This is a genomic window from Agrobacterium sp. 10T429 (assembly GCF_056393925.1).
In genome coordinates this window covers 287,954-345,624 of sequence record NZ_JBFTGV010000005.1, presented here as the reverse complement: position 1 = coordinate 345,624, position 57,671 = coordinate 287,954, and the positions used below count along the sequence as shown (strand labels likewise).

The 57,671-nt window shown below is 54.9% G+C and carries 50 protein-coding genes and 2 pseudogenes (2 of these 52 running past the window's edge); 21 read left to right on the top strand and 31 right to left on the bottom strand.

Features of this window, described 5'->3' with window-relative positions:
* Together AC1DCP_RS14585 and AC1DCP_RS14580 are read left to right on the top strand one after the other, a co-directional pair.
* Positions 1-897 carry the 3' portion of a CDP-glycerol glycerophosphotransferase family protein gene (locus AC1DCP_RS14585; RefSeq protein WP_174037936.1) on the top strand. Its footprint begins 321 nt before the window's first position, so only the last 897 of its 1,218 coding nucleotides appear in the window; the start codon falls outside the window, past its left edge; it ends in the stop codon at positions 895-897.
* Between the two features lie 56 nt (positions 898-953).
* The gene (locus tag AC1DCP_RS14580; protein ID WP_473246800.1) at positions 954-1,226 is read left to right on the top strand and encodes a sunset domain-containing protein; all 273 of its coding nucleotides are present in this window, start codon (positions 954-956) and stop codon (positions 1,224-1,226) included.
* A gap of 44 nt (positions 1,227-1,270) precedes the next feature.
* On the opposite strand, the gene AC1DCP_RS14575 is transcribed toward AC1DCP_RS14580, so the two are convergent.
* The 3 genes from AC1DCP_RS14575 to AC1DCP_RS14565 all read right to left on the bottom strand — a co-directional run bounded on the left by AC1DCP_RS14575 (position 1,271) and on the right by AC1DCP_RS14565 (position 4,943).
* Positions 1,271-1,411 carry a hypothetical protein gene (locus AC1DCP_RS14575; protein ID WP_154963160.1) on the bottom strand — a complete coding sequence of 47 codons (141 nt, stop codon included), beginning with the start codon at positions 1,409-1,411 and terminating at the stop codon, positions 1,271-1,273.
* Positions 1,412-1,578: 167 nt separating this feature from the next.
* Positions 1,579-2,622, bottom strand: a complete 1,044-nt coding sequence (locus AC1DCP_RS14570; protein WP_154963162.1) for an XcbB/CpsF family capsular polysaccharide biosynthesis protein — start codon at positions 2,620-2,622, stop codon at positions 1,579-1,581.
* A gap of 47 nt (positions 2,623-2,669) precedes the next feature.
* On the bottom strand, positions 2,670-4,943 hold the full coding sequence (locus AC1DCP_RS14565) for a bifunctional glycosyltransferase/CDP-glycerol:glycerophosphate glycerophosphotransferase (protein ID WP_112357776.1): 2,274 nt from the start codon (positions 4,941-4,943) through the stop codon (positions 2,670-2,672).
* Positions 4,944-5,053: 110 nt separating this feature from the next.
* Here AC1DCP_RS14565 and AC1DCP_RS14560 point away from each other — a divergent pair.
* The 3 genes and pseudogenes from AC1DCP_RS14560 to AC1DCP_RS14550 all read left to right on the top strand — a co-directional run bounded on the left by AC1DCP_RS14560 (position 5,054) and on the right by AC1DCP_RS14550 (position 6,080).
* Positions 5,054-5,587, top strand: a pseudogene (locus AC1DCP_RS14560) (IS66 family transposase).
* Positions 5,588-5,643: 56 nt separating this feature from the next.
* Complete coding sequence (locus tag AC1DCP_RS14555; protein ID WP_419463699.1) at positions 5,644-5,877, top strand: IS66 family transposase; 234 nt, start codon at positions 5,644-5,646, stop codon at positions 5,875-5,877.
* Positions 5,781-6,080, top strand: coding sequence for a transposase domain-containing protein (locus tag AC1DCP_RS14550; RefSeq protein ID WP_419463697.1), 300 nt, complete (start codon positions 5,781-5,783; stop codon positions 6,078-6,080). Before AC1DCP_RS14555 ends, AC1DCP_RS14550 begins: the two co-directional genes overlap by 97 nt.
* Positions 6,081-7,191: 1,111 nt before the next feature.
* Here the strand turns inward: AC1DCP_RS14550 and AC1DCP_RS14545 are convergent.
* From AC1DCP_RS14545 to AC1DCP_RS14495, 11 genes are all read right to left on the bottom strand, one after another.
* Positions 7,192-8,511: a capsular polysaccharide export protein, LipB/KpsS family gene (locus AC1DCP_RS14545; protein WP_476774377.1), complete on the bottom strand. Its 1,320-nt coding sequence runs from the start codon at positions 8,509-8,511 to the stop codon at positions 7,192-7,194.
* A 3-nt stretch (positions 8,512-8,514) separates the two neighbouring features.
* Positions 8,515-9,798, bottom strand: a complete 1,284-nt coding sequence (locus AC1DCP_RS14540) for a KpsE/RkpR family capsule polysaccharide export protein (RefSeq protein WP_174037934.1) — start codon at positions 9,796-9,798, stop codon at positions 8,515-8,517.
* Positions 9,795-10,460, bottom strand: a complete 666-nt coding sequence (locus tag AC1DCP_RS14535; RefSeq protein ID WP_112357556.1) for an ABC transporter ATP-binding protein — start codon at positions 10,458-10,460, stop codon at positions 9,795-9,797. Before AC1DCP_RS14535 ends, AC1DCP_RS14540 begins: the two co-directional genes overlap by 4 nt.
* Complete coding sequence (locus tag AC1DCP_RS14530; protein WP_112357555.1) at positions 10,457-11,227, bottom strand: ABC transporter permease; 771 nt, start codon at positions 11,225-11,227, stop codon at positions 10,457-10,459. Before AC1DCP_RS14530 ends, AC1DCP_RS14535 begins: the two co-directional genes overlap by 4 nt.
* Before the next feature lie 125 nt (positions 11,228-11,352).
* Positions 11,353-12,681 carry a polysaccharide biosynthesis/export family protein gene (locus AC1DCP_RS14525; RefSeq protein WP_419456808.1) on the bottom strand — a complete coding sequence of 443 codons (1,329 nt, stop codon included), beginning with the start codon at positions 12,679-12,681 and terminating at the stop codon, positions 11,353-11,355.
* Positions 12,682-12,742: 61 nt separating this feature from the next.
* On the bottom strand, positions 12,743-14,029 hold the full coding sequence (locus AC1DCP_RS14520; RefSeq protein ID WP_174037932.1) for a capsule biosynthesis protein: 1,287 nt from the start codon (positions 14,027-14,029) through the stop codon (positions 12,743-12,745).
* Positions 14,026-15,615 carry an LTA synthase family protein gene (locus AC1DCP_RS14515; protein ID WP_419463706.1) on the bottom strand — a complete coding sequence of 530 codons (1,590 nt, stop codon included), beginning with the start codon at positions 15,613-15,615 and terminating at the stop codon, positions 14,026-14,028. The genes AC1DCP_RS14520 and AC1DCP_RS14515 overlap by 4 nt, the downstream gene beginning before the upstream one ends.
* 68 nt (positions 15,616-15,683) lie before the next feature.
* Complete coding sequence (locus AC1DCP_RS14510) at positions 15,684-16,475, bottom strand: SDR family NAD(P)-dependent oxidoreductase (RefSeq protein ID WP_476774376.1); 792 nt, start codon at positions 16,473-16,475, stop codon at positions 15,684-15,686.
* A 13-nt stretch (positions 16,476-16,488) separates the two neighbouring features.
* Positions 16,489-17,859: an aminotransferase class I/II-fold pyridoxal phosphate-dependent enzyme gene (locus tag AC1DCP_RS14505; RefSeq protein ID WP_174037980.1), complete on the bottom strand. Its 1,371-nt coding sequence runs from the start codon at positions 17,857-17,859 to the stop codon at positions 16,489-16,491.
* Between the two features lie 38 nt (positions 17,860-17,897).
* On the bottom strand, positions 17,898-25,343 hold the full coding sequence (locus AC1DCP_RS14500) for a type I polyketide synthase (RefSeq protein WP_476774375.1): 7,446 nt from the start codon (positions 25,341-25,343) through the stop codon (positions 17,898-17,900).
* Between the two features lie 888 nt (positions 25,344-26,231).
* On the bottom strand, positions 26,232-27,338 hold the full coding sequence (locus tag AC1DCP_RS14495; RefSeq protein WP_174037924.1) for a citrate synthase/methylcitrate synthase: 1,107 nt from the start codon (positions 27,336-27,338) through the stop codon (positions 26,232-26,234).
* Positions 27,339-27,369: 31 nt separating this feature from the next.
* Between AC1DCP_RS14495 and AC1DCP_RS14490 the strand changes: the two genes are divergently transcribed.
* Positions 27,370-28,608, top strand: a complete 1,239-nt coding sequence (locus AC1DCP_RS14490; RefSeq protein WP_476774390.1) for a citrate/2-methylcitrate synthase — start codon at positions 27,370-27,372, stop codon at positions 28,606-28,608.
* Between the two features lie 313 nt (positions 28,609-28,921).
* On the opposite strand, the gene AC1DCP_RS14485 is transcribed toward AC1DCP_RS14490, so the two are convergent.
* From AC1DCP_RS14485 to AC1DCP_RS14475, 3 genes are read right to left on the bottom strand one after another with little or no spacing between them, the layout of a single operon-like run.
* Positions 28,922-29,623, bottom strand: a complete 702-nt coding sequence (locus AC1DCP_RS14485) for an SDR family oxidoreductase (protein WP_174037922.1) — start codon at positions 29,621-29,623, stop codon at positions 28,922-28,924.
* A 19-nt stretch (positions 29,624-29,642) separates the two neighbouring features.
* Positions 29,643-30,173, bottom strand: a complete 531-nt coding sequence (locus tag AC1DCP_RS14480) for a lipocalin family protein (RefSeq protein ID WP_065660347.1) — start codon at positions 30,171-30,173, stop codon at positions 29,643-29,645.
* Between the two features lie 31 nt (positions 30,174-30,204).
* Positions 30,205-30,885: a hypothetical protein gene (locus tag AC1DCP_RS14475; protein WP_236776459.1), complete on the bottom strand. Its 681-nt coding sequence runs from the start codon at positions 30,883-30,885 to the stop codon at positions 30,205-30,207.
* Positions 30,886-31,012: 127 nt separating this feature from the next.
* On the opposite strand from AC1DCP_RS14475, the gene AC1DCP_RS14470 reads away from it, so the two are divergent.
* From AC1DCP_RS14470 to AC1DCP_RS14460, 3 genes are all read left to right on the top strand, one after another.
* The gene (locus AC1DCP_RS14470; RefSeq protein ID WP_013761025.1) at positions 31,013-31,450 is read left to right on the top strand and encodes a curlin; all 438 of its coding nucleotides are present in this window, start codon (positions 31,013-31,015) and stop codon (positions 31,448-31,450) included.
* Between the two features lie 65 nt (positions 31,451-31,515).
* Entirely contained in the window at positions 31,516-31,914 is a 399-nt protein-coding gene (csgH, locus tag AC1DCP_RS14465) for a curli-like amyloid fiber formation chaperone CsgH (protein WP_476774374.1), read from the top strand.
* 168 nt (positions 31,915-32,082) lie between these two features.
* On the top strand, positions 32,083-32,496 hold the full coding sequence (locus tag AC1DCP_RS14460; protein WP_065660345.1) for a curlin: 414 nt from the start codon (positions 32,083-32,085) through the stop codon (positions 32,494-32,496).
* 219 nt (positions 32,497-32,715) lie between these two features.
* On the opposite strand, the gene phrB is transcribed toward AC1DCP_RS14460, so the two are convergent.
* The 6 genes from phrB to AC1DCP_RS14430 all read right to left on the bottom strand — a co-directional run bounded on the left by phrB (position 32,716) and on the right by AC1DCP_RS14430 (position 39,517).
* Positions 32,716-34,239, bottom strand: a complete 1,524-nt coding sequence (phrB, locus tag AC1DCP_RS14455) for a (6-4)DNA photolyase (RefSeq protein ID WP_111809866.1) — start codon at positions 34,237-34,239, stop codon at positions 32,716-32,718.
* A 44-nt stretch (positions 34,240-34,283) separates the two neighbouring features.
* Positions 34,284-34,844, bottom strand: a complete 561-nt coding sequence (locus AC1DCP_RS14450; protein ID WP_476774373.1) for a GNAT family N-acetyltransferase — start codon at positions 34,842-34,844, stop codon at positions 34,284-34,286.
* 102 nt (positions 34,845-34,946) lie between these two features.
* Positions 34,947-35,942 carry a hypothetical protein gene (locus AC1DCP_RS14445; RefSeq protein ID WP_476774372.1) on the bottom strand — a complete coding sequence of 332 codons (996 nt, stop codon included), beginning with the start codon at positions 35,940-35,942 and terminating at the stop codon, positions 34,947-34,949.
* A 150-nt stretch (positions 35,943-36,092) separates the two neighbouring features.
* Complete coding sequence (locus AC1DCP_RS14440) at positions 36,093-37,418, bottom strand: putative bifunctional diguanylate cyclase/phosphodiesterase (RefSeq protein WP_149916255.1); 1,326 nt, start codon at positions 37,416-37,418, stop codon at positions 36,093-36,095.
* Between the two features lie 288 nt (positions 37,419-37,706).
* A complete protein-coding gene (locus tag AC1DCP_RS14435; RefSeq protein WP_149916254.1) occupies positions 37,707-38,732 on the bottom strand; it encodes an SAM-dependent methyltransferase in 1,026 nt (341 codons plus the stop codon).
* A complete protein-coding gene (locus tag AC1DCP_RS14430) occupies positions 38,729-39,517 on the bottom strand; it encodes a DUF1295 domain-containing protein (RefSeq protein ID WP_174027927.1) in 789 nt (262 codons plus the stop codon). Before AC1DCP_RS14430 ends, AC1DCP_RS14435 begins: the two co-directional genes overlap by 4 nt.
* Before the next feature lie 192 nt (positions 39,518-39,709).
* Here AC1DCP_RS14430 and AC1DCP_RS14425 point away from each other — a divergent pair, with 192 nt between their 5' ends.
* From AC1DCP_RS14425 to AC1DCP_RS14395, 7 genes are all read left to right on the top strand, one after another.
* Complete coding sequence (locus tag AC1DCP_RS14425) at positions 39,710-41,083, top strand: NAD(P)/FAD-dependent oxidoreductase (RefSeq protein ID WP_476774371.1); 1,374 nt, start codon at positions 39,710-39,712, stop codon at positions 41,081-41,083.
* A complete protein-coding gene (locus AC1DCP_RS14420; RefSeq protein ID WP_112496257.1) occupies positions 41,080-41,898 on the top strand; it encodes a DUF1365 domain-containing protein in 819 nt (272 codons plus the stop codon). The genes AC1DCP_RS14425 and AC1DCP_RS14420 overlap by 4 nt, the downstream gene beginning before the upstream one ends.
* Positions 41,885-43,117, top strand: coding sequence for an SAM-dependent methyltransferase (locus tag AC1DCP_RS14415; RefSeq protein ID WP_065661930.1), 1,233 nt, complete (start codon positions 41,885-41,887; stop codon positions 43,115-43,117). The genes AC1DCP_RS14420 and AC1DCP_RS14415 overlap by 14 nt, the downstream gene beginning before the upstream one ends.
* 30 nt (positions 43,118-43,147) lie before the next feature.
* Positions 43,148-43,525, top strand: coding sequence for a DUF2147 domain-containing protein (locus tag AC1DCP_RS14410; protein ID WP_112496258.1), 378 nt, complete (start codon positions 43,148-43,150; stop codon positions 43,523-43,525).
* A gap of 20 nt (positions 43,526-43,545) precedes the next feature.
* Positions 43,546-43,977: a DUF2177 family protein gene (locus AC1DCP_RS14405; RefSeq protein ID WP_025594888.1), complete on the top strand. Its 432-nt coding sequence runs from the start codon at positions 43,546-43,548 to the stop codon at positions 43,975-43,977.
* 131 nt (positions 43,978-44,108) lie between these two features.
* Positions 44,109-44,651, top strand: coding sequence for a sigma-70 family RNA polymerase sigma factor (locus AC1DCP_RS14400; protein ID WP_004431393.1), 543 nt, complete (start codon positions 44,109-44,111; stop codon positions 44,649-44,651).
* Positions 44,648-45,361, top strand: a complete 714-nt coding sequence (locus tag AC1DCP_RS14395) for an anti-sigma factor (RefSeq protein ID WP_476774370.1) — start codon at positions 44,648-44,650, stop codon at positions 45,359-45,361. The genes AC1DCP_RS14400 and AC1DCP_RS14395 overlap by 4 nt, the downstream gene beginning before the upstream one ends.
* Before the next feature lie 45 nt (positions 45,362-45,406).
* On the opposite strand, the gene AC1DCP_RS14390 is transcribed toward AC1DCP_RS14395, so the two are convergent.
* From AC1DCP_RS14390 to AC1DCP_RS14380, 3 genes are all read right to left on the bottom strand, one after another.
* Positions 45,407-46,123: a DUF72 domain-containing protein gene (locus AC1DCP_RS14390; protein ID WP_173995278.1), complete on the bottom strand. Its 717-nt coding sequence runs from the start codon at positions 46,121-46,123 to the stop codon at positions 45,407-45,409.
* Positions 46,124-46,188: 65 nt separating this feature from the next.
* Positions 46,189-46,782: a general stress protein gene (locus tag AC1DCP_RS14385; protein WP_013761044.1), complete on the bottom strand. Its 594-nt coding sequence runs from the start codon at positions 46,780-46,782 to the stop codon at positions 46,189-46,191.
* A 21-nt stretch (positions 46,783-46,803) separates the two neighbouring features.
* A complete protein-coding gene (locus AC1DCP_RS14380; protein WP_013761045.1) occupies positions 46,804-47,121 on the bottom strand; it encodes a PepSY domain-containing protein in 318 nt (105 codons plus the stop codon).
* A 289-nt stretch (positions 47,122-47,410) separates the two neighbouring features.
* Here AC1DCP_RS14380 and AC1DCP_RS14375 point away from each other — a divergent pair.
* The 3 genes and pseudogenes from AC1DCP_RS14375 to AC1DCP_RS14365 form a co-directional block, all read left to right on the top strand.
* Positions 47,411-47,512 (top strand): annotated as a pseudogene (locus tag AC1DCP_RS14375) (DUF892 family protein); the annotation flags it as partial.
* Between the two features lie 86 nt (positions 47,513-47,598).
* Positions 47,599-49,743 (top strand): catalase, encoded by a 2,145-nt coding sequence (gene katE / locus AC1DCP_RS14370; protein WP_173995276.1) that lies wholly within the window; start codon positions 47,599-47,601, stop codon positions 49,741-49,743.
* A 117-nt stretch (positions 49,744-49,860) separates the two neighbouring features.
* Positions 49,861-50,670, top strand: a complete 810-nt coding sequence (locus AC1DCP_RS14365; protein ID WP_004431379.1) for a transglutaminase-like domain-containing protein — start codon at positions 49,861-49,863, stop codon at positions 50,668-50,670.
* 37 nt (positions 50,671-50,707) lie between these two features.
* Here the strand turns inward: AC1DCP_RS14365 and AC1DCP_RS14360 are convergent, their stop codons facing one another.
* The 4 genes from AC1DCP_RS14360 to AC1DCP_RS14345 form a co-directional block, all read right to left on the bottom strand.
* A complete protein-coding gene (locus tag AC1DCP_RS14360; protein WP_476774369.1) occupies positions 50,708-52,303 on the bottom strand; it encodes an EAL domain-containing protein in 1,596 nt (531 codons plus the stop codon).
* 208 nt (positions 52,304-52,511) lie between these two features.
* On the bottom strand, positions 52,512-53,435 hold the full coding sequence (locus AC1DCP_RS14355; RefSeq protein ID WP_476774368.1) for an SRPBCC family protein: 924 nt from the start codon (positions 53,433-53,435) through the stop codon (positions 52,512-52,514).
* Positions 53,432-53,773, bottom strand: coding sequence for an ArsR/SmtB family transcription factor (locus AC1DCP_RS14350; RefSeq protein ID WP_476774367.1), 342 nt, complete (start codon positions 53,771-53,773; stop codon positions 53,432-53,434). The genes AC1DCP_RS14355 and AC1DCP_RS14350 overlap by 4 nt, the downstream gene beginning before the upstream one ends.
* 129 nt (positions 53,774-53,902) lie before the next feature.
* Positions 53,903-55,693 carry an ABC transporter ATP-binding protein gene (locus AC1DCP_RS14345; protein WP_065705585.1) on the bottom strand — a complete coding sequence of 597 codons (1,791 nt, stop codon included), beginning with the start codon at positions 55,691-55,693 and terminating at the stop codon, positions 53,903-53,905.
* Between AC1DCP_RS14345 and AC1DCP_RS14340 the strand changes: the two genes are divergently transcribed.
* The gene (locus tag AC1DCP_RS14340; protein ID WP_162163082.1) at positions 55,625-55,858 is read left to right on the top strand and encodes a hypothetical protein; all 234 of its coding nucleotides are present in this window, start codon (positions 55,625-55,627) and stop codon (positions 55,856-55,858) included. The two genes, AC1DCP_RS14345 and AC1DCP_RS14340, sit on opposite strands and share 69 nt — an antisense overlap.
* 281 nt (positions 55,859-56,139) lie before the next feature.
* Here AC1DCP_RS14340 and AC1DCP_RS14335 read toward each other — a convergent pair whose 3' ends face one another.
* Positions 56,140-57,129, bottom strand: coding sequence for a Bug family tripartite tricarboxylate transporter substrate binding protein (locus AC1DCP_RS14335; protein WP_025594897.1), 990 nt, complete (start codon positions 57,127-57,129; stop codon positions 56,140-56,142).
* A 176-nt stretch (positions 57,130-57,305) separates the two neighbouring features.
* On the opposite strand from AC1DCP_RS14335, the gene AC1DCP_RS14330 reads away from it, so the two are divergent.
* Positions 57,306-57,671, top strand: partial view of a PAS domain S-box protein gene (locus AC1DCP_RS14330; protein ID WP_004431372.1) — the start only. Its footprint extends 1,113 nt past the window's final position; the window shows 366 of its 1,479 coding nt (coding positions 1-366); the start codon lies at positions 57,306-57,308; the stop codon falls past the right edge of the window.

Genomic DNA, 57,671 nt, shown 5'->3' with positions numbered 1-57,671 from the left:
TTGGCTGATTTGAACCTTATGTACGGGCCATACTCTGCCTCGGCAGTCTCGCACTACGGCCCGAGTGTAGCTATTGGCAATCTCAAATTTTGCGGCTGGGATTATCGTTTGACGCCGTTACAAAAGGAGGAGGCGAAGCAAAGGCTTGGACTTGATCATCAAATCCCCGTTGTTCTGTATATGCCCACATACGGTGAACTAGGCTCGTTCGATGAGTTGGTGGAGCCGCTGGCAAAACTGAGTGATCGCTACCAAATCCTGATCAAGGGTCATCACAATGATGAAATTTCCGGTTTTCAGTGGATGTCCAAGGCTAGAGCCTTGGGTCATACTCACCTGTTTCCCGGTGGTTTTGATCAAGTCAGACTTCTGGAAGTCTCTGATGCAGTCATCAGTGATTTCTCTGGCGCGGCATTTGATGCTGTCTATGCACAGATACCAGTAATTCTTTTCCAGGGTGGAGCTGAGAAAAAAATAGGAATTCAAAAATTCGACTTATCGTCCCTCGAATACCGTGAACGTGAACGAATAGGTCGGGTCTGCTATGATATTAACAGCCTAGAATATGCTTTAGAGGAAGTACTCTCGGCACCAGAAAAATTCCTGAATGCAGTGGCTAGTCTTCGAGATAGCCTGTTCGAGGATGTGTCGTCCCCATCGTCCGCCTTGCTGGCTAGGAATGTGGTTGAGAGACTTCTGGCTGGAGACTTTCCACCACGTTCGAAACCTCAAGTGTATATTCGAGAGACCATTCAGCGACTTCTCCAGGTCGAGCGTGAGCTCAAATTACAGAGCAATAAACCTATATGGCAATTATTGATGATGATCACTACATCAATTTCGAAATTTGGCAGCAGGTTACCGTCATGGATCAGATCCATGTCGTTGTTTCCATAAGTATTTTTTTGTGGCATTGATCCTTTGTCAGGCTCTTTAAATCACGGCGTCGAGAATTGAAACCGTTCCTCTTTTTAGTCCTCGTCGCATTCACAATCGCATTTTTTGCTTTTGGATGGGGCCCCCAATCGAAAAAAAACGACTTCAATATCGATTCGCGAAAATGCGCGATCAAAGGTAATGTTGATCTTAGAACCGGTAAGCGAATTTATTATCTTCCGGGGCAAAAAAACTATGGACGTATTGCTATAACCCGAAGCTATGGTGAGCGCTGGTTTTGCAGCGAGGCAGAGGCGCTCGCTGCTGGTTGGGTTCGACCAAACCGATAGTATGGCTCCGCAGAAGGCCGTCTGCCTTGATTTTCTGATTGGCGTTAAGTCCATGGGAAAGCGGCAAGGTGAACCGCACCGGATTTGCCGGAGACCGTTTGCCGGATCGAAAGCACAAAGCCCGCATGGGCAGTCGGGCTTGCCCGCCAACCGACGATGCGGCGAGCGAAGCCATCGGAGGACATCGTCCGCTCGCACTCCCGTCATTCCCGTATCAAAACAACCGGAACTGTTGCCGTGGAACTGGTCTCCCGCAGATCATATCCACCGGAAAGAGCCTAATGGCGCGTCCGACACATGTCTACACGATCCACTATGTTCTTTTCGCTGAGCGATAAGCAACCCGTCACGCCTATGAACCACTCGCTCCAAAGGGCATGTCCATGCGTGTTGGTGGTGAAAGCAGACGGTGAAGCTTCATGTTAACCAGCATAATGGTCGTGCTAATTGACTTTGGCCCGACGTCCGGGTGGTCCTTGATTTCTGGGTTGCTGACGTTAACGTACGAGATCGCCTCTTTTGTCCATGGGACTAGAGCATGGTTAATGTATCGGTACTGAGGCGATCTGTCGCTGTATACGATCGATATTCGACCTGGCCTCAGCGGTAGCTGAGATGATGAAAATGAGGCGAAGATTTCGTCTTTCGTATACGGGAAGTTGCCGACTGTAAAATGAAGGTCGTCATGCACGTCGGCGTAGAGGTGATCCGACACAATAGGATCTACAGACACCACGTGCGAATTCAGAAGCATCCCGTGTAGGAGCGCAGCTGTGGCCCCCTTCGAAACGCCGAGGAGAACAGCGTTCTCTGATGCAATGTCGAGGGCAGAACAAGTACGCTTGATGAGAGACTGGATATTGACGAAGTTTCGCTCGAGGAAATTTGTATCCGTATACCATCCACCATTGACGCCGCCGAGATCAGCAATGCGGAGGATGTGTGTATTTGAAGGGACGTACTTCTGTATGTTTGAGTAGTTATGTTCAAAGTGGCGCTTGAGGCTGGATTGATGAGCGTGCGTTGCTATGGATGAAAATACGACGAGAAGGTTGGCTTTTTGACGGACCTGAGCATTCAAAAAAGTGTGAGCAATTTCGTTTTCATCAAATAGAATTTTTCCGCTGTCGACCTCCGTCCACAAGCCCTTAATTCTCGGAAAAGAAACGAAAGATGAGGTGGCTCCATCCCTCTTGTAAAGGTGATACCCTTGATCAGTGAGGTGACGCAGCGTTTCCCTGTATTCTGGCTTCGAGCGTGAGATTGATATCAAGTTCAAATTCGGACAGTCATCAAAGTGATGACGAATGTGGACAAAATCCGCACCAGATAAATCGGAAACCGATTTGTTCAGTTCCTCAATTCCGACAGATGTGGAAAAACGTTCGATTCTCAAGATGCCTGTTCCTGGGTTTGTTTTGCAGCGGGTTTTCTAATCGTGGATTAAGCTAATTTTTGTCCACGAATATGAGGGAGAATTAGCTCCTCAACTACCTTACGGCAACTGTCTGGCCCTTCCGACTCGAGGAACCCTTCGCGAATAATATTGCTCGCTGATGCTACAGCTTGAGGATCGCGAGCGAGTTTCGATACATGCTGCGCTAGCGATGCAACGTCGCGGTGGGTGAGGCCATTTAGTTTAGCCGGCATGTCGAAATACATGCCGCGCGCCTTCCGATACGTTTCGTAGTCCGGAATATAGAATAGTGCGGGGTTGCCAGTGGTGGCGAAATCGAAGGCAATACTCGAATAGTCGGTAATCAATATGTCCGCTGCGGCACAAAGGTCTTGGCTATCTGGGTATGGTGTAGCGTCTTTTACAATTTCGTCGCCTTTGATCTTGTTGTTAGATAGATGGTGCTGACGCGCCAAAACAAAGGTGTTTTCTCCTGCTGCACGCGCCAATGTTGTAAGTTCCTCCTGAGAAAGGAACGCTTTTGCAGACGAAAGCCGCCACGTTGGTGCGTACAACAATATCTTGGAGTTGGCGGGTAAGTCGAAGTGTTCTCTTACCTGCTTCCGTTTTTCATCTCGAAATGCTTTGTCTTGAAGGCAATCTGTACGCGGCGCACCAATCTCGAAGAATTTTGAGCGCAGATGGAAGGCACCCCTCATCGATTCAGTGTGGTGAGCTCCGGCAGTTACTACGTAATCCCACATCGAGCACCGTTGGATGAGGGCCTTCCAGTTTGTGTTAGCGCCATCGTCGTACCCAATCATGTCTGTTCCTATGTGCTTTATAGGAATTCCATGGAAGGTCTGGATAAAAAGACCGTCCTTTGGTTTGCGAAAAGAAGGCATGAAGTTGTTGTTGTTTACGAACACTTTGGATGTCGCAAGCTTAATGTGATACCGATTTGATCCCCACTTGAGGCGGTCAGACGCAGGAATGTCAGCGGCGACATTCCCTTTTAGGGCAAAATAGCATCGCACATTTGGATGATGCCTTTTGATGTACTCATAAAGATACTTTGGGCTGTCAGCATATTGCTGTCCCCAGTAACTTTCAAAGACGACCGCGTTTTTGCGCGGAAGCTGCCTTACAACCTCGTGTGCTTGGCGCTCTAACCACTTGAACGTTGAAGTCGAAGATTGCTTAGCGAACTTTTGGGCCGCAACCGCAAGCTTATACGCCTTAGAGTTTTTGAACCTTTGCCATGCTTTATTTTTCTGAAGGTATGCGTTCCTCTGGCGCCTTTTCCTGATCCGAAGAGTTTGGGCGTAGGTTTTCTTCAACAACGCTTGTTCAAACCAATCGCGATTGTATAGCGCGACGTTAAATGTCTGGTCCCCTTTGGCGGCTTTGAACACGCGTTTGGCTTCATTGAAGAATCGCTCTCGCTCGCTCTTCGGAATGCGCTCGTTCTCTATGAGAACGGCGTAGATCGCATTGATTGCATAGCTGTATATCGTGAAGAAATAAGCGTGCTTATCGTTGTCACGCAAGTGATTAAATACGCGTTCGTATTGAGCTATTACATCAAAATGCTGGCTCCCAGGCGTTGTGAGGATCGACCCTGGGCGCGCAGCTCGGTAGTAATAGAGCGGAACGTCAACAACCGCCACGCGGTTCGCCGTGGTCAAAATCTTGAAGGTCCAATCTACGTCTTCATAAATGACGCCAGAGGTGAATTTGAAGCCATGCTTTTGCAGGAAGTCCCGCCGATACAGCTTGATCTGCGCCAGATTTAATATCTTCAAGGCGCTTTGGCGCTCTTTCGGGTCGAAAAATGTAAGATTCGAGTCCTGATAGGGTGTCCGGTCTTTTGCGCGCGTGAGTTTACCATTGATGTTAGCGCGATAGTAGTCAAGAATAACTACTTCGGCATCTCCTTGCTCAGCCTTGGAGACAGCCTTCTCGATTGCCCCTCGGTCCAGCCAGTCGTCAGAGTCTAAGAAGAAGATGTACTTTCCTGATGCCGCATTCATTCCTTCATTACGGGCACCACTAAGGCCAACATTCTTTTCAAGGTGAATCGTTTTTACATTGGAGAGCGAGCTAGCGATGCGAGCAGCTGCCATCATGCTGTCGTCTGGTGAGGCGTCATCGACCAGTATCGTTTCGATGTTCCCGTAGCTTTGCTCAATGATGGATGTGAGGCATTTCCTAACGTAAGGTGCGACTCGGTAGATGGGAACGATGATGCTCACGAGCGGTGTCGCGGCGTTGACTGCGACTGCAGGGCCGTCGCCATGGGTGTTAACTTTTTCGATCATTCTGCACCGATACCATAAAATAGGGTGAGTCACGGCCAACTGCGCGTCACACAATAATTGTGAAGTTTTTTTGTCAATAACCTCCCAACTAGCGTTGACGCAACCCAAAAGTGTTTTGGAGCGCAACGGAAGCGACCGTCGCCCATGTGCTGGTTGCCAAATATGCCGATCATCTTCCCCTTTATCGTCAAGCACGGATCATGAGCCGCCAAGGCATTGATCTCGACCGCTCCACCCTTGCCGATTGGGTCGGTCGGACTGCTTTCGAATTACGTCCCATCTTCCATGCGCTGACTGCGAACCTGAAGCTCTCGACAAAGCTGTCAATGGACGAGACCCGCGCTCTGGTGCTCGATCTTGGCTCACGCAAAACCGGGACTGGATACTTCTGGCCGCTGGCGCGGGATGATCGTCCATGGGGCGGCGGTGATCCGCCAGGTGTTGGCTTCAGCTAAGCGCCGGGTCGCGCGGGGGCATTCATGCAGAACGGATAAGTGCAGTGCTTCTCCGGTATCCTGCAGATGGATGGCTATGCCGGATATAACCGGCTGATCGCGCCAGAGCGAATTGGCCTGGACATTCGGCTTGCCTATTGTTGGGCGCACGTTAGGCGCAAGCTGGTAACCCGCAACGGCTCAGCCTGATTGCCGAGGACGACGGCGTCACACAGATCGGGAAACTGTACCGGATTGAAGCCAGGTTGCGCGGCCTTGATCCGGAGGCTCGACTGGCCGGGCGGCGGGAAAGATCAGCGCCGCTCATCGCCGATTTGCAGAGCTGGCTAATCCATCACCGCGCTCGGGTCGCGGCAAAGTCTCCGCTCGCCGAAGCGCTCGATTGTATCGCCAAATACTGGGATGGTCTCCAACTCTTCCTGGCAAATGGTCGCATCGAAATAGACAACAACAGCGACGAGAGAACCATCCGCCGATAGCACTTAATCTTAAGAACGCGCTATTTGCCGGACATGACGCGGGAGCGGAAAACTGGGCAACCATCGCCTCGCTCATCGAAACGTGCAAACTCAATGCCGTCGATCCACTGGTCTATCTGACCACGACACTCGCCGCCATCGTTAGTGGTCACAAGAAGAGCCGGATTGATGAGTTGCTGCCGTGGAACTATCCAGAGAAGTAGGCTGCCTCGCCGAGATCGGCTATAGTGGCCTCTCCGCCATCAACTGATTTCTTGTTGCAACATAGTGAGAAACAGGAAATGCAGCGCGATCGCGAAGGATATTGCGCCCCGCGCACTGTAGAAAGCATTCTTCCATCCAAGAATTGTGTACAAACCGTTGACGACCAGTTCCCCTCGGCTTCCACTTAGAGAAACACTGCTCGCGCTCTCCGTCAAAAAAAGACACGCAAAGCTCAATACTAAAGCACATGAGAAAATGGCATCAGCCAGCAATACAGTCTGGAAGGTCAAGGGAAAGTTGTTATTTTAAGTTATCACGTCCGCAATATATTGCACCAAAAAAACTAGAAAATAGACGAATAATCTCAAGATACTGTAAAACAATACATTAAATATAAATCCACCCGTATTCGTTTTGACATCGAGCGAGCCGTCAGCCCAAAAACCCGCCAGTGAAATTAATAAAGCAAATATCAAGAACCTAATGAAAAAAACTGCATGGGAGGCCGTTTCCATCTGAATGTAACCAGCACTTGTTTTTAGCAGTACCTTCATGGGATGACCATACAGACCAGAGAAGCCGTCAGTCCTGATGTGAAATGTCGGCATTTCATAGCATCAAAATAAAACCCCGCGGCCTCGGAACACCGGTTACGGTGATCTAGAGTTTGACACCGACATACCGCGCCTGTGGCATCGCCCACCTTTCTTGGCTGCGCCACGTCCTTACGAATTGCCAAAGGGGGACTAACCGGCCGAAATCGACGACCTGCTGCCGTTCGGCTTTTCCAAGACCGCTGCAACCTGACAGAACTCGCAAGCGCTGCCAACCAGAGAGAGATTTACCCGTCAAGCGGCCGTAAAGACGCATAGAAAATCGTGCTTACACTTCATCCATGGATGCATCTTGCGTTGGAGGTGAGCATCACCATCACGACATAGTGAAATTCCGGCGGGAGGAGCATCCAACCCATCAGTGGCAATCAACAAGTCTTCGAATAAAGCCATTGGCCTTTTGCTCGGCGATCGTCGTGGCGACGGACATACGTCCATCCGACCATCGCAGATGATCAGGTGAGGCGAAACGCGCAGGGGGAGTCGTGCATAAGGTTCACACACGCGAACGAAACCCATCCCATGGATACAAGATGCGACCGATCACGCGATACCTATTATCTGATAATTCCCTGAAAAACCCAGCCGGATTGCTACGATATTGGATGGCATCGCGCTCATTTCCAATGCTGGCCACCACGCGGGCGACAACGGGCGTCAACAAATGACGCCATCCGAGAACACCATAGGTGCCATAGGGCTGCCACTTAATCCTTCCGGCCAATGATACCCGGGCCCTCGTATGCGGATCTGCAAGACGATCTATTGTTTTCTCAAAATTGGAAGCGCCGCCTGTGTCAGGATCAAAATACATGGGGTACAAGATATAGGCTGCGGCAAATAGAGCCTCCACCGAGAGCACTCTGCCGCGACGGGTCAAGGACTGCCTATCATCCGTCAAGCCCCAGCCAGCATAGAACGGGCCGCCAACAGTCGTGACTTTTTTTTCCCTCATCAATGCCTCAAAGCCTGCGAGGGACGTAATGGTGTAGATGTGGTCTGCACTATCCAGCGCATCAGGCAAAGAGATCTGGCCCTTCATGACAGTGCACAAATGCGCCACATCCTCTGGGTTCGAAACCTGTCGGCGCATCCTGCTCAGCACGTCGGGATGCGGCTTATAAACAATCTCCGCGTCGGGATTTTCCTGTGCGGCCAAGCGCACGAGCTCATTATTCGTGAATGGACGATCGCATCCATAGAGAATGGAGGCATCCTCCTCTACTTGGCCGACGACCAGCACCCTTGGGCGGAGGCTCTGCTGGCTGTCCCGCTGCAGGGTGGGTGAAGTGAGGCGGCCGTTATATTTCGTCAACCTTTGTTGCAATATGCGGCGGATGCCTTCTCTCGCCCGCTGGATTAGCTCTGGATCGTTGTCGAAATCATAATGTAAAAGAAGCTGTTCCAAATCACTGCGGCCGCGACTATCAAAATACGGCCTGCGGCTATCCAGAGATAGGGAAAACGGCACCGAGTACCCCGCATGTGCTTCGAGCGAGCGTATAAAGCCGTCCTCCATGAAATAAACCTGAAGTCCGAGACGCTGGATTTCCTGCTCGGCGAAGGACGGAAGGTTGTTGCTCCACACAAAAACAACTGGCTTCTCCCTCGCCTCGAGAAAAGGCAATATTTTGCGCCGAAAATCGACTTCAGCGATCTGGAATGGCACAAAATGAAAACGCTTCTGCGGGAAAAATTGTTGCAGGAATGGGTGTTTCCACGCCTTCATGTGAAACGCGATGACAGAACCTTGCCGCGCAAGCAAGTCTGCACGCACCGGGAGCGGATTACGCCAATCTTTCGGGGAGTCATCCATAAGTCAGTTGCGATCACGAATATTATAATAGGCCATGGTCATGACGCCCCACAGAAACAGTCCGCCCAGGAACACCAGCGCAACACTCATGAGGCGTGACGGGTACTGCGCCAATTGTGACAGCGTTGGCTCAATGAAAGTCGCGAGATATCGCTGCTGGTTGTTGGCATCCATTCGGGCTTTTTCCAGCCCGCCAAGCGCTGCGGTGTAGGCCTTCTCCGCGAACTCCCGTTCGGTTTCCAAAGATTCGTATTGCAATATCCGTGAGGCAACATCGCCTGACTGATTTTTCCCCGTACTGCCGCTGCCGAAACGTTGTTTCTCCTGCGCCAGCTGTTTTTCCAGACTTTCAATCTGCGTGGTGATTACACGTATACGTGGTGAATTCGGCGCCATGCGCGTCAATGCGGCCGTCAATTCCGCTTTCAGTTGCGTCAATTGCTGCTCAAGCGACCCTACAAGCTGCGCAGCGAGCTTTGCGGCCTCCACTGGATCCGCCACCTGCGACACATCCCGGAAGTTACGCAATGCAACTCGTGCGGTCGAGAGCCGGCCTTCCGCAAGCGAGACCTCATCCTGTGACGCTTTCAGAACACCATTTCGAGCGTTAAGTGACAAATCATTGATCAGTCGCTCGCTCTCAGCAATCACGGCTGACGCAATGGCTTTCGCAGTCTCGGGGTTGAAAGCCTTGACGGTGACATTGAGGATCGACGAGGTGTGATCGTAATCGACTTTCACCATATCTTTCCAATAGGCGAGCTTTTCCTCAATTGGAAGACCCGGCTCAAGCGCATAAAAAATATCCATCCCGCGGCGCGCAAAAGCCTTCTCGATATCGATCGTCTGGGAAACGGCTTCAACCATGCGCTCGCTGCGAATGTAATCGAGTAGCATATATGAATCAGCAACAGTGGTGCTGCCGCCCGCGCTCTGAGTGAACATGCCGAGGATATCGCTACTCGCTTTGCCGTCGATGCTGCGCACGGCAAAAGCTGCTGAACTATGATATTGATCGGCAGCGACGAATGCCATGTATAATCCGGCAACCGTTGTGGGAAGCGCCACAGCGAGCAGAAAGCCGGCCGCTATCAGGGTATGACGGAGCTTCACGCTTTTAAGCGTCTTACGTTTACTCGCAGGCGCTTTAGCCTGACGTGACGTGTTGTCCCGCTCTACTTTCAGATCAACTTTCAGCAGGTTGTCGATCACGGTGGTATTGGCCCGTTTTGCGGGAAGTTGAGCGCTCACCACCTTGTTGCCGGAACGCTGTTTATCGTCGCTCATTTTCCACTTCCTTTCATATTGCGGTCATGAACGCGGATCGCATCGTCGACATCATCGAAATATGTAAGTTTTCCATTCTCTAGAACGACACCGCTTTGACAATAATCACGGATGGTTCCTGTACTGTGAGAAACCATTATCACATCGGAGTCCTGCAAGCGATGCTTGAAAACTTCATGACATTTACGCTTGAAGTTGGCGTCTCCAACTGCCGTTATTTCATCGACCAGATAGTAGTCGAATTTGACGCCCATGCTGACACCAAAAGCAAGTCTGGCCTTCATCCCAGAAGAATATGTGCCGACCGGCGCTCTGAAAAAGGGGCCCAGTTCGGCAAACTCTTCGACATATTCGACCAACTCGTCCGTATCGACACCATAAATACGCGCCACGAAACGAACGTTCTGCTCACCCGACATGGTCGGCTGAAAGCTGCCCTGAAATCCAAGTGGCCAAGAAATGCGGCCACTACGGACAATTCTTCCCCGATCCAGTTGCAGGGATCCGGCGATGAGCTGCAGCAAAGTCGACTTGCCGGCACCATTGCGGCCAAGCAGACCAATGCTGCGACCGCGATTTATAACAAGCGACGCATTTTCTATGATCGGTTTCTTGAAACCCTTGACGCTCGCATATTTTGTTGCCTGTTCCAGTCTGATCATCTGCTCCTCAACACGGAAGCCGAGCGGGTGAACAAAAGAAGTCCCATAAACAGGATCGTTAGCGCGACGGAATAGAGGTAGGTCATATTCATCATTTCCGCCCGATATTCCGGATAAAACCCTTTTCGGAACAACATGACGACATGAACCAGCGGATTAAGCAAAACGATATCCCGGATCGGTGCGGGGAGCGCGTCAGGCAGAAAAAAAACGCCGGAGATCAGAAACATCGGTCTATTGATGATATTAAAAACCTGCTCGTAGAGCGGAAACCGCAACGCCGCAACATTGTTGAATATGCCAATTCCCAACCCAAGCACGGTCGCCGCGAACGCCGCCTCGATAATTGCGGGCCAATTGAGATAAACTGGTTGATCTTCCGTCAGAAGGATCACACCGAGGACGCCGAAGGACACAACTGAAGTCGTACCTGCCTGCAGAATGTAACGGGCGACGATGGTATCGATAGGCGCGACATTGGGATAGCTGAGCAAAGTCCGGTTTGCCTTGATCGCACCGTTCAAGAAACTTGCCATTGCAGCGTAGAATTGAAAAGCGAGGTAACCGGTCGCAAAGAAAAGCGGAAAACTTTTACCGAGAGCAGGTGTATGCGTTATCGCCATAAAAATCAGCGACATGAACGCTATGTGGCCCGCTGGATCGATGATCGCCCAGATATATCCGCCGGGTTTGCTGCCAAACCGCGTTGACATCTCGCGGATAAGAAGAGCGCCAACAACTCGGATATGAGCCTTCAGATAATACACTCCCGGCACCTCCGGATCTCACTCGAACCATAGAAAAGGCGCCCATACCGACAGGAGCTGTCCGCCTTTCGCATTCTCTGCACGATCTGCAATATTTATGACACTCAAACAAAACAGAAGAAAGGTTAATCAATAAGATTTCTAACCTGGTATGCCGTTCCCACCGGACGCCCGACGAGTTGTAAGAAGCGATCCAGATCGACAACAGGGTGTCGGGAAACGTAAATAACGTCGCGGCTCTTTATCGGGAACGTCTGCCCGACGATAAGACTGTCGGCACGCGTCATATCCAGGCGATAAACCAACGGATAGCGTCCGTCGCTGTTCGGGTTCATGCCCTTTTCGCGGAGCTGCCGGAAACGCTCGGCACCAAGCAGATCGGCAACAATTTCTGGTTCCTCATATCGGAACACAAAGTAGCCGGCAGCATTGGAGCGATCAGACGCCCCGCCTCCCGCCATTGCCACGGCCTCCAGTATATTGAGATCATTGGCACCGAATTCAATCCGGCTGTTCTTGCTGACTTCACCAAGAACGGTAAACGTCCGCGGATCCTTGGTCACAAATATCTGGTCGCCAGGCTGGACGTAAATATTTTCAGTCGGATTTTCGATGACCGTCTTGAGAAGCGCACTGCCTGTCGCGCGGCCGCGAACCAGGGTCACATAAGATTCATAAGGTTGAGCACTCGGACCGCCGGCCTTTGCTATCACCTCGGTAATAGTCTCACCCGTAAGGCTCATCGGAACCATAGAAGGGCGCCCCACGGCTCCAGAGACGGTGACATTTCTGGAACTGGTACCAACACTCGTAACAAGGACGTCTGGCTCGATCGCCTTATTGGTCAGGCCCGAGAGAATTTTCTGACGCGCCTCTTCGAGAGTTACGCCTGCGAACTTGACAGTACCAACATAGGGAATTGCTGCAGTTCCGTCTGGCTGCACAACCACATCCAAAACCGTCTGCTTGTTTTCAGAACTCGAAAACAGGCCGTTCGCACCGGCTTCAAAAATAGAGATCTTGAGCTGATCACCTACGCCGATCACAACGCGCTTGGCGGCACCACCAATACCAAAGCGCCTGTGGAGAGTTGTCGTGGAGAAATTCGCAACCATCTGCGCAGATCGGTGACTTACATCCACGACATCAAAGACCGTGGAGACGGAATCGCCCTTCACCATTGCCGGTTTGCCGGCCTGCGCCTTTATCTCTTCAGCGGTCGGCCCGGCGCTTGGCAACGTATCGCACCCACCAATACCGATTGTCGAAACGACCAGAAAGCAGTTGCGAAAAAGTTTCGAATTCACCAGAAAACGCAAACGAAATATCCCCAGAAATGCTTGTATTCCAAGACGAATGTCGCCCAATTTAGACACTCGAGCCGGTTGCATAAACCCATGACGTTTTAACCTCAACACGAGATTAATGAAGACCACAAAATATGGCAGGGCCATTCAACAACAACTCTTTGTTGCCATATGTGCTATTGTTACAACGCTGCGAATGGTTCAGCTTTCATCGCTTTTCGGGACGGCGACGTGGAACAAACCCGCAGTCTCCGCCAGGAACATTGATCTCGTCCCTTAGTAACCTTCCGGCAATAGCATCCGCTGCAGCAATGGCGCCTCTCCTTGAGTAGAAGTTTCCACGGACGTGGATAGCGGCAGCCAGAAGTTTAAAAAAATCCTCGATCAACGCCGCGTCCGGCTTTTCAGGCACCTGCCAGAAATCATCCAGCGCCCCCTGGTGTGTTGCGCCTGCAACATCATACACGGCACAGCCCAGCACCTTAACCGGAACGCCATGCCGCAAACCATGCAGCACAGCAGTCGAATTCACTGTCACCAAGCCACGGCTAGCCTCCGTCAATCTGAGAAGATCGCCGCCCTCGACGTAATGAACCCTGGCTTCGACATCGTTCTTTTTTGCTGTTTCGCTGATCACTTGTCGCCATTTCATCAAGCCATTATCCAGCGGATGAAGTTTGACAATCAGCTCCACATCATCCGGTGCATATCGCGAGAAGGACTTGATGATCTCCTCGATCGCTTCGATCTGTGCCGAATACGGCGAATGAGATCTCAATTGATAATCTGTCTCAAGCTGAAGCGGATAAACGAAAAAACCCCGTCCGGATCGAACAACCGCGTCCACGAGTTTCTCAGCTTTCCGGCGCTCCCGTGATGACGTTAAAATTCGCCTGACCCAACCCGCGTATTCGGCGATCGGGTGAAAAAGACCGTGGCGTCGATAAGCCGGATATAAAGCGGCGAAGACCACATTTGGAAGGTTGTATGATAGGTCGAACGCAGCCTCCATCAGAAAGCTTTGGCTGAATTTTCGCGAAAGGTCTGGCGCAGGAAGCCCTCGAGCCGCTTGCCTTATCTCAATGGGATCATTAGGGAACCGGGAATTCGATGACATGCCGTCTTTTTCGACCGTTACCCAGTCTGGCCGCAGATAGCCCATCTCGATAACGGTCACGGCCACATCAAGCGTTTTGGCAGCTTCAATTGCCGCACGATGATAGGGACGCTCTTCTCCGAGAAGTATCAGATCGGTGACCCCGAAGTCATGTAGAAAGGCATCGATGTATTTCGACCACGCCGACAACGTTCCACGGTAATTAACAGCACCTGACCGCCTCCAGAATAGCCAGTCGCCAGCGTTGAGATTGATGCGTAAACACCTGTGACCAGCGCACTCGAGACGATCTGCCAACCTGTGGAATAACGATGATGAGGGTCCCTGCAAAAACAGAAATACCCTCCTCCTCCTGTCGTTTTGAGGCAGGTTACTCATGCAAATCGCTCTTTATACAATTTCGCATGAAGCAGAACCGTTTCAATCAAGTTCCAGGGCGCCTCCTCCCTCACATTAAACTTTGAACCTGCATTCGTACCTGCTGTCCCCAAGGGAACGACGAAATAGTCGGTACGCGGATCCGGGAACGGGTCCGCATAGCTTTTGAGCAACGGAGCATGATCTCCGTAAAAAGCGAGCCAGACGGGCCGTTGCGATGCCTCAAGCGCTACAACCAGGGCTCCAAGAGCGTCGTCAGCGCGTTGCAGAAGTTCCCGATATATCTCGACGGGCTCAGTCAGCCCTTCACAGCGACCAGTCTCCCAGGGGCCGTGGTTCGCCATCGACGCAACGAAAACAAACGTCGGCTTGTCATCGTCGATATCCTCTATCATTTTCAATACCTTATCTGTCAAATCGTGATCTGACACATAAGGCTTGTTAATTGTCGGCTGATGGTCGAACTCATCCAGCATAGTCAGATGCTCGAAACCCAAAAGCGGCAACGCTTTATGCCGCATAAAAAAGGTTCGGTCGTAGGGATGAATGAACTGTGTGTGCCAACCGTTGCGCAACAATTTATTCGGCCAGGCCAACTCCGCGTAGTGTCCCGCGCGCAAATACGGGTAAGATGCGTCGACGTGAACCTCCTCAGGCTTCAATCCGCTGAGGACAGCAAACTCTGTTCGCAGCGTATAGCCACCTTCGAACACATTGGTCAGTCTGCCCGATTGCGCCGCCCGTTTTTTCAGCCCGTCGATCGTTGGCAACTCGAGTTGGTTGTCGCCAAGATGGCGCAGATCATAGAACGACTCCGACTGCCAAACGATAACAAGAGGAGCATCGTGATGCTCGCCATCAATCAATTCGTGGATCGCCCGATGTAGACCCTCAGAAATATCTTTTACCAATGCGTCACGGTTTTTGCCGAGCCAGACGAGAAAGTGCAGAACGACTGATGTGAAGGTGCCAAAACGAACAGTGTTTGGTCTTACTTTAAGAGTTATTAGCAACGCTTCCGATAGTCTTGCGGCAATACGGTTCACGCACTTGACGAACAGAAGGCTTATCAAGCCGATATAGCCAAAGCATCCAAACAGAACCCAAAATACCCTGTGTCTTGATGGAAGTACCGTCGGCTCAAAAATCATGTACAGCGCCGACACGCCAAAAACATATGCACCTGCGAGAATCCAGAAAATGATGTTGAATTTTGTCGCGTAGAAAATCGTTTTATATTTGAAGACGTCGAGAACCAATGCGATGTCAGAAAAGAGCAACGGCTCGCGAATGAACATGAATTTCACGCGAGAAATTGCGGTAAAAATAACGAAATAACTAGCCACCGCATGTGCCGCGTAGATCGGGCGCCATGAGATCACAAAAAAGAACGCAAATACCAGTGCAATGACCGGCAAGCGAGCACTGCTCTCAACAAGAAAACGAATACGACTCCTGACGGGGGAATATTTCCTGCGTGCGTCTGTAGGCAACGCAAATCGGTCTGTAGCGTATACAACTACAGCCGCAGTAATAAAACAGAGCGATGTCAGCAGAAATGGATGATCTTGAGGCGTCAATGAAATTCCTATGAGAGATATTGCTCTACAATGTCGGCGTCTTCAGTTGCATAAAGTGATGACCGATATCACGGTCAACATTTCCTGACATCAAGCGAGACGGATCGCTTCAACTGCCAGTACAGGGCGGGTTTTATAAAGCCGCCCAACAATGCTAAAGCCTTCAGCTTAAAACCAAAATGGACTTTGCTCCTGCCGCGGGCAACAGCGTCGAAGATCTGGCGAGCGACGGCTTCAACAGACCAGGGGGGGGTTTTTCCTATCAACGCCTCGGCGAGATGCGGCCTCTTCGGTAACTCGCTCCGGAACTGTGGCGTGCAGGTATCGGGCGGGAAACTTATACCGATATAGATGCCAGGGCCGACCTCGCTGCGAAGGCTCTCGGCAAACGCAGCCAAAGCAGCCTTGGAAGCGCAATAGGCAGAATATCCCGGAATACCGATAAGAGCGGCGGCAGAGGAAATCATCATGATGCTCCCCCTTCCACGATTTTTCATCCCGGCGTAAATCGCCCGGACAGCGTTGACCGTTCCTGAGAAATTTGTGTCCATTTGCATTTCAAAGTGCGACGGATCCAGCTCTTCAAAAAAAGCGGGTTCAACCACGCCAGCAGAAGTAACCAGCAGATCGCAAGTACCGAACAGGCGTTCGCACTGTTCGATTGCCTCGCTGAGTAAATCCATCCGCCTAACGTCGACCGACACGGCACTCACCCTGCCCCGTCCAATATGTCGCAAGGTTTCGCACGCCAAACGGAGCGCGTTTTCATCTCTTGAGACCAGCGATACGTCATAGCCACTCAAGACGCATAGCCGGGCGATCTCCAAACCGATACCACTTGAGCCACCCGTTATGATTGCGTGCATATTTTGTCCCGCCTCAACGATTTATGACAAGGCGCTGCAGCTCGTCCAAATTCAAGGATGCTGCTGAGATATTTTGGTCAATAAGCTCTTCCAGGAGAGTTGCTGTCGTTTCAACGGCTTGAAAAATCTGTTCTTCCGTGTGTGCACTCGTCAAAAAGAACCGGATTCTGGCCAAGCGTTCAGGAACGGCAGGGTGAATAATGGGCAGGGCATTAATACCCGCTTCAAAAAGCCGATTGCTCAACTCTACGGCGCGTAAAGAGTCCCCGACAATAACTGGAACGACAGAAAAACCAGCGCTCGTACCAACATTCAATCCTCTGGTTTTCGCAGCATCAAGGAACAGTTGGCCATTGCGAAAAATCCGCTGAACGCGCTGAGGTTCTCGTCGCAAGACAGCTAGACTGCCAAGCGCTGCGGCGGCCAAAGGAGGAGCCAATCCCACGCTATAAACGAAACCACCCGCGTGCCCTTTGAGAATTTCTGCCAGAGCCCGGTTCCCCGCAATGTACCCCCCACAACTCGATGTCGTTTTGGATAGTGTCCCCATCCAGATGTCGATTTCTGTCGGGTCTATACCGAAATGCTCGAAGGTTCCCCGTCCCTGCGCTCCCAGCACGCCGAGAGCATGCGCTTCATCGACCATCAGCCAAAAAGGATATTCGGAGCGAAGGCGTAGTATGGCCGGCAGATCAGCAATGTCGCCGTCCATGGAGTAGACCCCTTCGACGATCACGAGGACATTTCGATAGTCCTGAGCGGCACCGGAAAGAATGCGTTCGAGATCCCGCATATCATTATGCTTGAAAATCAAACGCTTCGCACCGGATAACAGTGCACCTGTAAGAGCACTATTATGAATAAACTCATCATGAATGATGAGGTCTTGCGGCGTCATAAGGCAACTTATAGCTGAGAGATTTGTAAGATATCCGCTTACAAAACAAACGGCAGCCTCGACGCCATAATTCTCCGCAATAGATTTTTCCAGTTCAACATGCAGCGGTCTTTCACCGGCGACCAATCTGCTTGCCGAAGATGAAACTCCATATCGTTGAACGGCGCTCTTCACCGCCTCATGAACTTCAGGATGAGTATTCGTACCGAGATAATCGTAGGAGGCGAAATTGATTAGCTTTCGCCCGTCAATCATAGTCTCGGCCCCGGCAGTGGCATCATGCGACCGGTGAAAGGGGTTTTTCACCCCCGCAAATTCGGCAACAGCCTTCTGTATCTGAAGGGACTTGTAGGCAGGATGATCCTCGAAACCTCGACGCGGTTTTTTCCGTGCAGACGCAATTTTCTCCGTTGTCCTGAGATCGCGTTTTCTTTCGCCCTGGCCGCGCTGTTCCCGCAGCTTCTCCAGCATCCCGGGCGAGAGCATCGGTTTTGCCCCGCCACTACCCGAACCGTTTTGCGCGCTCACTGAACGGCCTCCTGAAGCTTCTGAACACTATGCCTGTTCGCCAGGCCTTCCAGCAAATCATCATCGGCATCGTCGTTCGATCCCAGCGACTGGCGGCTAACCAACTTTTCGCGAAGCTTTCCAACGATTGCGCTGACGGTTGTGCTGTCAGAAATACTGCTCAGCGGAAGATCGATTCCGGTTTTTTGCTGAAAACTCGCTCCAAGTTCCATCGCCATCAAACTGTCGAGACCAATATCGCGAAGGACCTTGTCCGGAGTGATATTGTTCTCCGCCATTTTCAGGATTGAGGCCAACTCAGCCGCGATCAGCGAGTGCAGAATTGCATCTGCGTCCTCGATCGACTTACCGGCCACCACCGAATGGAGATCCATCTGTTCACCAACGGAAATCTGCTCGTGAACCTGACTATTCGAAACTGCCGAAAACAAAGGTTGCTTCACCGTTTTCAAAGTTGACGCCGTTGCCCAGTCGATGTCGGCAATCATCACTGTGGCGCCGTCGGCGTCAGCGGGCATAGCAATGAGAAACTCCTCGACAAAACGCATGGCATCACGCGCCTTGAGCGCCGTCTTGCCGATCCGCTTCGACAACAATTCGTTCACTTGCGTATTACGAGCCAAGAACCCGGTATCGGCGATCGCTCCAAACCCCACGGCTAAGGCAGGTTTGCCCCGCAGGCGGCGGGTTCGCGCAAGACCTTCCAGATATCCATTCGCGGCGACATAGTTGGACTGCCCAGGGTTCCCCACCATCGTGGTGGCGGACGAGAACAGCAGAAACAAATCGAGATCGTCTGCGTCTGTCAATTTGTCCAAAATAACAGCGCCTTCGACCTTGGTGTGAATCACAGGTTGGTTTCGTTCACGGCTTAGGTTTGAGATCAATGCATCGTCCAACACCATGGCCGCGTGTACGACGCCCTTCAGAGTGGCCACTTTACGCAAATCTGCCAACAATGAGCTGAGCTGCACTTCATTCGTGACATCGCAAGAATGTACAGAAGCCTTGACCCCCATCTCTTGCCAGCGCGCAATGGCTTCACGCGTTTCTTCATCCAAAGTGCCTCTGCGCGTCGCAAGAGCAAGATGTGAGGCACCTTTCTCCGCCAGCCAATTGGCCGCCTCAAGACCAAACCCGCCAATGCCACCGATGACCAGATAGATGCCAGGTGACACCCGAAAATCCGACCCGCGCGCTTGCACCACGGTTTCTTTTCCGCGTTCAGGCGGAGTGACAACGATTTTCCCTATGTGGCCCGCGCTTTGCATCAGCCGGAAAGCCGTAGAAACCTCATCATAGGAAAAGGCGCGATAGGGCAAAGGCTTAAGCGCTTTTTCCGCCAAAAGGGTTGAAATTTCTTCGAATATCTTTGCGGTGATGTGCGGCGCCGCCACCAACAACTGATCCGCGTCGATGCCAAAATAGGAAATGTTCTTACGGAACGGTCTCAAACCTATCTTACGATCGGCATAATAGTCCCGCTTTCCTAGCTCCAGGAAGCGTCCGAACGGTTTAACAAGTTCCAGACTGCGCTCCATGGCTTCCTGGAAGAGAGAGTTGATTACAACATCCACGCCCAGACCATTCGTAACGCGCAGGACATCGTTGAAGAACTCTAGGGAACGAGAATCGAAAACGAAGTCGGCGCCGAGGGTCGCCAACAAATTCCGCTTTTCCACGGTACCAGCCGTAGCGATGATCTTCGCGCCTCTCAGCTTCGCGATCTGCAAGGCGGCAAGTCCGACACCACCTGCAGCACCGTGGATGAGAACGGTCTCGCCGGCACGCAATCCAGCTAGTTGGACAAGCGCATAATAGGCCGTCAAAAACGTGACGGGGAGCGTCGCCGCTTTGATAAGATCAATGCTGTCCGGAATACGTGTCACCCCCTTTTCAGGGACCACGACATGCGTCGAAAACGCGTTCGGACCGATGCCCATCACCCTGTCTCCCGGGTATATATGATGTACATCGTCTCCGACCGACAGAACTGTCCCAGAAAACTCCATGCCAATGGTGGCGCCTGCGAACCCGTCCTCGAGTGCTTCTTCCGGAAGCATCCCCATGGCCCACATAACATCGCGGAAATTCAGCCCAGTCCCTGCGACTTCCACAACAACGTCGCCGGAACCTGCCACCGGCAATGTACTCTCCTGCCATTCGATAGTCTCAATGCGGCCAGCCGATCGCTGTACGATGGAGGCGGCTTGAAACGTCCGCACACGCTGTTTTGAACGTTTAAAGGGACCCGAAACTGCTCTTAACGACTGGCACGATCCGTTGAAGGCATCGTAGAGCAGCTCGGTCTCCCCCTGCTCATGCAATTTCAGGAGTTGGTTCCAGAGCTTTTCAGTCAGCACGCTGCCTGCGACATCAATCGTTACAACTTCGATCTCGTCATACTCGTTCTGCAGGACGCGCGCGAACGCCCAAATCGCATGATTGACGGCGCTTGCGTAGGTTCTATTCGCGGGCGACCCGCCGGGCGCAACGATAATCAGTCGCGGCGAATGTTTCTCAAACCCTGGGGAGTAATGCCGCAGAATTTCAGCCATGTCGCTTAGAAGACAAATGTACTCCTGAAGGCTCGACGAATGGTTCGCAGCATCAGAACCTTCGGGTAAAACCAATACAACATCAAGTTCAGCGGTCCCTACTTCAGCCAAGGCGTCTCGCAAAGCCTCAATGCTCAAATCCGAGCTGCACTCAAGTTCGACGCACTTATTTGCACTCAGATAAGTAAACGGCGTATCTTTCGGCTTGATCGTCAAAAGACTTTTGCGTGTTCGCAATTGCTGATGTTCATCAATGGTGCTCTCTCCGCGCGCAGTCAGGATTGTCAGCGATCCGTCATGAAAATCGGCCCGAGTAACGGCACCGTTGGCAAAACCAAGCTCACCAATCCGTTCCAGCATTTCCTCATTGGGCAGCATTTTTCCGACTGGCAATTCCGACAAAACGCTTTGCCTAAACCACCCTTCCCTCAGCCCAAAGACGAAATCCGCAATCGAAGCGTATTGATGCTCGACAAAACAAAGCTCGGCGCCCGATTTCGCGATTTTAATAAGTGCCGAATTTAACGCTTCACTGTCCTTCAGGCGCCCAAGAACGAACCCATTCGCACTGACGACCAAATCAATGCGTCGGCTCAAACAACCGGCACTACAATCCACGACATCGACACGCGGATTTTTTGCAAACCCTACCGCGAGAGTGCTTTTGAGATTTTCGTCATCTTCGAAAATCAGAAGCTTTGCATCGTAACGCTCGACAAGGTTGGCCAGACGCGCACTGACAGCGACCGAGGTTGCACCAATTTCGGCGATAACCAAGCCCGGCCGTTCGGAAGCCGCCTTCTCCAGGAAGGCCTCGACCAGACGGCATGCTTCGTCAATCCGTTTGCGCGCGATGGTCGTGCCGTTCTGGAAATGATCGACAGTCGCTTCCGGCGCTTCATAGTCCGTCAATTCGGCGCTTTCTCCATCTGTCACTAACAGATCGAGACTTCTCATGACAAAATGATAAACGTCGTTAACTAGGATTGCAGCCGGACTGTTTTCGGGAAATTCCGCAATCAACTCGCGTATGATGTCTGCAAAAGCCGGTAAATCCGGATACGAAGTGAGCTGCCAACGTTCTTCTTCAAACGTTGCCAACCCGTAATCCTCAAGAGTAAAGAAGCAGTTAGCCAGATATGCCCTGAAAGAAGGACGTCCATTCAGTATTGTCGTATCGATGCTGCCGAAAGATTCCTGGACTTTTTGCGCAATATCATACGATGCCCGATAAACTGCAGCGTCCAGCATAAGGGCTGAGACAGCAGTCTCGGTTGCCTCGTATTGGGGAACAAGGCTAGGCAAAAGCTCGTCGTGAGACGAATCGTGCGCGCTAGCTAAACGCTCGTAGTGAAAAGACACGGTTTCCAGGTTGTGATGGACTTTGAGGAAAGTGCGTCTGAACCGACAATCATCCAGGCTTGCAACCAGTTCACCTTGTGCGTCGAGTAGTTCCACGCGAATTTTCAACGAAAATGGCGACGCCCGTAATATCTCAATCTGCGCCGAACGTATGTCGGTCACGCCCGCTCGCGATCGAATTGCACCAAATCTCACCGGAATATAAGGCGCGCCCGACAAATCGCCTGTCAGATCCGCGAATAAGGCGACTAGACCGTGAAATGCCGCATCAATGGAAATTGGATTCAGATTGTACGACAGATATGGGTGGGCTGGGCTGCGCGCCTCGAAAAGTCGTACGTGAAGCTTGCGATCAGGCAATACGCGAACATTTTCCAGAAGCCTGAAGTCAACGCCGTAATCGAGGCCAAATTGTCTTGCGGTTCTGTAGGCAACGCTCCCGTCAATTGTGCGGGCATCCGATATGTTGCCAGCGGCTTGAGGAGTGTGACGAGCAAACTCCGCGACCGGCTTGCGGATCCTGCCTACCGCGTTAATGCTCCAATCGTCCTCGCTTAGATACTCACGAGATCGAATTTCAAGTTGACCTGTCTCAGGCGAAATCACGGTGGAAAGTTCAGCCAGCCTGTTTTCGTGCAGTTCCAGCGGCCGAATAATCTCCAGATTTCTGACTTCGACATCTGGCGTCATGAAAAAATTCTGTGCGGCCTGCACAGCGATTTCTATAAACGCGCTACCGGGCAGAATAGATTTTCCATCGACGACGTGCTGCGCAAGATCTGGGAACAGGTTCGCATCGATATGGTTTTTCCACGAGGCCGCATTGGGGTCTGTACGCCACCCCAACAATGTATAAGCCTTTTCAGCGTCACCACGACCAAGCAAATTCACTTTATCGGACGTGGGCAATACTTGTAGAGATTGCAACTCGAACGGTAGGGGTGGTAGCGCGACGTCGGCGCGACGAGAGCAAACATCGTCCGTCCAAACCAAAGCACCACAAGATACGGCCTGCGCCACGATATAAGGCAAAGGGTTGCTGCTCAGCGCCGGTCGCGTCAGCGTCGGAACAATGGAAACAGATGTGCCCGCTTGACGCGCATTCTCCGACAGATACGAAGAAAGGATCGGACGAGGGCCAATTTCGATAAAGAGATTGCATCCCTGGCCGAGCGCCTCTGCCGTTGCGTCTGCAAAACGAACGACGTCGCGAACATTCCTCCACCAGTAAACGGCATCAAGTTGATCGCCACTCTCGACAGTCCCGGTAACACTGGAGATAAACTTTATCTCCCCCGACGACCGTGGCTGATAAGCAGGGAGATCAGACAGGAAGGCGTCCCGCTCACGATCAATAACCGGATGATGGAACGGATAGTCGATATCGAGGATGTGGACGGGGATATGCTCCTTGCGGCCAATTTCCTTGAAAGCCTTTATCTCACTGACAGGACCAGAAATCGTAACAGATGAACGCGTGTTGATCGCGCCGACCTCAATTCCGGAAAGACCGTTTCCGCGCGCAATCTCTTGTGCCCTGTCTGCAGACAGAGCAACAGCGGCCATTTTCCCCTCGCCGAAAAGCGCATGCTGATGACGCGAACGGACGGCCACCACTGCGACCGCGTGTTCCAGAGGCAGTGCTCCTGCACAATAAGCAGCTGCAATTTCACCAACCGAATGTCCAAACACCATAGAAGGCTTGATGTTTCGGCTAATCAGCCGATCTGACAGGGTTGCCTGAATTGCGAACAAAAGTGCCTGGGCGATCCTTGTGTCAGGGAGTGAACCAGCAAGATCTTGCGACAGAAACAATGACACCAGATCAACATCGAGCCAGGGTTTAAAGGCGGCACAAATTTCGTTAAAGCGATCGAAGAAACCCGTGTCGTATTGGTAGACGTCCTGCGCCATACCAATCCATTGCGAACCATTTCCGGAAAACGCGAATGCAATCCGGGTTTCTCCAGCGGGCGCTTCTCCAACGCGACCAAAGCCCGTCGATGATCCGGCAAGAAACTCTTCAGCGCCCTTGCGAACCACCTCGGGTTCTTCGCTATCAACTACAAAGCGATGTCTATGGCGTGTTCTGTTTACCGCCGATACGGCGACAAGTTCACGAAGATCCGGCCGGCCGCTTTTCAACTCCTGCACATAATTTTGCACCAGACCTTCGAGGGCAGAACGCGTTTGAGCGCTCACCATAAAAGGACCAGAGGGCAAGGCGCTCTTATCAGCAGCCTCAGCTTCACCAGGATCAGCAAGCACGATATGTGCATTCGTACCACCGAATCCGAAAGAATTTATGCCGGCAAGACGCGGCTTTTGTCCGCGCGGCAACGAGGAGCCGGATCGATTGATCTCGACATTTAACCCTTGAAAATCAATTTCGGAATTTAATTCGGCGGAATGAAGCGAGGCGGGAAGAAAATTATATTCAAGCGCAAGAATTGCTTTTATCAGGCCAAACATCCCTGAAGCTGGTTCTGAATGACCAACATTCGACTTAACAGACCCGACTAGCAGCTTCTGCTTTCTTTTTAGCCCCAGTTCCGTTCCAATAGCCCACAGCTCCGCAGGGTCTCCAACCTTCGTTCCGGTACCGTGTCCTTCGATGAAGGCGAGGTCATTCGGATCGAGGCCGTGACGCTCATAAACGTCACGCAGAAGAGACGCCTGCATCTCACGCGATGGCAACGAGATGCCGTTGGTACGCCCGGCTGAATTGAGTCCCGTCGCAAGGATCGTCGCATAGCTCCGGTCCCGGTTGGATCTCGTTCTTTCAGTTGTTCGAAGAACAACTACTCCACCCCCTTCAGATCGGACATAGCCCTGACCACCCTCACCATACGCTCGACACAGCCCTTCAGGCGACAGCATACGAGCTTGAGAAAAGCCGACAAAAGAAAAGGGATGAGCGAGAACATTCACGCCACCAACAATCGCGGTATCTATCTCGCCGCTGCGAAGTGCGCGGACAGCCTGATCCAACGCAACAAGAGAGGATGAGCATGCCGTATCGATGGTCAAACTAGGTCCGTTCAACCCAAATACGTGGGAGATACGATTAGCAATAATCGACAGGGTGTTACCGGTCATGAAATACGGACTACCGGAGGCGGGATCCTCGATAAACGTATTTCCGGAATCCAAACTTGATGCGCCAATATAAACGCCGACACGTTCCCCTTGCAGCATAGGAATGGTTAGGGAGGCATCTTCCAGCGCGCGCCAGACGAGTTGTAGAATCACGCGCTGCTGTGGATCCATATATGTGGCTTCACGGGCAGTCAGATTAAAAACCGCAGGATCGAAGTCATAGACGTCCTCGATCACGCCAGCGGCAAAAGTATATGCCTTTCCTTGTGTACCCGCAACGGGATGCCAAAAACGGGCGTGGCTCCACCTGTCTTCGGGAACACTCGTTACAACGCAGCGCTCGTCCTTCAACAACTGGAATAACTCGTCTGCGTTCCGAGCCGATGGGGTACGGACGGATCGTCCTATGATTTCAACCGACATGCCTTACTTTTTCTCACAATCCTAGATAGCTTGAATGCAACAAAGCTCCCCTTGGATCAACCCAATATTAGTAAATTCACTGATTATAAGGTATGCAATGCACATGGCGTTGGCGACACCGCGCACCGCATGCGACGCGCCCTTGGGGCGCATCTCTTCAAATCAGCGTCGTGCACAATCGACAGAGCGAAGCTCTACTTTACGAAACCCAGACGCTCTGAAGCGTGACGACTCCAAACTTTACTCCACCCAAAGACGGTTGAATGAACTGGAACTATCGGCAAGAAAACTAGCATTTGGTAGGTCACATTGTCGAAGCTCCGCTCAGGGCAGCAGCAACCGCCACGATTTTTCGGATCGTTTATCCTGGCGTACATCGTCGATCATTTGCCTCGAATTCACTGCTGGACATTTTCATGGCCGCGAAAAACGAGGCTATGAAGTTTCAGTCCACATGAATCCACCTCGTATCGAGGGATATTATTTCTGGCAGTGGTCGTGGGACGGGACAACGGATTTTTGGCCCACTGCGATCATCTGCTTTGCGCTTATTTTCATGGCTGTAAGGCGCTCCGCTGGACGTGGATGATTGGCGCGTTTGGGCGATATCTCCTAATATGAAGGGTCCTTTTCAGGCTTCGGAAAAGCATCTCCGCCATATCCCGATCACATCGGTATGGTCTTCAAGAGCTTCAATATCTTTCCGCGGATCACTGTCATCCGCAACGTCGTCGAGGCGTCGGGCGCGTGTTGCGCTTCAGATGTAACTACGCCTCGTTCAGGTTGAGAATAGGAGTATTCAGCCGCACGTGGCTGAATGCCAATTACCTTTTCTCGATCGGCGATGTGTCAGTTCGCGGTAACTTGCATCACACCGGCGCTATGATCTCATCTCGGTTGAGGGCCTATGTAGCGGGATTGTGGCCGTATGAGCCGACCTGTGCGCTCCTGTTCCAGCACGTGGGCTGTCCAGCCCGCCATTCTTCCTGCTGCAAACACATTCGTAAAACTCTCGCGGGGGAAACCAACGGCCTCCAGTACAAGCGCCGTATAGAATTCTACATTTGTCTGCAGTGGGCGCAGGGGCTTCTTTTCCTTTAGAAGCGCCAGCGCCTCCTCCTCCACCTTACCCGCAAATGAAATACGATCGGAGCCGTCCGCGAGAGCCGACACAGCCCCTTTCAACACGTCTGCACGCGGATCTCGCACGCGGTAGATCCGGTGGCCGAAGCCCATCAAGCGCTCTCCCCGGGCCAATGCAGCCTGCAGCCAATGCCTTATGTTTGACTCTGATCCAATCGCGTCAAACATATCGAGCACTGGACCCGGGGCTCCGCCGTGGAGAGGCCCCTTCAAGGCGCAAAGCGCCCCAACCACAGATGAAAAAAGCCCCGCTCCCGTCGAGGCAATAACCCGCGCGCTGAAGGTGGAAGCATTCAATCCATGATCGGCAACCGTGGTCAGGTATGTATCAAGCGCCCGCACCTTAGCAGGCGATGCTTGAGCGCCGGATATCATGCGCAGAAAGTCTGCTGAATGGGAAAGCATGGCATCGGGCGCAATTACGACATGGCCCTGCCTGCCGCGGACGATGGCTGCGGCAAAGACCGGAACGGCCGCAACAGCCATCACGTGATGCGGAGTGCTTTCCTCGTCCGGCAAAGAAGACAACAGAAGGCGCAACGCCTCGACAGAGGAAAGATTGCGCAGGACGGGAAGCAAGGGCTGCATGAGGTCGAACGCGCGCTGCCGTGCCACTCCCAGTTTAACTCGAATGCTCTGCATAGTCATCACCTCCGGGGTCTGCCCGCCCCAGAGGAGTTCCAGCATCTGCTCGAAAGACCAGTCAGCCAGTTCCGCCAAGTGATGCCCGCGAATGATCAGTTCACCCGCCTGTCCATCCACGTGACTGAGGATTGTTTCGGCGGCGACGACGTCATCAAGTCCGGGAGCCGGGATCCGGTCAACGAAAGCGGGTATTGCAGACACTGTCATTCTCCTCAGTTCAACGCGAATGGCCTTGAAGATGCTGCAGCGCTTATATATCGTCAATCTTGATTTATATAATCAATATGAGAAGGTCATGCAGCATTCTGAAAGATTCATGACAGCCGCTCACGCCGCTTCCGAATTGGGGGTAAGCCGGGCAACTCTTTATGCGTATGTGAGCCGTGGACTGATCCGCACCAGCGGCTCGCCGGATGACCCCCGCCGCAAACTCTACAGCGCACATGACATTGAAGTGTTGAAAAAAAGAAAGGCCGTTGGCCGGCGGCCGAAACAGGTGGCGGCGACCGCGCTGGACTGGGGACTGCCAGTGCTGGAATCCTCAATTACCGAGATCGCCGAAGGCCAGTTGCGCTATCGTGGCCGAGACGCCCTAACACTTTCACAGGATGCATGTCTCGAGGATATTGCCCGACTACTCTGGGATTGCGGCAACAATGATCCTTTCGCTGACATAAAGGCCGCTCCAGCGCCATGGCCACACGCTGTCCTCGACCACGCCCGGGAGCTACCGCTGACGGAGCGCTGTCAGACGCTCCTTCCTTTGGTTGAAGCTGGCCGCCTCACCGCCTGGCAGCGCGACAATCGTCGTCTATGGCCTGGCGCCGCTAACATGTTGCGAGCCACAGCTGCCGCCTGCGCCTCACGTCAGCCGGACAGGCAGCCAGTTCACCTGTTTCTTGCCGATGCCTGGCAGGCGGACAGCCTCGGCGCGGATCTTATCCGTCGCGCCCTCGTTCTGCAGGCCGACCATGAACTCAATGCCTCGACATTTGCCGTACGCGTCGTTGCGTCCACAGGCGCGTCCCTCGGTGCTTGTCTGAACGCCGGACTATCCGCCCTGAGTGGGCCCTTGCACGGTGGAATGACCAGCCTTGTCGAATTGCTTTTCGATGAACTGGAGCAGTATGGGGATGCTGAGCGCGTGATCGATCAACGTCTCCGGCGAGGTGAAACAATTCCTGGCTTTCACCATCCGCTTTATCCGGAAGGGGATCCAAGAGCGAGCGGTTTGCTTCCACATCTGCCGCCTAGAGCACTGCGGGACGAACTGTTGCAAGTCATGAACGAGACCGCCGGACAATTACCGACCTGTGATGTCGCTCTTGTCAGCCTGCGCCGTAGCTTAAATCTTCCCCGCGGTTCAGCTCTGGCCCTTTTCGCGATTGCTCGAACTGTGGGCTGGGTCGCGCATGCCCTGGAGCAAAAGCTCGATGGCAAGCTAATAAGACCTCGAGCCCGGTACTTGGGGCATTAGGCAGGCCAGCTTGATATGTTGCCTAAGTTCAGTTGAGAATCAGGGCCGTAGCAGCTGCAGGGGCAAGGTCGATTCGGGATTGCGAGCGTCGCGATTCTTTTCAACAAAACCTTATTTGGTTGTTCCAACAAGGGCGCCTTTGCATCGTAAATTAATCTTGTTCAATGGCCCCGACGCTAATTGCGCGCCTCCTCAGCCGGACACTCCGCTGTGGAAGTGAGCAAATCACGAGACAACCCGGAAAGAGTTTCAGCGGTATGATGGCCCATCATTCGCTCACTTCAAATTCGCCGGCGTCAACGAATGCCGGCACTCACCATTCGATCCTTGAGCCGTCATAGGCAAAAAACTGCCCTGTTTGTGCCGGTGTGAGACCGTCGATTGTTTCCATCAGGCACGCGGCAGACTGCTGCGGGGTGAACAAGTCTTTGCCCTTCGAAAATGGCTGAGACAGCTCTGTTTCGACTGTTCCGGGATGAAGCGCCACGATGATGGCCTGTGGGTTTGTGCGGGCGATTTCGATCGCTGCGGTTCGGATGATCTGATTTTGAGCGGCCTTTGATGCTCTGTAGGAGATCCATCCGCCCAATCTGTTGTCGCCAATCGAGCCAACGCGCGCGGACAGGGAGGCAAAAATGGTTCGCCTGTCTCTGCGCAGAAGCGGGGTGAAATACTTGAGCAGCAAAGCAGGGCCTATGGCATTGACCGCAAACTGCCTCGCCATGTGAACTTCGTCGATCGCCCTTATCGACTTTTCGGGACCGGCACCATCGACCGTCAAGGCACCGGTTGCATTGAAGATCAGGTCGAAGGAGCCGCGCTGAGCCTCCAGACGGGCGGCAACTTCGCGCACTGTGGTTTCGTTCGTTGTGTCGAGACCATCGACGCTTCGCGAGAGCGGCAAGGCGAACGCGCAGTGAGGGTCGGCCTCGAAGTACGACAACAGGGCTCCACCAATCCCGCCGGATGCGCCCAAGACGATCGCCCTGTAGCCATTTTCAAGCGACTGCATCATCCATGCGCTCCATCAGCTGTTATTTCTGGACCGGAAACTCGAGCTTGCTGACGTCGTAGCCAAGCTCACGTGCTTTCATGATCATTTTATTGAGCTTGGTTTTGGACGGGATGTTGCGGGCGTAGATCCACACATCGCCGGTCGACGGGTTGGCGCTGATGAACCAGGACTTATCAGGCGATTTGTAGAAAACCCAATAATTGAATGTGATGAAAAGAGGGTAGCGAACGCGCATCTTCGCATTGGTTGATCCAAAATCCTCGATCTTACCGACGCCGTTCACCGTCTTGAGGCGACCATTCGGATTTCCCGCTCGACAGCCATCTTCTATCAGCACTTCATCCGCCGATGCTCCCTGCCGATAGGTGGAATATCCTGCAACACATCCGTCTGTCAGCAACATGGGTGTACGGCCGATTTCAAGCCAGGTACCGCGGTAATGATCGAGACCCACGGCAACCGGTTTGGGGGCTGCGGAAACCGCAAAACCGGCAAACAGAAACAGCGAAAATGTCAGGGCACCAATCACGCGGTTACAATGTCTAAGCATAAACTCCTCCTGTCGATGGCACGGCTCTTGTTCAGATTTCGGTTCGCCGTGAAATGCCGGCATATCTAAGGGCGATAAAGACCATGAGGCTGGCGGCAGAGAACGCATTCAGATTGAGAAGCGTTGCAAGATCGTCTGCCGACCAGGATTGCAGCGGCGCGCCCAGAAACGTCCGCGAGAAAAAGAAAGCGATGAAGACGAGGATTGCCATCGCATATTGCCAGAGCTTCTCGTCTGCGCGGAACGACATGGCTGCAAGCATGATGCAGGCTGCGAAGAAAAATTCGGTGCCAGAAGCCTGGCCGAATAGTTTGGTTTCAAATAGCGTGTCGATTGTTCCCACCAAGGGGAGAGCGAGGCGCGCGGCTAACGGGGATTTTTTCGCCAGGAATGGTATCGCGAGAAAGAATGGCACCGACAATAGGGTGACAAGCGATGCCACGGCTCCGTCATCGACCAGATACCACACGTAAAGCGGATAAAATGGCTTGTTGAGGATGATGACCCAGGCAACGGTTAGGGTTGCTCGTGTCAGATCATCTCTTGCAGCAGACCCTGCATTTGCGGGCTGGCTAGCGCGGCTTTGAAGCTCCATCGGACCCAGATTCGTCTCCCTTTTCGCCTGAACATTGAAGGCGCAAGCCATGTACGAAAGGCGAGCCAATTTGGTTTCATCCTGCCAAGAAAACTTTGTCATCATGTTCGTCACCATTGTTGCGACGCTGGGACCATACCCCGCCAATGAACCACGACTGAATAATCTCTTCAGCTTCCGTTCCAACGAGACCGTCTACAACAAAGACGTTCAACCGCGGTCTTATCCGCCTGAGGAGACAGTCATGATCCGTACGTCTTTCGTTGCAATTGCACTCTCCGCTCTCGTTGGCTTCACCGCCACGGCTCCCGCCATGGCCAACGATGTGCGCATCGAACAATATGGGTGGTCGAACTCTGCCGGTGGCGCACAGGAAGGTTATGGCAACCGGATCCGCACCTACCAGAACGGCGGCTATAACCGGATCGTCGGCCATCAATATGGTCGTCACAACCTTTCGGCTGTGGGTCAGGAGGGGCATGACAATTACGGCTCCACCTATCAGAACGGCAGCCGCAACGTGGCGGGCATCGGCCAGTTCGGCTCAAACCACACCACCATCCTGACCCAAGACGGCAACGGCAACATCGCGGCCGGCGTTCAGGTTGGCCGTGGATGCAGCGCCAATGTCAACCAGGGCGGCAATGACAATGTAGCGGCCTTCGTGCAGGCCTGCCCGTAATCCGCCACAGGCCTTGACGTGCAACTGGTCGAGATCAAGTCAACAGATCATCAAGGAGACTAGCCATGCCCCATAGCGTCACACATCCACGCCGCCTGGCGGCTATCCTTGCCGTTGCACTCTTTCCCTTCGGCGCCATCGCAGCCATGTCGACCGCAAATGACCTGAGCGAAGGCAAGCTTTGCGAGATCAAGGCAACACCACAGGCGGGCATGGTCAGACTGGAGGCCTTCGCAAAGGGCAATACCGGTGCTGGAGGTACCTATGCCTTTCACGTCGAAAATTCAGGAGGCAGCGGGAGTTCCGTCGTCAACCAGGGCGGCGGCTTTGATGCCGCTGCCGGGCGTTCGCAACTTCTGAGTTCGGAAACGCTTGGCGCGAAGGGAGCGCAGTACAAGGCAGTGCTCGATCTCGAAATCGATGGCAGACACTTCAGCTGCACGAAGCAGGTTGGCGGCGACTAGGCTGACTTAAACCATACATTTCCACCAGAGAGGGCGCCAGTTGAGCGCCCTTTTCTTTGATCCTCTTGCAGCGACTGAACGACATGTGAATGGGCAATTCCGTTCGGGTTCAGTTGCAGGATGCGAGAGTGGATCATCGGCAAGGGCACTGACAGAATGGAGATCAGAATGACCCGCAACGTGTTGAAACTTCTCACCGTCACTCTGCTTGTTGGAGGCCTTGCGCCGCTCGGATTTACTGCTCCCGCCCATGCCGGTGGCCGCATTTCCTTTGACCTCGCGCCTGGCAATTCCGGGAATGGGGATCTGTTCTCAACCGGTCTGCGCGCCTACTCGCTTTATCGCGATCTGAAAGACGCAGACATCCGGCAATTGGGCCGGGGAAATGCGGCAGGCATCGCCCAGAACGGTCGCGGCAATCTCGGCTTTATCCGGCAGCGGGGCAACGGCCATTCCGCAACGCTGCAGCAAAACGGCAATAACAATGCCTATGGCATTTTCCAGTATGGGCGGAACACCGAAACCAACGTGGAGCAGAACGGAGACAACGGMAGCGGCCTGACGTTCAGCTACGGCTGGTAAGTGATAGTTTAAAGTAAGCTGAGAAACGCGGTAGGCTTCACTTCGCTCCCGATAGTCCGCCTTCGTCGCTCTCATCATTGGCGCCATTGCCGCATGGACCGGCGGCGCTATCGGCACCACGCGGAGCCGGGTTTACGAGCCGCGTCATGACTGAGACATGCGCAGGGACAGTTCTGATCGGGTGTCCCGCCGTTCGGTGAAAACAGAGAAAGGGCCGCGTCAGCTCAGGCGGTTCAAAAACAGAGCTGCCTTTGCCCTGATGTCATGGCGGACGTCTTCGCTCATCCGGGACCATGTGGCATAGGGCTGCGCCAGACGATGGTTGGATTTCAGCTTTTCACGGTTGCGGGCCAGAAAATCCCAGTATAGCGCGTTGAATGGACAGGCCTTGTCACCGAGACGCTCCTTGGGATCATAGCGGCAACTACTGCAATAGTCCGACATGCGATTGATGTAGTTGCCACTTGCGGCATAGGGCTTTGTTCCGAGAAAGCCGCCATCGGCGAACTGGCTCATGCCGATCACATTCGGCAGCTCAACCCATTCATAGGCATCCGCATAGACCTCGAGATACCATTGATGAACGGCCTTCGGATCAATGCCGGCGAGAAGGGCAAAGTTTCCCGTGATCATCAGGCGCTGGATGTGGTGAGCATAGGCATTTTCGATGGTTTCCGTAATAACGGTCGCCATGCAGTTCATGTGGGTTTTGCCCGTCCAGTAAAAGCCTGGCAGCGGCCTGTCGTTTTTGAAGAAATTGCTGTCGACATAGTCAGGCCCGGCAAACCAGTAGATGCCACGCATATATTCCCGCCAGCCGATGATCTGGCGAATGAAACCCTCGACGGCATTGAGCGGTGCCGCGCCCTCGTAGTAGGCGCGCTCCGCCGCCCTGCAGACCTCCAGCGCATCCAGCAGCCCGCAATTGATGTAAAAAGACAGAAGCGAGTGGTTGAGATACGGGTCATCCTGCAGCATGGCATCCTGCGTGGCGCCGAAATTCATCAGGAAATCGTTTATGAAGGCACTGAGCGCCCGCTCGGCATCGGCGCGGGTGACGGCGAAACCAAAGTTCTCAAGCTTGCCGAAATTGTCGGGAAACAGCCGCTCGACGGTGTCGATGACATCCCTTGTTATCCTGTCCGGTGCGAAGACCGGGTGTCTTGGCCTCAGCAGGTCCGGCTTGGCGGGGCTGCGGTTTTCCGAGTCAAAATTCCAGCGTCCACCGACCGGCTCTTCGCCATTCATCAACAGGCCAGTCTTGCGACGCATTTCCCGGTAGAAATATTCCATCGTCAGGCTTTTGCGCCCGGCCGCCCAGCGCTCGAACTCGTCGTGGCTGGCAAGAAAGCGCCGATCAGGGCGGATATCGACCTCGATATTGAAGGTACTGGCGAAGCGCTCGATCTCTGACTTGACGCGCCATTCTCCAGCCTCGGTGACGCAAATCCTGGAAGGGGTCAGGTCGTTTAACGCCCGCTGCACCTCGCCGGAGAAGGAGCCCGCATTGTCGCGATCATCAATGCGCGTGTAGCGAACCCGGTATCCTTCGCCACGCAGTTCCTCGGCGAAGTGGCGCATGGCGGAAAAGATGAAGGCGATCTTCTTTTTGTGATGGCCGACATAGGTAGCCTCCGCCATTACCTCGCAAAGCAGGATCGTGTCGCGCGTCTTGTCGACCCCATCCAGCGAAGATAGGGAGAAAGATAATTGATCGCCGAGGATCAAGACCAGTTGAGACACCGACAATTTCCTTCAAACCCGACATAATCATCACCTGCGCAAGATCACGGGCTAGACGCCCACTCCCTCTTCAGGGTGGCATAGATGAATTCGTCCCCCCAGGCGCCGGCAAACCGGTCATTCTCGATCAAATGCGCTTCTTTCCGCAGGCCAAGGCGTTCAACAACGCCGATCGATCCGTGGTTCAGGGCATCCAGCCGCGCGAAAATCCGGTGATATCCGAGCGTCTCGAAGCCGAGGCTTATCATGGCCCGGACGGCTTCCGTCGCATATCCCTTACCTGAGAAATCAGGATTGAAGACATAACCGACTTCCGCCTGCAAAGCTGCCTTGCTCGCAATTTTAAGCAGGACTTCGCCGATCAACGTGTCATCGTCACTGCGCGTAACGGCAAGTCGCAACGTATCGCCGTCCTCTTCAAACAGAGCCTCGAGCAGCGCTGCGAATTGCGTTTTCACCGCATCATCCGAAGGCGGTGCGGCATAGAGGAAACGGTAGACGTCATCGCGCGTGTGGTAATCGGCGTATGAGGCGAGATCAGCGGCCTGGAATTTACGAAGGATCAGCCGGTCGGTCTTTATCGGTAGGTAGGTCTCAGGGTTCATTTATGCGCACTTTCAATAATGCGCGATATCTGGGGTCGCGGGCACCTGATCGCAAGAGAGACCTCCATCGAGATCGTTCAGAGTATCTGGTCCACCAATGCGCTAGTCGGAAAGGGTGGCCAGAAGCTCTCCGCCTCTGTTCAGCACGCTTGACCGAGGCGACACCGGTTCAGAACCGGTGGACGCAGGAGATGGTGTTATCAACCATGCACCGGGATAATCAGTCCGGATGTGCCGGGGATTGAGGCGAATTCCACTACCGGCTGCGAAGTGGAGCGCGCCCGCTGTTGCTTCCTTCGACAAAACCGCGCTTCGGATTTCATAGAGTTTTCTTTCGCCATCAAGGGCGAGCGTGACATCCTCAAGAGCGAAATCATCAATGCGGATAGCCTGGCCCGTGGGCGTTTCGAGAACCCACCTGTCGGAATCAACGAAACCGTCAGTATAGACATTGCCGGAGGAGGCACGCAGAAACGTGCCCTTCGGCAAGACAATGCCGTCGACGATATTCCCGTCGGCAAGGACACATCGGCTGAAAGCGGATACATCCCCGTCAGCCTTCAGGTCGAACTCCACCGGTTGTGCCGCATCGCAGCGCCAGCCACTTTGCAGGGTCACGCCGTTTCCCGTCACCCGCATCGTCTCCGGAACAAAGCCGACGGTCTCATAATTCCCGTTGGTTTTTATCGCGATATAGCGTGCGATCTCGACGGCATCGACATTCGCGACCCGCACGGGATGGGGGAAGACCGCGCGGTTGAAGGATTCCCTGGTGTCGGCCACGGCCAGTTCAAGTTTCGTGCCTTTGGGCATGTCGATCTGGCCAAGGCGCACCGGCTCCCCAAGCTCCGGGCGATAGCTAGACGCCATTTCCCTGTCATAGGCACGCATCTGGAGATAAAAATTAGCGAACTGCCAAAGTGTAAAAATCGCAATGGCGGTCGCCAGGCCATAGGGCAGCATCATCGGGCGCGCCCAGCGGCCTCCTGGGTATCGTGCAACCAACACCACTGTCCAGATACCCCAGACCAGTGTCGTGGCAAGAAGGAAGGCAAGCAAAAGCAGCGTTTCGACGGAGGGTAGTGCGACTGGGATCATGCGAACCAACGAAATGATGCGGATCGGTAGCGATCCTGACAGGCAAGATAGCTCTACCCGACGAATGGTGCATTGTTCAACGGCCTGATCTGCCGGCCGGCACGCCACTGATTTCGATCCGGCTGCCTCAGCCTGTCGCAAAACGTCCGGTCAGGACGATGGACGGGCAGCATATTGCTCGAACTCGACAAGGCTCGTCGGCCTCGCAAAAAGATAGCCCTGAAACAATCGGCAGCCGTAGGACAGCATCATCCGCAGCTCCGCCTCGGTCTCCACGCCTTCGGCCAGAACTTCCAGCGAAAGATCGTGCCCCATCTGGACGATATTTCGCGTGATTGTCGCCATACGCCCGCTTTCGGTCACTCCCGTCACGAAGCTGCGATCAATCTTGATCTGTTTGAGCGGCAATTGCCGCAGGTAGCTTAGTGAGGAGTAGCCAGTGCCGAAATCGTCGAGTGAAATCGTAAAGCCGGAACGATCAAGGAGCTTCATTTTCGCGATCGCTGCCTCTATGTCGAATAGGAAAACGCTCTCGGTCAGCTCCAGCTTTAGAAGCTGTGGCTTGATGCCCTGAGACGAGGCGGCATCAAGAAGCTGCCCGGAAAATCCCGCGTCGACGAAATGATCGGCAGTGATGTTGATCGACAAGGTGAGATTCTGGGTTGCGGGGTTCTCCTGCCATCTCGCGAGTGTCTTGCAGGCTTCGGCAATGACCCAAGCGCCGATTGTCGGCATGAAACCGGTTTGCTGCGCAAGCGCGATGAAATCGGCTGGCGGGATGTATCCCCGTTTCGGGTGGTTCCACCGCAACAGCGCCTCTGCGCCAAGCAGCGTACCGTCCGCGCGAACCTGCGCCTGATAGAAAAGTTCAAACTGGCCATTTGAAAGCGCGGAGCGAAGTTCCAGGGCTTTTTTCGTATGACTGCGAAACTGCGCCTGCATGGCGGCGACACCGCCACACAGCATCAACGCTGCGAAAACACTGTTGAACCAGGCGCTGATGCTGCGCACATCCTGCGGCATGGGAGTACTGAACGAAAACCGCGCGGCCGACGCGCAGAAATAAACAAAGGCCACGAGACTTGCCGCGATGACCAGAAACTGGGCGGCGGAACGCTGGCGTTGAAAATTCATGTAGCCGACGAAGATTATGACGAGCAGGTAGAGATGCGTCGTCCTCGGTACGGTATCGTCGGAGACATCGATAGCGACGGAGTACCAGCAGACGAACAGGATGCAGGCGCTCTGTGCCAGAATGAGTCCGAGGGAAAAGTGGCCCATCAGGCAAGTTAGCCAGCACGGCACGATCGCAACCCCCAGAATGAGGAGGCTGAGCGCAATGCCCCATCTTTCCGTGAGAATGAAAAACACGAACCAGCCAGTCGCCAGCGCCACGCCCATCCAGGCTGCAACTCGACACAGGAGAAGAAGATGCTGCGAATATTCCTCTCGGTCTTTTGTTTTCTGAAAAGGCATGCTGACCCTTGGCTTGGACTACGGGGCGAGCCCGCTCCTTGATGCAAAAGCCGAACGGAAGCTAGACGAGGTCGCCGAACTTCGCAGATTTCAAAAAACGGGGTTAAGCAAACAGGAATGAAATACACAAATTTTGCACGATCAAATCATGCACAATCAATCGCATATCCATTTTTCCCGCTTCGCCGGCCTCAGCGGCCTGCGCCAACCGAGGAGACACCTTCGCCGCATCGCGACGAAGGGCGAAGCGGCGCCGGATTGGGTTCGCATGCGCGTGTTTGCAGCGATCTAGACGCGCGCCATGAGGTAGTGTCCAACGCCCCAGACCTTACCGTCTTCGTGCCCGAAAAGACCTGCCGTCGCGAGGAAGAACAGTCTCCAACGCCGTTCCCACAAGCGCGCATCGTTGCCATAGACCCGCTGCAGGATCGGTCGGATACGGTCGATCTCCCGGTCGAAATTTCCAAGCCAGTCGAGGGCCGTCCGGCGATAATGTGATCCCGACCAGCGCCACTCCTGTTCCACGGTGAACTGCGCCGGGAAACGGTGAGGAAGATCGAAGGCAGGCATAATGCCGCCGGTGAAGAAATGCTGCGCGATCCAGTCTGCCCGGTTGCCATGGTCGAAACGATAGGATCGATCACGGTGATTGAAGACGTGAAGGAAAAACTTGCCCTCCGGCGTCAGCCACGAGCGAACGCGCTCGAACAATGCCTGCCAGTTCGACATGTGCTCGAACATTTCCACCGATACGACACGGTCGAAACGCTCGTCAGTGGTGAAATCATTCATATCGGCCGTCACCACCGAGAGGTTCGACAGCCCACGCTCATTTGCACGTTCGATTATATATTCGCGCTGCGAAGCCGAGTTCGAAACGGACGTAATCCGCGCATTGGGAAACCGGCCGGCCATATAAAGGGAGAGCGAACCCCAACCACAGCCGAGTTCGAGAATATTCATCCCGTCCTGCAATCGAGCATGGGAAACGGTCTCTTCCAGCGCCAATGTTTCAGCCTCATCCAGCGTTGTCTGAGCATTGGGATAAAAGCAGCAGGAATATTTTCTTTGCGCGCCAAGGACGATTGCAAAGAATTCAGCCGGCACCTCGTAGTGCTGCCTGTTCGCTTCGTCAGTGTGTGTGGCGACGGGAAATTTCGCCATATCAGACACAAAAGCGTTTTCTTCCGCCGCCGGAACGCCGGCAAGTCGCCGTTTGGTGCGCGCGCAGAGCATGTCGATGCCGGCAAGCGTCATACTGTCACTCAGCGGTGCGCGTTCGGCAGCGTTGATGGCGAATGCGAGCATGTTCATGGTGTGTCCTCATTCTTGCGTGGCCCCGGAAAGAAGGCGTTGACGCGGTTTTGCAGGGCGCGGAATTTCTCTCCGCGTGATTTCAGCATGTGTTCTTCGAGCGGGGGAATGCCGGAGACGTGGACGAGCAGCCAGTACATCATGGCTGGCGCCGCAAACGACAGCCATGACCACGGCTGCGCATGGATGGCCAACAACGGAAAGCCGCACCAGAAAAGCCACTCGAAAAAGTAGTTGGGATGGCGCGAATAACGCCACAGACCAGTCTCGCAGACGCCGGTTTTGGCCTCCGGGGTTTTTCTGAACTGTGAAAGCTGTGCATCGGAGGTCGCTTCTCCGACAAGCGCACCAGCCGCGATGATCAACGCTATCACATCGATAATGCTTGGAAATGGCAGAGGATTGCTGGCGGCAAGATAGACGGCGAGAACCAGCACAAAAGCGGCAACGGCCTGGATCTGGAGAAAAGCGAAAAGCCGCAGCGAGGCATTGCTGCCCCATTCTTCTATAAGCTTCGCGTAACGTGGATCTTCGCCACCTCCCCTCGTCCGCATGCCGATGTGTCCCGCGAGCCGCAGCGACCACACCAATACAAGAAAGAGAACCGCTCCCCGGCGCCAGCTATCTCCATCGGAAAACAAGACGGCAACCACGCCGCCGAGCCCGACACTCGCAGACCAGACGGTGTCGATCCAGCCACTCGATCCTGTGTAACGCTGCAACGCCCAGGCTGCCGCCATCAGAAGCGACATCAGCACGGCAAGGGCCACCACAACAGACATCATCACCATTCCGCTCACTGTATTCGAAGGACTTCAGACCAAGTTTCCAGTGGCAACTACGGGCGAGACGGCAAAAGAGTTTCAGGCGCCTGACAAAATTCTGAAAAATTTGCGCGCAGCTGAAACTTATCGATCCGCTCCTTCGTATCTGTCGCAGGCCGTAAAAATGAATTGTGAATGCAATAGCGAGGAACCATGTTCGATACCGAAGCCAAAAGAAAAGACAGCCGGCGAAACATCGCCGTGATCGGAACAGGCATTTCCGGTCTGTCTGCGGCCTGGCTTTTGTCGAAACGGCATGATGTCACGGTTTTCGAGGCTGCGGACCGCGTCGGCGGCCACAGCAACACCGTGACGTTCAAAACTGAAAAAGGTGTGGTGTCTGTCGATACGGGGTTCATCGTCTATAATGAGGTGACGTATCCCAATCTGACGGCACTTTTCAAAACGCTGGGAGTGACGACCGCAGCCTCCGACATGTCCTTTGCCGTTTCGCTGGATGATGGCGGTTTCGAATATTCCGGCGGCTCGGGCTTTGGCCTTTTGGCGCAGAAGAGAAATGCCGTCAGACCGCGCTTCTGGGCAATGCTTGCCGACCTCTTGCGCTTTTATCGCAATGCCCCGCGCGATCTGCCGATGATGGGCGATATGTCGCTCGATGAGTATCTTTCTCAAAACAACTATGGCGACGCCTTTCGCAACGATCATCTTTACCCGATGGCCGCAGCCATATGGTCTACCCCGGCCATGGAAGTCGGCCGTTACCCGGCAGCACATTTCGTGAAGTTCTGCAGCAATCACGGCCTGCTGTTGCTGCGCAACCGGCCCGTCTGGCGCACCGTTGTCGGCGGCAGCCAGGAATATGTGAAACGACTCACTGCGCCATTCGTCGATCGCATTCGGCTCTCGACACCCGTGACACGCATCCACCGCCTGGCGGACGGGGTCGAGATCGCCAACACTAATGGCGAATTCGAACGGTTCGACGATGTGGTGATTGCCACACACGCAGATCAGGCGCTGGAGATGCTGACGGACGCGACCCAAGCAGAACGGCGCATTCTCGGCGCGTTTGGCTATACGAAAAACAGGGCGGTACTGCACACGGACAGCAGTTTCATGCCCCGCAGGCGCACCGCCTGGTCAAGCTGGAACTATGTGGCCGATACACGCATTGAAACGGGGCAGCCGAGCATCACCTACTGGATGAACAAGCTTCAGCCTCTGGGCGAAATCCCTGACACCTTCGTAACGCTGAACCCGACGCGCGAACCGGAAAAGGGAAAAATCATCACCGAGGAAACCTACCACCATCCTGTTTTCGATGCCGGCACCGAGCAAATGAGGCAGGAACTGTGGGCGTTGCAGGGTTTGCGAAATACCTGGTTCTGCGGCGCCTATTTTGGCTCGGGTTTTCATGAAGACGGCATTCAGGCGGGGCTTGCCGTCGCCGAGGATCTGGGCGGCCTGTCGAGGCCCTGGAAGGTTACAGATGATAGCGGCCGGATCGTCCGTCTGAATTTGGCTTCGCGGAAAAGAACGATCAAACTCGTTGAGGCGATCCCATGACGCCTCATTTCTCCTCCGCCCTTTTTCCCGGACATGTCATGCATGCGCGCTTCAAGCCGAAAGCGCACCGGCTCGCCTATCGCATTTACTCGCTGCTTCTCGACCTTGATGAACTTGATGCGCTTGACGGTAAGCTGCGGCTGTTCTCCGTCGATCGTTTCAACCTGTTTTCCTTTCACCGCCGGGACCGCGGCGACGGAAGCAAGATGGAATTGCGCAACCAGATTGAGAACGCCATGAAGGCCGCAGGCATGACCGTCGATGGTGGTCCGATCCGTCTGCTCACCATGCCACGCCTCCTTGGCTGGGCCTTTAATCCACTCAGCGTGTTTTTCTGCCACGGCCGGAACGGGTCTCTCAAAGCCATTCTATGGGAAGTCGACAATACGTTCGGCGAGCGGCATTCCTACCTTATCCCGGTGGAGACCGAGGGTGCGGCCGAGATCGTCCAGCGCTGCGACAAGGCCTTCTATGTCTCGCCCTTCATGGACATGGATCTCCGCTATGTATTCCGTGTCATTCCACCCGGCGACAAGCTGAAGATCGTTATCGATACATTTGACGATGAGGGGCCAGTCCTGACTGCAAGGCATCTGGCGCGGCGTGTCGAGCTGACCGATGGCGCGCTGCTGAAGGCGTTTGTCACCATCCCCTTTCTTACCCTCAAGGTTGTTGCCGGCATCCATTGGGAAGCACTTAAAATATGGCTCAAGGGTGTGCGGTTGAGAAAACGACCGCGTCCACCGTCTGCCCCTGTCTCCTTCATTCACCCATCACCATCGCAAATCGAGGCCAAACTTCATGACCCCGTTTGACAATCTCAACGAACTATCGCTGGAAAACACGCAGATGCGGCAACGCACCGGTCCCGAAGGCTGGCTCATGGCCAAGCTCTTGAACAACGTCTCCAAAGGCAGACTGCGCGTCATGCTCCCCGGTGGCGGCGTGATTGAGAAATCCGGGGAACATGAGGGCACAGAGGCGACGCTCGTTCTCCATCGCTGGCGCGCGCTACGGCGGCTTATCCTCAATGGCGACATCGGTTTTGCCGAGGGTTACATCGAAGACGACTGGTCCACACCGGATCTGACGGCCCTGATCCGTTTTGCGGCACAGAACAACGACGCTTTCGGGGGATCGACGCGCGGTAGCCTGCCCATGCGCCTCATCAATCGCCTTGGCCACCGGCTGAACGCCAATACAAAGCGCGGCAGTCGCCGCAACATCGAGGCCCATTACGATCTCGGCAACGAATTCTACCGGCAATGGCTCGATTCCTCGATGCTCTATTCGTCGGCGATTTTCGACGATACGACGCCGACGCTTGAGGCGGCCCAACTCAAAAAACTCAACCGCATCGTCGACAAGCTGCAATTGAACGGCGGTGAGAGCGTATTGGAGATTGGCTGCGGCTGGGGGGCGCTTGCAATTCACCTCGCGACCCAGGCGGATGCCAACGTTACTGGCCTCACCCTTTCGCCCTCGCAGTTGAATTGGGCAAAGGCGGCAGCGGAGAAAACCGACAAGGCTGAGCATATCGATCTCAGGCTCGAGGACTACCGCGATGTCGAAGGCAAGTTCGACCGCATCGTTTCCGTCGAGATGTTCGAAGCGGTCGGAGAGGCCTATTGGCCGAGCTATTTCGAAACACTGAAGCGCTGCCTGAAACCCGGCGGGCGCGCGGTGCTGCAAATCATCTCAATTGAACCTGCCCGGTTCGACAATTACCGGCGAAACGCGGACTTCATCCAGAAATACATCTTTCCGGGCGGCTTCCTACCATCTGACGAAGCCCTTGAAAGAGCAATCGGCAGGGCGGGTCTGAGCCTCACCGATACCGAGCTTTTCGGCCAGTCCTATGCCCGCACGCTGGCGGAATGGCGGCAGCGTTTCCATGCGCGCTGGCAGACAATCTCGCTGCTGGGTTTCGATGACCGCTTCAGGCGGCTCTGGGATTATTACCTTTGCTACTGCGAAGCCGGCTTTACCGAGGGAACCATCAATGTTGGCTTCTACACGATCGAGCACAAATAAGAGGCGGGGCAACAACTGCGGAGAAAGACGATGAAAATCAATCCCTTGATAATCGCATCCGTCCTGGGTCCGATGCTTGCGGCCTCTGGTGCCGGAGCAGCCGACATCGACGGAAACTGGGCGCGCGGCGACGGCAACGCGAAAGTGCTGATCGCGCCCTGCGGTGACAATATTTGCGCCACCAATACCTGGATCAAGCCGGGCACGCCCCAGGAAAAGACCGGTGACCGGCTGATCATGACCATAAAGCCAGATGAAACAGGCGTCTATTCGGGCACCGCCTTCGATCCGCAACGCGACAAATCCTACAAGATCACCGTGACGGTTGATGGCAACAGCATGACCACCAAGGGCTGCATCGTCGCTGGTCTCCTGTGCAAGGGCATTACCTGGGCCCGCATCAACTAGACTCTGGAAAGGACAAACCGATGAAGACCTATATCTCAGCCTACTTCTTCACCCTCATCGCCTTTCTGGTGATCGACTTCATCTGGCTAAGCACCATGGCGTCGCGACTTTATCGCCCGGCGATCGGCGATCTTCTGGCTGAGAACTTCCGGCTGGCCCCGGCGATCATCTTTTATCTCATCTACGCGGCAGGACTGACCTTTCTTGCTGTTCGTCCGGCCCTCATATCAGGCCAGTGGACGACCGCGTTGGTTTATGGTGCAGCCGTCGGCTTCATGGCCTATGCCACATATGATCTCACCAATCAGGCAACGTTGAAAAGCTGGTCCACGACGTTGACCATCGCTGATCTTCTGTGGGGCACCTTCGTGTCCGCAGCCGCTGCCATCATCGGTTACCTGGTCACCGTACGGCTGGTCGGTCCACTGCAAAATCCGGCAGGTGTGTTATGACAGCGACCATCCCTGCCGCCTGCTTCCACCCGGCCAATTTTTGGCCGGGAAGACGTGAACTTCATTTCGCGCATGCCTTGCCTTCCCACAAAGGACAACCCTATATAGGAGGCGCAAAAAGGGATGTTCGAATGCAGGGTACAGAGATAGCAACGCTCATAAACCGCGTCGGCATGGGCGATCGCTCGGCATTCGTTTCCCTCTATCAAGCCACCAGCCCGAAGCTTTATGCGATCTGCCTGAAAATCCTGCGTGACAGGACCGAAGCCGAAGAAGCGCTTCAGGAAGTCTATATCAAGATCTGGCAACGTGCCCTCACATTTGCAGCAAGCGCCGGCACACCGTCGACGTGGCTCGCCGCAATCGCCCGAAACCATGCGATCGATACGATCAGGGCCCGCAAACCCGTGGGCGACGACATTGACGAAGCCTATGACCTTGCCGATGACAGCATCCGCAATCCGGAGCAGCAGGTCGTTCTGGCCGATGAGGGTCGCAGAATCGACAATTGCATGCAGGAACTTGAAACCGTTCATGCGCAGGCGGTGCGTCGTGCCTATATCGAAGGGCTGAGCTATATCGAACTCGCCAAAGAATTGCGGGTGCCACTCAACACGGTCAGAACCTGGCTGCGGCGAAGCCTTCTCAAACTCAGAGAGTGCATGCAGCGATGACAACGAGCGAAAACAGCGAGGGCATGCATTCGCGCGACGAAATCCTCGCTGGCGAATATGTGCTCGGCGTGCTGCCGTTTGAAAAGCGTCGTGAGGTCGAGCGGCGCATGCAGGACGACAGGGTCTTCGCGCAGCTGGTCCACCGTTGGGAAAGCGAATTATCAGACTTCAACGTGGATTACGAAGAACAGGCGCCGAGTGCGGCCATTCTCGCCCGCATTGAGGAACGCCTGTTCGGCAGCAAGACCAGCAACGCCAATGGCAGCCTGTGGAGTTCCGCATCCTTCTGGCGATGGATATCGGTCGTCACGAGCGCGACTGCCGTTGCGGCAATCGTTTACGCCGCATTTCCCGAAAAATGGCAGGGCACAGCTCCGCTGGTAGCCGAACTTTCGACAACGGACAGTCAGGTCAACCTGCTTGCATCCTATGATGCAGAGACCGGCAGGATGCACATTATACCGGTTGCGACCGGTAAGGCCGATGAGAAATCACTGGAACTGTGGCTCGTGATGGATGGCGGCAAGACCCGTTCGCTCGGTGTCTTCCAGCCCGGAACGAATGGCGATCTCATTATCCCGGCGGATATGCGTAACAACATTTCGGAAGGCACGACCTTCGCGATCAGCGTGGAACCCTTCGGTGGATCACCAACTGGTCAGGCGACCGGCCCTGTTATCGCGATCGGCACCGCACGAAGGCAGCTTTAAGGCGTCACGCCTTCATGCGCTTTTGCCAACTGCTGAAACATGATTTCAGTCTGCGCACCGTTTAGTGGTTGCGCAATCGTCGAGCATTGCCAGCGCGTTCTTTATTGCGGCACCGGAGGCGGTATTGTCGAAAACGCACCAGGATTCGGCGGAAAGGCTTTTTCTAAACGAGAGGATTTCGGCGGCGCTGTATTCGGAATAATAAATCCGGGGAGCGCCGTGCAGCCGGACATATTTGGGCGGCTCGGAGAAATCACTGGCCGGCCAGACCGGTGCAGGATCGGCCAGCACACGATCAATGGCATAGCGTTGCAAAACCTCTTGCGCTGAATGCGTAGCCCAACTTGTGTGACGCGGTTCGAGTACGAGCATGCCGGGAAAGGTCTGACGCATAGTATCAAACGCGGCCTCCGCGTCGGAGACATCAAATGCGAGATTGGGTGGCAACTGGCACAATAAGGGTCCAAGCTTGCCATCCAGCGCCGCAAGTTCTCCAACAAATGCCTTGAAGACTTGTCCGATTTCCCGCAACCGGCGCTCATGCGTAATCTCGCGCGGCAGCTTCACGGCGAAGCGGAAATTATCGGGCACCGAGTTTGTCCAACGCTCGAACGTCGTCGGCCGGTGGTGCCGATAAAAGGTGGAGTTGATCTCGACGCCGTTGAATACGGCAGCATATCGGCTAAGCCCACTTCCCGTTTCGGGAAAACGGTGCGCCACGGTCTTGGGGATCGACCATCCAGCTGTTGCAATGACCGGCACTTTCACCTGCCCCGAGGCTATCAAAGAGAAGGCCGGCACATGCCGACCTTCCCTGTTTCCAACACTTAGCGTCTGTAACGCAGACGTTCCTGTTCGATTTCAGTGGGCTCATAAGGATCGAGCGTGTCGTCAAACCGTGACCAACCGTCTTCGGCATAGGCCGCGCGCCGCTTGTCCGGATCAACCCAGTTGGATTGGCGCAGGACTTCTTCGGCGTCCGTGTAAAGGCTGTCCTCGACCTTCGCGGTCACGAGCGTACCACCCCGGCGAACGCCTTCTGCGTAAACATGGGCGTGGTCTTCGGAAACGCCTGCGTCCGTCAGCGCGCCGATAAGGCCGCCGGCGGCACCGCCTGCAACGGCACCGGCAACAGCGCCTGCCGCCGTCGCGGCAAGCCAGCCTGCCGCAACCACCGGTCCGACGCCGGGAATTGCCATGATGCCAAGGCCTGTCAACAGGCCACCGACACCACCGACGGCAGCGCCGATGCCGGCACCCGTGCCTGCGCCTTCAGCAGCTTTTGTGTCATTGCCATGGCGTTCGTCTGCATTGTTGGAAACAATGCTGATATCTTTAGATGGCACGCCACGCTGTTCCAGCGCAGTAACGGCGGCGCTGGCATCGGAGTAGTCGTCGAAAAGTCCGGTAACGGTCTTCATAGGATTCTCCCAAAGATTGAATTAGTTGGCGACAATATTGCCCTGATAGTCGAGCGCCACGTTTACAGACTTGCCGTCCTTCGAGGCCTTGGCCTGCCACACGCCCTTGTCGTCGAGCGTAAGACCGGTCACTTCGGCATATCCGGCGTCCATAAGGCGTTTATTCGCCTGTTCCTCGGTAAAGCTGTTTGCGCCTTCCACAGGCGCAGTCGCATTCTTGGTGTCTGGCGTAGCGACGGCAGGCTTGCTGCCATCGGTGGCTGGAGCGGTGGACGTCTGAGCGAAGGCGCCAAGGGTCGACGCGCCGAGAAGCGCGGCGGCTAAAAGAAGCTTTTTCATGATTTTTCCTCGTTGTAGCCTTCAGTGCAGGCTCGACAGGGAAACAACATGTCGGGCCTCATGGTTCCGCCAATCTGAAAATAGAATTTGCAGGCCTTGCCGTTCCATCATCGTCGAAACGCCACAGAACTATCTCTGCCGGATGAGTAACGTCCGCCTATTCAACCGGTTACTGGCATCGCTGTGATGCCACCGCGGACCGGAATGTGAATTCTTTTCCGGGAGCAGGAACATCGTCTCCACTCAGGGGTTGTCCAAGTACATCATTCAAAGTTGATCGGATTCCCACATGCCTGCGGAAACTACATTGCATGACCTGTTCCTCGATACGCTCAAGGACATCTGTCTCGCCGAACAACAAGTGCTGAAGGCTCTGCCAAAGACCGTGCGGGGACCCTTCCAAGCTCAGGCCGCCTTTTAGGGCGGCTTTTTCATTTCCGGGTCGAATAGGCCCCTTCAAATTTCAGGAGCCACACCATGGCCAAGACCACCTCCACATCACCAAGCGACAAGACCGAAACCGTAACGATCCATGACCAGAAGCTGGAGCGCGGTGCTGGCGGCGAGCTGCATCAGACGGCGGAAAACGACGCGCCGTTGCTGACGACCGCTCAAGGGGGGCCGGTCGCGGACGACCAGAATTCTCTAAGGGTCGGGCCGCGCGGTCCGCTCGTCGTTGATGATTTCCATTTCCGCGAAAAGATCTTCCATTTCGACCATGAGCGCATTCCCGAGCGCGTCGTGCATGCTCGCGGTTACGGCGCGCATGGCTTCTTCGAGACCTACGAGTCCTTCTCCGCATACACAAAGGCGGATTTCCTGCAGCGCGCCGGCGAAAAGACACCAGCCTTCGTCCGTTTCTCGACGGTTGCGGGCAACAAGGGCTCAGCCGACCTTGCGCGCGACGTGCGCGGTTTCGCAGTGAAGCTCTATACACAGGAAGGCAACTGGGATCTCGTCGGCAATAATATTCCTGTCTTCTTCATTCAGGACGCCATCAAGTTTCCCGACCTGATCCACGCCGCCAAGCAGGAACCTGACCGGGCTTTCCCGCAGGCGCAGACGGCCCATGACAATTTCTGGGACTTCATCAGCCTGACGCCGGAAAGCATGCACATGGTCATGTGGGCCATGTCGGATCGTACGATACCGCGGTCTTTCCGCTTCATGGAGGGTTTCGGCGTTCATACCTTCCGTCTTGTGAACGCAAAGGATCAATCGACCTTCGTCAAGTTCCACTGGAAGCCGAAGCTCGGGCTTCAATCGGTCGCCTGGAACGAGGCGGTCAAGATCAATGGCGCCGATCCCGATTTCCATCGCCGCGATCTGTGGCAAGCGATCCAGTCCGGCAATTTCCCGGAATGGGAATTGCAGGTGCAGCTCTTCGATCAGGAGTTTGCCGACAGCTTCGATTTCGACGTGCTCGATCCGACAAAGATCATCCCCGAGGAAATCCTGAAGCCGCAGCCGGTCGGACGACTGGTGCTCGACCGTATGCCTGACAACTTCTTTGCCGAGACCGAGCAGGTTGCGTTCATGACGCAGAACGTGCCGCCGGGTATCGACTTCAGCAATGATCCGCTGTTGCAGGGTCGCAACTTTTCCTATCTCGACACCCAGCTGAAACGCCTTGGCGGGCCAAACTTCACCCACCTGCCGATCAATGCACCGAAGTGTCCCTTCGCGCATTTCCAGCAGGATGGCCACATGGCCATGCGCAATCCTGTTGGCAGGGTGAATTACCAGCCGAACTCGTTCGGTGAAGGCCCGAGAGAGTCGCCGAGCCGGGGGTATCGTCATTTTCCGGCAGAAGAACAGGGGATGAAGGCGCGGCTGCGCCCCGAGAGCTTTGCCGACCACTACAGCCAGGCACGGCAATTCTACATCAGCCAGACCCCGCCAGAACAGCGTCACATCGCGGCAGCCCTGACATTTGAACTGAGCAAGGTGGAAACAGCCGTGATCCGCGAACGCATGGTGTCGCATCTCATGAACATCGACGAGACGCTGGCAAACACCGTCGCGCAGAAGCTAGGTTTCAAGTCCATGCCGAAGCCGGCGGATGCCGCCATGCCGACACGTCAGGATCTGGAACCCTCGCCGGCGCTCAGCATCGTCGAGCGTGGTCCGAAACGCTTCGAAGGCCGCAAGCTTGGTATACTCGTCACCGACGGTGTCGATGCCAAATTGCTGAACGGCCTGATGTCTGCGATTACCAAGGAAAAAGCCGTCTGCGAATTGATAGCCCCGAAGGTCGGTGGCGTCACCGCCTCAGACGGGAGCTGGTTTGCGGCCCATCACATGATCGACGGCGGGCCATCGGTTCTCTTCGATGCAGTTGCACTGTTGACTTCTGTCGAGGGGATAGACGATCTGGTCAACGAGGCGACGGCGCGTGACTTCGTGGCCGATGCTTTCCAGCACTGCAAGTTCATAGGTTACGACCAGTCGGCGCTGCCATTGCTGGAAAAGGCCGGTATCGCAGGCGATCTTGACGAGGGCACGATTATCCTCCCAGGTGAGGAAGGCCTCGTTGGCTTCGTGTCGAACCTTGGCAAGCTGCGTGTCTGGGGACGGGAACCTTCCGTAAAACTCGGCAAGGCGTCACCGCCGGTAAAATGAAATCACAGGCGGGCGCGGCTACAATGCCGCGCCTTGATGACGCACGATCGCCCGCCCGAGGGCGTGAAAGCGTTTCAGCGTGAACAACATCAAGATGGCTCATAAAGGATGTACTGAATGAAGATTCGCGCCGGGTTCGATATTGCTTATGAATGCGAGAATGAGACGGCAATGCTGCTTGTTCTCAATCTCCACCCCAGCCGGCGCGCAGATCTGCTCACCGAACAGGTGCTGACCTTCGATAGGCCGATCGAGGCCTGGGGTTATATGGATATCTTCGGGAACGCCTGCAGCCGCATAACCGCACCGCCAGGTGTGACGACGATCTCGACGCGGTTCGACATATATGACGGCGGCCTGCCAGATCCGGTTCCTGAAAACGCTTTCCAGCACGATATCAAGGATTTACCAGACGATGTTCTAGTATTCCTGCTGGGCAGCCGTTACTGCGATACCGACCGCCTGGCAGACTTCGCTTGGAAAAACTTCTCGGCAACACCGCTCGGCTGGCCCCGTGTGCAGGCGATCCTCGATTTTGTGCATTCCCATATTGTCTTCAACTACGAGAAAGCCGATCCGCTCAGGACCGCATATGGCGGCTTCATCGACCGGACCGGGGTTTGCCGCGATTTCGCACATCTTGCGATCACACTCTGCCGTTGCATGAATATCCCCGCTCGCTATTGCACCGGCTATCTCGGTGATATCGGCGTGCCGAAAGACCCCAATCCGATGGATTTCAGCGCCTGGTTCGAAGTCTATCTCAGCGGCCGCTGGTATACGGTCGATGCCCGTCACAACAGGCCCCGCATCGGACGCATCTTGATGGCGACAGGACGAGATGCGACGGACGTCGCCCTGTCCACCGCCTTCGGTCCGGCTATCCTGAAGCGGTTCGAAGTCATTACGGAAGAACTGGCCGGATAGCGACGGGTAGCGTCAAGATGCTCAGGTCTCGCTCGACCTAAACAGAGGCGACCTGAATGACCTCGGGAGCGGAACCATATGTTGCCTTGTTCTGACGGTGAAAGGCGATGAATTCCTCGGCCGGAAGCGGCTTGGAAAACAACCAGCCCTGACCAAAATCCACACCATGTTCCCGCAGATAGGCCGCCTGCTCCGGCCTCTCGATACCTTCCGCAACCGAAAACAGTCCAAGCTCACGCGCCATCTCGATAATATGGAGCGTCACGGTGCTGGTTGCCGTGTTCCTGCCGATCGTATCAACGAAGGACTTGTCGATTTTCAGGGCGTCCAACGGCAGTCCCTGCAAATACTGAAGGCTGGAATAGCCGGTTCCGAAATCGTCAATTGCCACGGAATGCCCGGCCTTGCGAGCTCTGTCCAGCGTCACGCGCGCCGCGTCAATGTCGATGAAACCGCGCTCGGTCGCTTCAAGCCATATCTGCTCCTTGCGTATATCCGCGCGGACAAGGCGTTGATCGATGAAGTCTAGTATCCGGCCCGATTTTACATCTTCGGCGCAGAGATTGATGGCGATATGTGCGCTGCGATCCCCAACGAGCATGGTACCAAGATCTGCAATAATGGCTTCAACGACCTGATCGGTGATGGGCTGTATCAGCCCTGTTTCTTCCGCCAGCGGAATGAAGAGGTCTGGCCTCACCAGCGTGCCATCAGGCCGCCGCCAGCGGACAAGCGCTTCGGCGCCCACGCATATATTGGTCTTGAGTGCGATGATCGGTTGATAGTGGACGATGAATTCACGGTTCTGGACTGCGATTTCCAGTTCCGTTTCCGGCGACAACCGCTTGCGCGACATCCAGATGACGATGCCGACGATAAAAAGCGCAATGAATGCGCCGATGGGCAAAAGGATAGTCAACTCCCGTACCAGCCTTGTTCGCAACGCCGCCCTTGGCTCGAGAACCACCGCGGTCAGCGCGTTCTCCTTTACCACCGAATAAAGCCATGCGTCCGTCGTGCCCTGCCCCTCTTTTGTCGGCAACGTGGCCAGAACCCCTGTATCGGGAAGGTTCTGCGTGCTGATGACCGCAGCTTTATCGTTGAGGATCGCGAGAGACATCCCGTCCCGCAGCACAATATCAGCAAATCTGGAAGGTGCGACGAGTGCGTTGTGGTGGCCGAGATGCAGGCTCGTCATCTGGTCGCCGTGGCTGATGCCAGGCTGGATACGCAACGTCACTTCAAGGCCGTCCGGTGTGACGTAGTCGACGTGGGATTTGGCTACGTCGCCAGCGGCGCGGCCCCAGGAGGTGCATTTGATGAAGCCGTTTTCGAAATAGCCAATCTCCTCGATTGAGGGGACGTTGATCGTCACCATCCGCATTTGTGCAATATGCTGATCCGAACATGCGGGAGGGTGCGCGGTTTCAATTGCTTCCAATGCCCCTTGCGCTTGCCTGAATGTATTTCCGGCACGAACAAGCGATCTTTCGGCGACGAGGTCGAGAATGAAGAGTTCTTTTTGAATGGCGATACGCCAGGACGTCCAGGCCATGGCGGCAATGGGCAGCGCGGCGCCAACTATGGCCAGAAATATCCCCGCGGCTATCACACGCCAACGTCGTGACTGCATCATCACTCTCCAAAAGGTAGTCGAGACATCAGTGTCGCAATCTCCTTAATTTTTGCTGTGTGCGGAACGGTGAAAACCGGGTGATGCAAATTATGATTTCTGCCGTCAACGCAATCTGAAAATCACCGTGACGGCAGGAACGCTGGGCCGATAATCCAGTCACCCCGAGAGGGCATCACGCCCCTGTTGAAGTTCAGTCCCGGTGCGATTACGATGCGAAAACAAAGCGTTCCAGTTTGCCGAGCGTCTGCTGACCCAGTTCGATAGCCCCAAAACCCTTCGCGTCCTGGAACTCGGCTTCCGTGCTGAACACAATGCCGAGCACGACCTTCGTCGCGCCGTCCTGATCCTCGAACGAAGCCCAGGCGTCGGCATGTTTCGGCCCATTTTCGCCCCAGAGCAGCGTGTAGCCGATCCTCTCTTCAGGCCTGACCTCGATATATCGATGATGGTTCGGGAAGACAGTGCCGTCAGGTCCGATCATGTCGAACACCCACTCGCCGCCGGTTCGCAGATCGATCCTCTTCGTGCGACACGAAAACCCTTCCGGTCCCCACCATTGCGGCAGCGTCTCGGAATTCATCCAGGCCTTCCAGACGATGTTGCGCGGCGCCCTTATCGTTCGCTCCAGCACCATTGTTCGTCTGGCGACCTCGGCCAGATTGTTAAGACCGGCACCGAAGCCCTGCCGGTAACCCGCCTGCATATCCACAGCCAATGAGGAAAGCTGCACGGTTACGACAACGCGACTGCCCTGCTCCGTCGCCGAAAAATCAGCGGTCACCAGCGCCGCAGACTGCGTCATGTCACCGGACGACACCACCTCGTAATTGACGCTGCGCAAGGCTGGCTGCAATTCCAGCCACCCGCATTCGCAGCGAATATCAGGCTGCCCATCGACCTTGCAGAGCGAAACTTCGCGTCCGCCAACTCTGGTATCGGCTTCCAGACACTCCACGGTCACGGCGGGCGTGGGCGCTGCCCAGACAGCCCGCGCGGCAGGCGACATCCACACTTGCCAGAGGACCGACAATGGAACAGAGACCACCCTTTCGAAGCTCAGTGTTGCAAAGCGGCCATCGCCAAGATGGGGTTCAGCACGGGTGCCGTCCTGATTGCGTTTCGACATCATTCCGTGCGCTCCTTCGCAGCCTGCATTGCAAATGCTTCCAACCGGTCGAGCCGGCTCTCCCAAATGGCCCGCTGTTCATCAAGCCATGTCCGCACCGGCTCCAGAGCCTCGGGCACGATAGCGCAGGTGCGCACCCGCCCATCCTTGGAGGTGCGGATAAGCCCCGCCTCCTCCAGTACCGACAGATGCCGCATCACTGTCGGCAGGCGCAGCCCCGTGGGAGCGGACAATTCCATGACGCGGGCAGGCCCTTGCGCGAGCTTCGTTAGAATAGACCGGCGTGTCGGATCGGCCAGAGCCTGAAAGATCAGCGATAGTTCGGACGAATGCTTAGTCATAATGCTAACTATCATGCAGCACGGCTCTAACGCAAGGGAAACTTCGTCGATTAGCTAAGTGTTTGACTGTGAGCATTTGTTGGCCGCCGCGCAAAAAAAAGCCGGAGCATTGCCCCGACGTTTCATTTTTTAAGCCACCAGACCCTTGGTCAGTTCCAGCGCCTGCCGCTCGAACAGCCGGCGATAGATGCCGTCATTCAGACGGATCAGCGCCTGGTGGTCGCCCTCTTCGACAATCTTGCCCTTGTCGAACACCAGCAGACGGTCAAGCGCCCGCACGGTGGAAAGCCGGTGCGCAATGACCAGCGTGGTGCGGCCATCCATCAGACGTTCCATGGCCTCCTGGATCTGCACTTCGCTTTCGCTGTCGAGGCTCGATGTCGCCTCGTCCAGAATCAGCACCGGTGCATCCGCGAGGAAGGCACGGGCAATGGCGACACGCTGCCGCTCCCCGCCAGACAATTTAACGCCGCGCTCACCCACCATCGTCTCATAGCCCTTGGGAAGGGACATGATGAAGTTATGGGCGCTTGCCTGCCTCGCCGCCTGCTCGATCTCACGCCGTGAGGCGCTCGGCCGGCCATAGGCGATGTTTTCCGCCAGCGTGCGGTGGAACAGGATGGGTTCCTGCTGCACGATGGCGATCTGGCTGCGCAGGTTTGCCTGCCTGGCCTTGGCGATGTCCTGGCCGTCAATGCGGATCGAGCCGGAATTCACATCGTAAAGCCGCTGGATAAGCTTGACGAATGTCGTCTTTCCCGACCCCGAATGCCCGACCAGCCCCACACGCTCACCCGACCTGATGGTGACTGAAAAGTCCTCATAGAGCGGGCTGGGATGCGCGCCGTATTGAAAAGTGACGTTGTCAAAAACGATTTCGCCCTTCTCTATCCTGATCGGCCTGGCATCCGGCCTGTCTTCGACACCCAAAGGCATCTTGTCGAGCAACACCAACTCTTCCATGTCGTTGACGGCACGTTGCAGATTACGGATGTGTTGACCGACATCACGCAGATAGCCCTGCAGGACGAAGAACATCGCCAGCACGAAGGTGATGTCGCCCGGCGTCGCCAGCCCCTGCTGCCACATGACAAGGCCTGTTCCCAGAATACCGGCCTGCATGGATACCATCATGAAGCCCTGGATCGTGCCGTTCAGCGTGCCGCGTTTCCATGTCCTTCGCGTACGGTTGTCCCATTTGGCCAGCACATGGCGCAACCGCGCCTCTTCGCGAGTCTCGGCGCCAAAAGCCTTGACCACCGAATTGCAGCTGACGGCATCTGCCAGCGCGCCACCAAGCTTGGTATCCCAGGCGTTTGCAAGTCTTGCGGCCGGCGATACGAAGCCCATGGAGAGCAACACGGTGACGCCGACATAGATCAGCGACCCCGTGCCCACGATCAAGCCCATGATCGGCCAGTAACTACCCAGCACGACGGTGGCGCCCACCAGCATGACGATGGAGGGCAACAGGGCGATAAGAAGCACGTCATTGAGTGAATCAAGCGCCCACATGCCACGCGTGATCTTGCGAACCGTGGAACCGGCAAAGCTGTTGGCGTGCCAGTCGGTTGAGAACCGCTGCACCCGGTAGAAACCGTTATTCGCCACATCCGCCATGGTTTTCAGCGTCAGCCTGATGATGCCGTTAAACACGAACCAGCGCAGGACTACGCTCGTCAAGCCCAGCGCCACGACGACGACAAAGGCGCGCAGCGCCCGGTCAGCCCCGTTGCCCCCGGCAATGGCATCGACGATCTGGCCGGAGAAAACGGGCACCATGACTTCGGCCAGCGTGCTGGCAATCACCAGCACAACAATAAAGCCCACCAATGCCCGCCGGTGGGTCCAATGGTGGAAAACAAAGCCGAGCACATGGCGATAGGCATCGGCGCGGAAATCGAGCTTCTTGCGAGACATTTTAACCAGCACGGCGCCATGCGTTCGGCAACCGGTCCTCAAAAACGGAAGTTGGATGGCACAGCCCGGGCGGAAAACAAAATGATACCGTCAGATCAATCGGGCTATGAAGGAAAACAAAACCGCATGTGGGGCGCGCTCGGGGCGGGCCACGAATGGAAATGACCTAGTGTCGGTTCATTCCACGCGGGAGGAACTTGATGAATGATGATGTCATGCAACGCCTCCCTATGTTCGATCTGACGCGGTGAGAAATTTGTACCTGAGCTGTTCGCCGTTGCCAACCGGGTAATTGCAACCTTATGGCAAGTGATGCGAAAACGACACATCAGCTGGTGTGACGGCAACGAACGTGGCCGATGCCGATGAAAGCTTCGGCCACGGTTTTTGCGTGGTGGCGCTTCCCGCCGCACCCAGGCTCCGGTGCGCGGCGAGAACATATCTGGTCAATCCATCTGGACGTTTGCGTTCTTGACGACCGGTTCCCACTTGGCGATTTCGGCTGCAACGTGGCTTTTCAGCTCATCGGGCGAAGAACCGACGATCTTGGCGCTGAATTCGGCCATGCGGGCCGCCACACCAGGATCGGCAAGCGCTTTCTTGGCCGCCGCATTCAGTGTGTCCACCACATCGGCCGGTGTGCCGGCAGGCGCAAACAGCGCGTTCCACGTGTAGGTTTCATAACCGGGTACGGTTTCGGCAATGGTCGGCAGATCCGGGAATGATGACGCCCGCTCGGCAGTCGTTACGCCAAGCGCCCGCAATGTGCCGGATTTGATGTGGCCGGACGACGACGGCAGATTGTCGAACATGATCGAAATCTGGTTGCCGAGAAGATCGTTGAGCGCGGGGCCGGCACCTTTATAGGGAACGTGCTGCATGCTCACACCGGTCATGCTCTTGAACAATTCCCCTGAAAGATGCAGCGGCGTGCCATTGCCGGACGAGGCATAGGCATATTTGTCGGGTTCGGCTTTCAGAAGCGCGATCAATTCCGCGACGCTGTTGACGTTCAGCTTCGGATTGACAACAAGCACATTGGGAACCACGACCAGAAGCGAGACCGGGGCAAAATCCTTTTGCGGATCGTAAGGCTTTGTCTTGAGAATGAGCGGGTTCAAGGCATGGGTCGCAACGGTGCCCATGAGGATCGTGTAACCGTCAGGCTCTGCGCGTGCGACACGGTCGGCACCGAGATTACCGCCTGCACCGGCAACATTTTCAACGACGATCTGGTGACCAAGCTCATCACCCATTTTCTGTGCGATGACACGCGCAACCACGTCGGTTGAGCCACCTGCCGCGAAGGGAACGACCAGCGTAATCGTTCGATCAGGAAAACCCTGCGCGCTCGCCGTCAGTCCCATCATGCAAAACGAAGCAGCCGTAGCCGCAAGTTTCAACACCATACGCCGTTTCAAAGACCGGTAATTCATGAACCCTCCTGTAGAATGGCCTCCCCGCCATCAGCGCATAGTAGCTCAAATGGACCTGAGAGCAAGCAACCGGCATCGCAAACCATGCTGGAAGGCCATGCGACACGCCTGCCCTGCAACGCTTGGCGGAACCGCGCGTTATAGCGGGCACAAAGCATTGAAATACCGGGGGCAACATGGACGACAGCGTAAACATTCCCAAGATCAACCGGCTCGTGTTGCAAAACCTTATAGCTGGCCTCAGCGACGGATTGATCCTGCTCGAAAACGACGGAACGATTGCCTGGGCCAACAAGGCCGCCCTTCAGATGCACCGTATAGAAGCGATGCCTGAGCTTGGGGAGGATGCCGCTGCCTATCGGCGAAATTTCACGCTTCGATACCGCAACAACCACCTGCTCGACGAGGGGCAATATCCGCTTGAACGGCTTCTGGCGGGCGAGACCTTCGAAGATGTGACGGTAGAGATATCGCCAAGTGGCGATGAAGCGGAATGCTGGGTCCACACGGTGCGCGGGCTCGTTCTTGAAGATGCTGGCGCA

What these genes read in the sequence shown, in the direction of transcription:
- AC1DCP_RS14340 (WP_162163082.1), top strand. Translation starts at nt 55,625, where the DNA reads ATGGTGGAAAACAAAGCCGAGCACATGGCGATAGGCATCGGCGCGGAA.
- AC1DCP_RS14355 (WP_476774368.1), bottom strand. Translation starts at nt 53,435, where the DNA reads ATGATGTCGAAACGCAATCAGGACGGCACCCGTGCTGAACCCCATCTT.
- AC1DCP_RS14535 (WP_112357556.1), bottom strand. Translation starts at nt 10,460, where the DNA reads ATGATCAGACTGGAACAGGCAACAAAATATGCGAGCGTCAAGGGTTTC.
- AC1DCP_RS14380 (WP_013761045.1), bottom strand. Translation starts at nt 47,121, where the DNA reads ATGAAAAAGCTTCTTTTAGCCGCCGCGCTTCTCGGCGCGTCGACCCTT.
- AC1DCP_RS14545 (WP_476774377.1), bottom strand. Translation starts at nt 8,511, where the DNA reads ATGGATGACTCCCCGAAAGATTGGCGTAATCCGCTCCCGGTGCGTGCA.
- AC1DCP_RS14420 (WP_112496257.1), top strand. Translation starts at nt 41,080, where the DNA reads ATGACGCCTCATTTCTCCTCCGCCCTTTTTCCCGGACATGTCATGCAT.
- AC1DCP_RS14440 (WP_149916255.1), bottom strand. Translation starts at nt 37,418, where the DNA reads ATGCCTTTTCAGAAAACAAAAGACCGAGAGGAATATTCGCAGCATCTT.
- AC1DCP_RS14365 (WP_004431379.1), top strand. Translation starts at nt 49,861, where the DNA reads ATGAAGATTCGCGCCGGGTTCGATATTGCTTATGAATGCGAGAATGAG.
- AC1DCP_RS14505 (WP_174037980.1), bottom strand. Translation starts at nt 17,859, where the DNA reads ATGCTCTCGCCCGGGATGCTGGAGAAGCTGCGGGAACAGCGCGGCCAG.
- AC1DCP_RS14445 (WP_476774372.1), bottom strand. Translation starts at nt 35,942, where the DNA reads ATGATCCCAGTCGCACTACCCTCCGTCGAAACGCTGCTTTTGCTTGCC.
- AC1DCP_RS14480 (WP_065660347.1), bottom strand. Translation starts at nt 30,173, where the DNA reads ATGCTTAGACATTGTAACCGCGTGATTGGTGCCCTGACATTTTCGCTG.
- AC1DCP_RS14510 (WP_476774376.1), bottom strand. Translation starts at nt 16,475, where the DNA reads ATGCACGCAATCATAACGGGTGGCTCAAGTGGTATCGGTTTGGAGATC.
- AC1DCP_RS14405 (WP_025594888.1), top strand. Translation starts at nt 43,546, where the DNA reads ATGAAGACCTATATCTCAGCCTACTTCTTCACCCTCATCGCCTTTCTG.
- AC1DCP_RS14385 (WP_013761044.1), bottom strand. Translation starts at nt 46,782, where the DNA reads ATGAAGACCGTTACCGGACTTTTCGACGACTACTCCGATGCCAGCGCC.
- AC1DCP_RS14575 (WP_154963160.1), bottom strand. Translation starts at nt 1,411, where the DNA reads ATGTCCTCCGATGGCTTCGCTCGCCGCATCGTCGGTTGGCGGGCAAGC.
- AC1DCP_RS14485 (WP_174037922.1), bottom strand. Translation starts at nt 29,623, where the DNA reads ATGATGCAGTCGCTTGAAAATGGCTACAGGGCGATCGTCTTGGGCGCA.
- AC1DCP_RS14335 (WP_025594897.1), bottom strand. Translation starts at nt 57,129, where the DNA reads ATGAATTACCGGTCTTTGAAACGGCGTATGGTGTTGAAACTTGCGGCT.
- AC1DCP_RS14495 (WP_174037924.1), bottom strand. Translation starts at nt 27,338, where the DNA reads ATGACAGTGTCTGCAATACCCGCTTTCGTTGACCGGATCCCGGCTCCC.
- AC1DCP_RS14410 (WP_112496258.1), top strand. Translation starts at nt 43,148, where the DNA reads ATGAAAATCAATCCCTTGATAATCGCATCCGTCCTGGGTCCGATGCTT.
- csgH (WP_476774374.1), top strand. Translation starts at nt 31,516, where the DNA reads ATGCCCCATAGCGTCACACATCCACGCCGCCTGGCGGCTATCCTTGCC.
- AC1DCP_RS14500 (WP_476774375.1), bottom strand. Translation starts at nt 25,343, where the DNA reads ATGTCGGTTGAAATCATAGGACGATCCGTCCGTACCCCATCGGCTCGG.
- AC1DCP_RS14350 (WP_476774367.1), bottom strand. Translation starts at nt 53,773, where the DNA reads ATGACTAAGCATTCGTCCGAACTATCGCTGATCTTTCAGGCTCTGGCC.
- AC1DCP_RS14425 (WP_476774371.1), top strand. Translation starts at nt 39,710, where the DNA reads ATGTTCGATACCGAAGCCAAAAGAAAAGACAGCCGGCGAAACATCGCC.
- AC1DCP_RS14345 (WP_065705585.1), bottom strand. Translation starts at nt 55,693, where the DNA reads ATGTCTCGCAAGAAGCTCGATTTCCGCGCCGATGCCTATCGCCATGTG.
- AC1DCP_RS14565 (WP_112357776.1), bottom strand. Translation starts at nt 4,943, where the DNA reads ATGATCGAAAAAGTTAACACCCATGGCGACGGCCCTGCAGTCGCAGTC.
- AC1DCP_RS14400 (WP_004431393.1), top strand. Translation starts at nt 44,109, where the DNA reads ATGCAGGGTACAGAGATAGCAACGCTCATAAACCGCGTCGGCATGGGC.
- AC1DCP_RS14395 (WP_476774370.1), top strand. Translation starts at nt 44,648, where the DNA reads ATGACAACGAGCGAAAACAGCGAGGGCATGCATTCGCGCGACGAAATC.
- AC1DCP_RS14475 (WP_236776459.1), bottom strand. Translation starts at nt 30,885, where the DNA reads ATGGTGACGAACATGATGACAAAGTTTTCTTGGCAGGATGAAACCAAA.
- katE (WP_173995276.1), top strand. Translation starts at nt 47,599, where the DNA reads ATGGCCAAGACCACCTCCACATCACCAAGCGACAAGACCGAAACCGTA.
- AC1DCP_RS14525 (WP_419456808.1), bottom strand. Translation starts at nt 12,681, where the DNA reads ATGGCCCTGCCATATTTTGTGGTCTTCATTAATCTCGTGTTGAGGTTA.
- AC1DCP_RS14490 (WP_476774390.1), top strand. Translation starts at nt 27,370, where the DNA reads ATGCTGCAGCGCTTATATATCGTCAATCTTGATTTATATAATCAATAT.
- AC1DCP_RS14360 (WP_476774369.1), bottom strand. Translation starts at nt 52,303, where the DNA reads ATGCAGTCACGACGTTGGCGTGTGATAGCCGCGGGGATATTTCTGGCC.
- AC1DCP_RS14450 (WP_476774373.1), bottom strand. Translation starts at nt 34,844, where the DNA reads ATGAACCCTGAGACCTACCTACCGATAAAGACCGACCGGCTGATCCTT.
- AC1DCP_RS14435 (WP_149916254.1), bottom strand. Translation starts at nt 38,732, where the DNA reads ATGAACATGCTCGCATTCGCCATCAACGCTGCCGAACGCGCACCGCTG.
- AC1DCP_RS14430 (WP_174027927.1), bottom strand. Translation starts at nt 39,517, where the DNA reads ATGATGTCTGTTGTGGTGGCCCTTGCCGTGCTGATGTCGCTTCTGATG.
- AC1DCP_RS14470 (WP_013761025.1), top strand. Translation starts at nt 31,013, where the DNA reads ATGATCCGTACGTCTTTCGTTGCAATTGCACTCTCCGCTCTCGTTGGC.
- AC1DCP_RS14415 (WP_065661930.1), top strand. Translation starts at nt 41,885, where the DNA reads ATGACCCCGTTTGACAATCTCAACGAACTATCGCTGGAAAACACGCAG.
- AC1DCP_RS14540 (WP_174037934.1), bottom strand. Translation starts at nt 9,798, where the DNA reads ATGAGCGACGATAAACAGCGTTCCGGCAACAAGGTGGTGAGCGCTCAA.
- AC1DCP_RS14520 (WP_174037932.1), bottom strand. Translation starts at nt 14,029, where the DNA reads ATGAGTAACCTGCCTCAAAACGACAGGAGGAGGAGGGTATTTCTGTTT.